This window comes from Mucilaginibacter sp. OK268 (assembly GCF_900103125.1).
Taxonomy (GTDB): domain Bacteria; phylum Bacteroidota; class Bacteroidia; order Sphingobacteriales; family Sphingobacteriaceae; genus Mucilaginibacter.
In genome coordinates this window covers 57672-115342 of record NZ_FNJV01000009.1, presented here as the reverse complement: position 1 = coordinate 115342, position 57671 = coordinate 57672, and the positions used below count along the sequence as shown (strand labels likewise).

General features: G+C 43.9%; 48 protein-coding genes and 1 tRNA gene (2 of these 49 cut by a window edge). 27 read left to right on the top strand and 22 right to left on the bottom strand.

Annotation, left to right across the window (positions count from 1 at the left end):
• Window positions 1-1203 carry the end of a TonB-dependent receptor gene (locus BLR84_RS23760; protein WP_090472753.1) on the top strand. The gene continues 1263 nt to the left of window position 1, outside the view, so the window shows 1203 of its 2466 coding nt (coding positions 1264-2466); its start codon lies beyond the left edge, outside the window; it ends in the stop codon at window positions 1201-1203.
• Window positions 1204-1280: 77 nt separating this feature from the next.
• Here the strand turns inward: BLR84_RS23760 and BLR84_RS23755 are convergent, their stop codons facing one another.
• The 5 genes from BLR84_RS23755 to BLR84_RS23735 form a co-directional block, all read right to left on the bottom strand.
• Window positions 1281-1931 carry a hypothetical protein gene (locus tag BLR84_RS23755; RefSeq protein WP_090472752.1) on the bottom strand — a complete coding sequence of 217 codons (651 nt, stop codon included), beginning with the start codon at window positions 1929-1931 and terminating at the stop codon, window positions 1281-1283.
• Window positions 1932-2154: 223 nt separating this feature from the next.
• A complete protein-coding gene (locus tag BLR84_RS23750) occupies window positions 2155-2664 on the bottom strand; it encodes a hypothetical protein (protein ID WP_090472751.1) in 510 nt (169 codons plus the stop codon).
• A 122-nt stretch (window positions 2665-2786) separates the two neighbouring features.
• Entirely contained in the window at window positions 2787-4541 is a 1755-nt protein-coding gene (locus BLR84_RS23745) for a S41 family peptidase (protein ID WP_090472750.1), read from the bottom strand.
• A 53-nt stretch (window positions 4542-4594) separates the two neighbouring features.
• A complete protein-coding gene (locus BLR84_RS23740; RefSeq protein WP_090472749.1) occupies window positions 4595-4810 on the bottom strand; it encodes a hypothetical protein in 216 nt (71 codons plus the stop codon).
• A gap of 606 nt (window positions 4811-5416) precedes the next feature.
• Window positions 5417-6058, bottom strand: a complete 642-nt coding sequence (locus BLR84_RS23735; RefSeq protein WP_090472748.1) for a pyridoxamine 5'-phosphate oxidase family protein — start codon at window positions 6056-6058, stop codon at window positions 5417-5419.
• A 480-nt stretch (window positions 6059-6538) separates the two neighbouring features.
• Between BLR84_RS23735 and BLR84_RS23730 the strand changes: the two genes are divergently transcribed.
• Both BLR84_RS23730 and BLR84_RS23725 read left to right on the top strand, forming a co-directional pair.
• Window positions 6539-7987 (top strand): aminotransferase-like domain-containing protein, encoded by a 1449-nt coding sequence (locus BLR84_RS23730; protein WP_090472876.1) that lies wholly within the window; start codon window positions 6539-6541, stop codon window positions 7985-7987.
• Between the two features lie 260 nt (window positions 7988-8247).
• Window positions 8248-8820, top strand: a complete 573-nt coding sequence (locus tag BLR84_RS23725; RefSeq protein ID WP_090472747.1) for a porin family protein — start codon at window positions 8248-8250, stop codon at window positions 8818-8820.
• 406 nt (window positions 8821-9226) lie between these two features.
• Here BLR84_RS23725 and BLR84_RS23720 read toward each other — a convergent pair whose 3' ends face one another.
• Window positions 9227-12658 carry a ThuA domain-containing protein gene (locus tag BLR84_RS23720; protein ID WP_090472746.1) on the bottom strand — a complete coding sequence of 1144 codons (3432 nt, stop codon included), beginning with the start codon at window positions 12656-12658 and terminating at the stop codon, window positions 9227-9229.
• A 489-nt stretch (window positions 12659-13147) separates the two neighbouring features.
• A tRNA-Asp gene (locus BLR84_RS30130) sits at window positions 13148-13259 on the bottom strand.
• A gap of 152 nt (window positions 13260-13411) precedes the next feature.
• Here BLR84_RS30130 and BLR84_RS23715 point away from each other — a divergent pair.
• Window positions 13412-13888 (top strand): Lrp/AsnC ligand binding domain-containing protein, encoded by a 477-nt coding sequence (locus BLR84_RS23715; RefSeq protein WP_076373882.1) that lies wholly within the window; start codon window positions 13412-13414, stop codon window positions 13886-13888.
• 110 nt (window positions 13889-13998) lie between these two features.
• Here BLR84_RS23715 and BLR84_RS23710 read toward each other — a convergent pair whose 3' ends face one another.
• The 4 genes from BLR84_RS23710 to BLR84_RS23695 all read right to left on the bottom strand — a co-directional run bounded on the left by BLR84_RS23710 (window position 13999) and on the right by BLR84_RS23695 (window position 20274).
• Window positions 13999-16269, bottom strand: coding sequence for a Tex family protein (locus BLR84_RS23710; RefSeq protein ID WP_090472745.1), 2271 nt, complete (start codon window positions 16267-16269; stop codon window positions 13999-14001).
• 96 nt (window positions 16270-16365) lie between these two features.
• The gene (locus BLR84_RS23705; protein WP_218128472.1) at window positions 16366-17220 is read right to left on the bottom strand and encodes a type 2 periplasmic-binding domain-containing protein; all 855 of its coding nucleotides are present in this window, start codon (window positions 17218-17220) and stop codon (window positions 16366-16368) included.
• Window positions 17221-17230: 10 nt separating this feature from the next.
• Complete coding sequence (locus tag BLR84_RS23700) at window positions 17231-18001, bottom strand: GDSL-type esterase/lipase family protein (RefSeq protein WP_090472744.1); 771 nt, start codon at window positions 17999-18001, stop codon at window positions 17231-17233.
• A 179-nt stretch (window positions 18002-18180) separates the two neighbouring features.
• Window positions 18181-20274, bottom strand: a complete 2094-nt coding sequence (locus BLR84_RS23695; RefSeq protein WP_255367039.1) for a prolyl oligopeptidase family serine peptidase — start codon at window positions 20272-20274, stop codon at window positions 18181-18183.
• Between the two features lie 365 nt (window positions 20275-20639).
• Between BLR84_RS23695 and BLR84_RS23690 the strand changes: the two genes are divergently transcribed.
• Window positions 20640-21392, top strand: a complete 753-nt coding sequence (locus BLR84_RS23690) for a hypothetical protein (RefSeq protein ID WP_090472742.1) — start codon at window positions 20640-20642, stop codon at window positions 21390-21392.
• A gap of 330 nt (window positions 21393-21722) precedes the next feature.
• On the opposite strand, the gene BLR84_RS23685 is transcribed toward BLR84_RS23690, so the two are convergent.
• From BLR84_RS23685 to BLR84_RS23675, 3 genes are all read right to left on the bottom strand, one after another.
• Window positions 21723-22064, bottom strand: a complete 342-nt coding sequence (locus tag BLR84_RS23685; RefSeq protein WP_143013983.1) for a hypothetical protein — start codon at window positions 22062-22064, stop codon at window positions 21723-21725.
• A gap of 98 nt (window positions 22065-22162) precedes the next feature.
• Window positions 22163-22411 (bottom strand): hypothetical protein, encoded by a 249-nt coding sequence (locus tag BLR84_RS23680; RefSeq protein ID WP_090472740.1) that lies wholly within the window; start codon window positions 22409-22411, stop codon window positions 22163-22165.
• 133 nt (window positions 22412-22544) lie between these two features.
• Window positions 22545-26540, bottom strand: coding sequence for a hypothetical protein (locus BLR84_RS23675; protein WP_090472739.1), 3996 nt, complete (start codon window positions 26538-26540; stop codon window positions 22545-22547).
• Window positions 26541-26736: 196 nt separating this feature from the next.
• Between BLR84_RS23675 and BLR84_RS23670 the strand changes: the two genes are divergently transcribed.
• From BLR84_RS23670 to BLR84_RS23620, 11 genes are all read left to right on the top strand, one after another.
• Window positions 26737-27483 carry a UDP-2,3-diacylglucosamine diphosphatase gene (locus tag BLR84_RS23670; RefSeq protein ID WP_090472738.1) on the top strand — a complete coding sequence of 249 codons (747 nt, stop codon included), beginning with the start codon at window positions 26737-26739 and terminating at the stop codon, window positions 27481-27483.
• A gap of 273 nt (window positions 27484-27756) precedes the next feature.
• Window positions 27757-28830, top strand: a complete 1074-nt coding sequence (prfA, locus tag BLR84_RS23665) for a peptide chain release factor 1 (RefSeq protein ID WP_090472737.1) — start codon at window positions 27757-27759, stop codon at window positions 28828-28830.
• A gap of 313 nt (window positions 28831-29143) precedes the next feature.
• Window positions 29144-30091 carry an FAD:protein FMN transferase gene (locus BLR84_RS23660; RefSeq protein ID WP_090472736.1) on the top strand — a complete coding sequence of 316 codons (948 nt, stop codon included), beginning with the start codon at window positions 29144-29146 and terminating at the stop codon, window positions 30089-30091.
• A gap of 191 nt (window positions 30092-30282) precedes the next feature.
• Window positions 30283-30612, top strand: a complete 330-nt coding sequence (locus tag BLR84_RS23655; RefSeq protein WP_090472735.1) for a hypothetical protein — start codon at window positions 30283-30285, stop codon at window positions 30610-30612.
• Between the two features lie 29 nt (window positions 30613-30641).
• Window positions 30642-31520 (top strand): hypothetical protein, encoded by an 879-nt coding sequence (locus BLR84_RS23650; protein ID WP_090472734.1) that lies wholly within the window; start codon window positions 30642-30644, stop codon window positions 31518-31520.
• A 6-nt stretch (window positions 31521-31526) separates the two neighbouring features.
• Complete coding sequence (locus BLR84_RS23645; protein ID WP_090472733.1) at window positions 31527-32210, top strand: response regulator transcription factor; 684 nt, start codon at window positions 31527-31529, stop codon at window positions 32208-32210.
• Window positions 32211-32213: 3 nt separating this feature from the next.
• Window positions 32214-33548: a sensor histidine kinase gene (locus tag BLR84_RS23640; protein ID WP_090472732.1), complete on the top strand. Its 1335-nt coding sequence runs from the start codon at window positions 32214-32216 to the stop codon at window positions 33546-33548.
• 232 nt (window positions 33549-33780) lie between these two features.
• Entirely contained in the window at window positions 33781-34461 is a 681-nt protein-coding gene (locus BLR84_RS23635; RefSeq protein ID WP_090472731.1) for a YiaD family glycine zipper/OmpA-like lipoprotein, read from the top strand.
• A gap of 142 nt (window positions 34462-34603) precedes the next feature.
• On the top strand, window positions 34604-34993 hold the full coding sequence (locus tag BLR84_RS23630) for an HYC_CC_PP family protein (RefSeq protein WP_090472730.1): 390 nt from the start codon (window positions 34604-34606) through the stop codon (window positions 34991-34993).
• Between the two features lie 75 nt (window positions 34994-35068).
• Window positions 35069-35569 carry a heavy-metal-associated domain-containing protein gene (locus BLR84_RS23625; RefSeq protein ID WP_090472729.1) on the top strand — a complete coding sequence of 167 codons (501 nt, stop codon included), beginning with the start codon at window positions 35069-35071 and terminating at the stop codon, window positions 35567-35569.
• A 21-nt stretch (window positions 35570-35590) separates the two neighbouring features.
• Window positions 35591-36391 (top strand): hypothetical protein, encoded by an 801-nt coding sequence (locus BLR84_RS23620; RefSeq protein WP_090472728.1) that lies wholly within the window; start codon window positions 35591-35593, stop codon window positions 36389-36391.
• 152 nt (window positions 36392-36543) lie between these two features.
• Here the strand turns inward: BLR84_RS23620 and BLR84_RS23615 are convergent, their stop codons facing one another.
• Window positions 36544-37458 (bottom strand): hypothetical protein, encoded by a 915-nt coding sequence (locus BLR84_RS23615; protein ID WP_090472727.1) that lies wholly within the window; start codon window positions 37456-37458, stop codon window positions 36544-36546.
• A gap of 350 nt (window positions 37459-37808) precedes the next feature.
• Here BLR84_RS23615 and BLR84_RS23610 point away from each other — a divergent pair, with 350 nt between their 5' ends.
• Entirely contained in the window at window positions 37809-39371 is a 1563-nt protein-coding gene (locus BLR84_RS23610) for a glycoside hydrolase family 10-like protein (RefSeq protein ID WP_090472726.1), read from the top strand.
• On the opposite strand, the gene BLR84_RS23605 is transcribed toward BLR84_RS23610, so the two are convergent.
• From BLR84_RS23605 to BLR84_RS23590, 4 genes are all read right to left on the bottom strand, one after another.
• Window positions 39372-40121, bottom strand: coding sequence for an SDR family NAD(P)-dependent oxidoreductase (locus tag BLR84_RS23605; RefSeq protein WP_176852139.1), 750 nt, complete (start codon window positions 40119-40121; stop codon window positions 39372-39374).
• Between the two features lie 2 nt (window positions 40122-40123).
• The gene (locus tag BLR84_RS23600) at window positions 40124-40912 is read right to left on the bottom strand and encodes a DUF1835 domain-containing protein (RefSeq protein ID WP_090472724.1); all 789 of its coding nucleotides are present in this window, start codon (window positions 40910-40912) and stop codon (window positions 40124-40126) included.
• A gap of 833 nt (window positions 40913-41745) precedes the next feature.
• Complete coding sequence (locus BLR84_RS23595) at window positions 41746-42483, bottom strand: carboxypeptidase-like regulatory domain-containing protein (RefSeq protein ID WP_090472723.1); 738 nt, start codon at window positions 42481-42483, stop codon at window positions 41746-41748.
• Window positions 42484-43701: 1218 nt separating this feature from the next.
• Entirely contained in the window at window positions 43702-47028 is a 3327-nt protein-coding gene (locus tag BLR84_RS23590) for a vitamin B12-dependent ribonucleotide reductase (RefSeq protein WP_255367034.1), read from the bottom strand.
• Between the two features lie 283 nt (window positions 47029-47311).
• Here BLR84_RS23590 and BLR84_RS23585 point away from each other — a divergent pair, with 283 nt between their 5' ends.
• Complete coding sequence (locus BLR84_RS23585) at window positions 47312-47806, top strand: thioredoxin family protein (protein WP_090472722.1); 495 nt, start codon at window positions 47312-47314, stop codon at window positions 47804-47806.
• A gap of 213 nt (window positions 47807-48019) precedes the next feature.
• Here BLR84_RS23585 and pyk read toward each other — a convergent pair whose 3' ends face one another.
• Both pyk and BLR84_RS23575 read right to left on the bottom strand, forming a co-directional pair.
• Window positions 48020-49459, bottom strand: a complete 1440-nt coding sequence (gene pyk, locus BLR84_RS23580) for a pyruvate kinase (protein WP_090472721.1) — start codon at window positions 49457-49459, stop codon at window positions 48020-48022.
• A 68-nt stretch (window positions 49460-49527) separates the two neighbouring features.
• Window positions 49528-49953: an IPExxxVDY family protein gene (locus tag BLR84_RS23575; RefSeq protein WP_255367033.1), complete on the bottom strand. Its 426-nt coding sequence runs from the start codon at window positions 49951-49953 to the stop codon at window positions 49528-49530.
• Between the two features lie 148 nt (window positions 49954-50101).
• Between BLR84_RS23575 and BLR84_RS23570 the strand changes: the two genes are divergently transcribed.
• The 3 genes from BLR84_RS23570 to rnc are packed head-to-tail and all read left to right on the top strand — an operon-like array spanning window position 50102 to window position 52349.
• Window positions 50102-50338, top strand: a complete 237-nt coding sequence (locus BLR84_RS23570; protein WP_031266521.1) for an acyl carrier protein — start codon at window positions 50102-50104, stop codon at window positions 50336-50338.
• A gap of 19 nt (window positions 50339-50357) precedes the next feature.
• Entirely contained in the window at window positions 50358-51611 is a 1254-nt protein-coding gene (gene fabF, locus BLR84_RS23565) for a beta-ketoacyl-ACP synthase II (protein ID WP_090472720.1), read from the top strand.
• Window positions 51612-51623: 12 nt separating this feature from the next.
• The gene (gene rnc / locus BLR84_RS23560; protein ID WP_090472719.1) at window positions 51624-52349 is read left to right on the top strand and encodes a ribonuclease III; all 726 of its coding nucleotides are present in this window, start codon (window positions 51624-51626) and stop codon (window positions 52347-52349) included.
• A gap of 178 nt (window positions 52350-52527) precedes the next feature.
• On the opposite strand, the gene BLR84_RS23555 is transcribed toward rnc, so the two are convergent.
• A complete protein-coding gene (locus BLR84_RS23555; RefSeq protein ID WP_090472718.1) occupies window positions 52528-53325 on the bottom strand; it encodes a hypothetical protein in 798 nt (265 codons plus the stop codon).
• 202 nt (window positions 53326-53527) lie between these two features.
• Here BLR84_RS23555 and BLR84_RS23550 point away from each other — a divergent pair, with 202 nt between their 5' ends.
• From BLR84_RS23550 to BLR84_RS23525, 6 genes are all read left to right on the top strand, one after another.
• The gene (locus BLR84_RS23550; RefSeq protein WP_255367032.1) at window positions 53528-54403 is read left to right on the top strand and encodes a YicC/YloC family endoribonuclease; all 876 of its coding nucleotides are present in this window, start codon (window positions 53528-53530) and stop codon (window positions 54401-54403) included.
• 75 nt (window positions 54404-54478) lie between these two features.
• Window positions 54479-55063, top strand: a complete 585-nt coding sequence (gene gmk, locus BLR84_RS23545) for a guanylate kinase (protein ID WP_255367031.1) — start codon at window positions 54479-54481, stop codon at window positions 55061-55063.
• Between the two features lie 45 nt (window positions 55064-55108).
• A complete protein-coding gene (locus tag BLR84_RS23540; RefSeq protein ID WP_255367038.1) occupies window positions 55109-55468 on the top strand; it encodes a four helix bundle protein in 360 nt (119 codons plus the stop codon).
• Between the two features lie 62 nt (window positions 55469-55530).
• Window positions 55531-56103: a nicotinate (nicotinamide) nucleotide adenylyltransferase gene (nadD, locus tag BLR84_RS23535; RefSeq protein ID WP_090472714.1), complete on the top strand. Its 573-nt coding sequence runs from the start codon at window positions 55531-55533 to the stop codon at window positions 56101-56103.
• 64 nt (window positions 56104-56167) lie between these two features.
• Entirely contained in the window at window positions 56168-56767 is a 600-nt protein-coding gene (locus BLR84_RS23530) for a MiaE family protein (RefSeq protein WP_218128470.1), read from the top strand.
• A 69-nt stretch (window positions 56768-56836) separates the two neighbouring features.
• Window positions 56837-57671: the 5' portion of a sensor histidine kinase gene (locus BLR84_RS23525; RefSeq protein WP_090472713.1), read on the top strand. It continues 359 nt past the right edge of the window; the window shows 835 of its 1194 coding nt (coding positions 1-835); the start codon lies at window positions 56837-56839; its stop codon lies beyond the right edge, outside the window.

Genomic DNA, 57671 nt, shown 5'->3' with positions numbered 1-57671 from the left:
TATGATGTACGCTACAATCTGCCCTCCTTTGGCGGGGTGGAAACCACCGCGGGTATCAATGGCATGTATCAAACCAACCGCAGCAAGGCCGCTACCGACTTTCCGATACCCGACTACAACTTGTTTGATGCCGGAGGTTTTCTGTTTGCCAAAAAAAGTTTTGGACAAATCGATATCTCTGGTGGTTTAAGGTACGATACGAGGCATGTAACCTGGAACAATTTCTATGTAGGGACAGATGCATCGACCGGTTTTGGCAAACAGGTACACTTGCCAGATACAGCAGGCGCAAGTTTACAATTCCCGGCCTTTTCGCATAATTACCGGGGCTTTTCGGGCAGTTTAGGGCTTACCTATAATATCAGCGACCGTCTGCTGCTCAAGGCTAATATTGCCCGGGGTTATCGCGCGCCGAATATTACCGAAATAGGTTCAAACGGGCTTGATCCCGGCGCGCATATTGTTTACCTGGGTAACCGCAGTTTTAATCCCGAATTTAGTTTGCAGGAGGATCTGGGTTTTATTGCCTACCTGCCCGATATGGACATTATTGCCGAAGTATTCAACAATAGCATCAACAACTATATTTACCAGGCCAAATTGAATGATGCCAACGGGAATCCCGTTATTATTGTGCCCGGCAACAGCACTTATCAGTATCAGCAATCAAAGGCCCGCCTTTATGGCGCTGAATTAACGCTGAACCTGCATCCGCGAAGTATTAAATGGCTGGCGCTTGATAATAGTGTATCCTATGTAACAGGGATAAACAAAAATCAGCAATTGATAGATAAGTATGGCGATGCTGCAAAATATTTGCCTTTTATACCGCCTTTGCATATCCGGTCGGCCCTAAAAGCTACATTGCCGGGAGTTTATGGTGTATTTAGCAAACTAAATGCCCGTGTTGAGGCTGATGCTTATGCCAACCAGAACCATTTTTATGCACTGGATAATACCGAAACTTTTACCAAAGGATATACCTTGTTTAATGCCGGCCTGGGTTTTACGATTAAAGCAGAGAAGGCTAAATCTTCTTTTTATGAGTTTTTTATCCAGGGGGATAATTTATTTGATACCGCTTATCAGGCTAATTTGAACCGGTTAAAGTATTTTGAATATTATAAATCATCGCCCAATGGGCATACCGGTATTTATAATATGGGGCGAAATTTGAGCTTTAAGGTTATTCTGCATTTTTAGTATCGGGAGTAGGCTATAACAGAAACGGACTTCCTTTATAAGGAAGTCCGTTTCTGTTATATATTGAATATGATAGATTAGTGATGACCGTGACCACCACCATGCTCTCCACCATGACCACCGCCATGGTTTCCTTGATCACCACCATGACCGCGTCCACCGCCACCGTGGTTTCCGTGATCACCACCGGGACGTCCGCCCCCGTGATTTCCACCACCCCAGTTACCGTTGCCATGTCCACGACCGCCACCCCAATTACCGCGGTTACCCCCATTATAATGAGGACGGGCATAAGCAGCTCTGCGTGCATAATTACCACGCCAGTAGTTGGCATAGTGTGCGTCACGACTATTACGGATGATCACCTGGTCATGACGGCCACGGTAGCCCGCATAATGATCTCTGTAATATCCGTGCCTTAACCATGGGTTACGGTCGTTGATCACTACTTTATAACCATTATATAAGTTATAGTTGCGGTAACGTACCGGCAAATAAGTGCGGTGTACCCATATATTGTTGTCAAAGTACACATACTGATGGGTTGGTACATCATAATAGGTATCAATATCGGGCATGTAATAATAGTTGGCATAATCATAGCCTACAGGGCCCCAGGCTGGCTGGCTGCCAATGTTTACCCCTAAGCTTACGCTTACCTGGGCACTGGCGGTTTTAATTGCAAAGCAGCTTAATAACAATACTGCCGATAAAATGAGCTTTTTCATTTATGTTTTTTTTAGTGTTGATAAGTCTCGTGGTAAAATTTCATTTAAGCTGAAAAGCAGGCCACGATCACTCATTAATAACATTGTTTGCATGTATGACACTAATTAACGCAAAAAGTTTAAATTTTTTATTTCGGGCTTTTCTGTATCTAACCGATATCACAAAAAACGAGCCCGCCAATTATGGCAGACTCGTTTCGTATATAAAAATTAACAATAATAATTAGTTCCTGTGCCCGTCGCCACCATGCTCACGGTGATCATTATCGCGGCGATCTTCTTTGACGGTCTTGTGTACCACTACCCTACGGCCATTTCCACGGTCACCTTTCCAGTGGTTACTGTATTTAACCTCTTTGCTGTCGCGGATGATAGTTTGATCACGACGACCTCTGTAGCTAGCATATTTCTGCCGGATCACATCATTACGAACCCATGGGGTACGTTGATTCACTACTACTTTATAGCTGTGGTAAACATCATAATTGCCATAACGAGGTGGCAAGGTAGCTCCATGTACCCACACATTGTTGTTCAGGTAAACATACTGATGAGCGTTCACATCATAATATGAATCAACATCGGGCAGGTAATAATAATCGGCATGATCATAACCCACAGGGCCCCAATCGGGTTGGCTGCCTATATTGATACTTAAACTTATTTGAGCGCTGGCTATTTTTACTGATAAGCAGCTAAGCAGTATGGCTGCTGTTAAAATGATCTTTTTCATTGTTTTTTCGTGTTGTTTGTATGTATGACAACAAGCCTAAACAAAAGTTTAGCCAGTACATTGTCTTACGCAGTAACTAATCAGTTACAAACACGCAACAAATTTATATACAATTACTTACCCTATTGATCGTCGTCAGAGTCTTTATCCGTAGCCTTTTTTCCGGCCATGGCCAGCACGGGTTTTCCGATCACTTTGTAGTTACCTTCACCCTTTAAAATCGACGCTAACTGGGCTTTGTCCTGCATGGTTTTTACCGCCTGGGCCAGCTCTTTATCGTATTTAAAATTGGTTTCGTAACGTCCTCTTTCAAAATAATAGCGGGAAGCTATCTCGTTTTCAAGAACCTGTTTTATTTCGACTTTGTGCTGTTGCAGGTCATTCTTTTTGCTGGTCAGCAGTTTTGATTTTAAAATATCGTATTCACCCTGAATATCATTAAACTGCTTTTCTTTGGTTGCTTCCGTTTTCAAACTGCTCAGCACCTTTTCTGCAGTAGTAGTATAGCTGTAATTTTTATCGGAAAGGTATTTTACAAAATCGCCGTAATCAGCATCCGATAAGCTAAACTCTTTTGGTTCGGCTATTTTAGCGTGTGTATCGCGGTAAACGGTGGCGTAATCAAATATCAGCAGTTTGCCTACCAGGGCCTGGGTTACATTGGCAAATTTTTCTTGTTTGATAAAAATATCCGGGTAAATACCGCTGCCGTCAAAAACCGACCGGCCATTTTTTGTTTTAAATTCATGGATTAGTGAATCGGCAACTTTTACCACGCTGCCATCATCCTTGCGGTGGGTATAATCAAGCGCCTGTATGCAACGGCCCGATGGCACGTAGTATTTGGCGATGGTTATTTTAACCAGGCTGTTATAAGGCAGGTTAAAGGTTTGCTGTACCAGGCCTTTACCATAGCTGCGTTGCCCAATGATAATAGCGCGGTCAAGATCTTGTAATGAGCCGGCCACAATTTCTGAGGCTGAGGCTGAGTGGCTGTTCACCAGCACCACCAAGGGCAGATTAGGCTCTAATGGCGTACTTACTGTACTATAGGTAAAGTTTTTATCCTTGATCTTCCCTTTTTGTGATACAACTTCCACATCTTTCTGCACAAACAGGTTCACGATCTTCACCGCTTCCTGTAGTATACCGCCACCGTTTGAACGCAGATCCAATATGATACCGTTAGGGTTGCTCTTTTTTAGTGTTACCAGGGCGTTTGTTACCTCGGCGGCTGAGTTTTCCAGGAATTTATCCAGTTTGATGTAACCCATGTTGCCGTCAACCATACCAAAGTAGGATACGTTGGGTTGTTTGATCTCATCGCGGATCAGGTTCTTTTCAAAAGGCTGCGGTGTATTATCTCGTTTGATAAGTAATTTGATAGGTGCCCCTTTTGAGCCTTTCAGCAGCAGACTTACCTGGTCGTTATTTTTTCCTGTAAGATCAATGTCATTTATTTTCAGGATCTGGTCGCCAGGGTGAATATCGGCCTTCTGAGCAGGGAAACCAGCAAAAACATCTGATACATATACCTTGCCATTGCGTGCAAAAATGCTGGAACCGATGCCCCCGTACTGGGTACTTACATAGTGCAGTTTATAATCTTCAATTTCCGATTCGGGAACAAATTCGGTGTAGGGATCGAGCCCGTCGAGCATGGCATCAACGCCTGTTTTTACCAATTTGGCCGAATTGATGTCATCTACATAATTGATATTCACCTCTTTATATACCGAGGCAAAAACATCCAGGTTTTTCGATATCTGGAACAGGTCGTCATTAAAAGCCAGCCCGCCGCCTGCCAGCAATGCTATACCGGCAAATAAACCTATCTTTTTGTATCTTTTATTGATCGCCATACCCTGTTTCGTCATTAAGCCTATAAAAATACAAAAAAGCTTATTGTTTTTTACAACTCGGGCCTTATTTACAGCCTGTTATTGTCAATATTTACCAAAGCCTTTTTCAAAGTGAACACAACATACTGCCTATCGCGGTTCACCAGGTCCATTAATTTGGTTATCAGGCTTTCTTCCTGACCTTCGGCATATTGCAATTGCTCGTCGGTAAGGTGGTTGTATTTGCGTTGTACCTTTATTTTGATGCGCTCCCAATCTTTGTTGGTGATACTAATCTCAGCCATGACTAATTATTTTCAGCAAAAATATAAAAAATACACGGCAGCAGAATTTTAAAATATCAGCTGCCTCACAGATGCTTCAAAAAAACTTTTTAAACCTTAAATTTTAACAAATTTCTGGTCGAAAACAGCATAAAAACAGTCCAAAATTCATCCAAAACCATCGATTTTAACACTTTTTAACAAATTTCAACACGGTTTTAACGTGTTTTTGAAACTTTAAGAAGTATTAATTTATTGATAATCAAATAACTAAGTTCAAAACAACCTATTTTTGAGCCTGTTTCTCCCTTAACCAAACAGCCCGGATGTCTGTTAAAAAGACACCCGGGCTGCTGATTGATATAAATATACGAAAATTTTGACGGAAGTTAAAATTGGGCTGAATCGACTCACCCGACCGTCGCTGCGTCGGTCATACTATCTTCAGTTGGACCGCCTCCGCGCGTTATTGCGAGGTACGAAGCAATCACCCCTCTAAATCTCCCCGAAGGGGAGACTTTAAAAAGATTATTTTTAAAGCCCTCTCCTTTGGAGAGGGTTGGGTGAGGTGTCTACCCCGCAATGACGTGTTTACTATGATATTTCTCTAAGACTTCGAATTATCAACTAAAGCCCCACACCAACAAGGTGCGCCGGCAGCTCCATTTTCTCACTAAAAGAATCTGGCTGCGGTACCCCACGCCCGTTTTGCAGCGGGATCAATCCCGACCAGATAGGCAACGTCTCATCTTCTTCGTCATCAATCGGCATACCCGAGCGGATCTTGGCAGATGCTTCATCGATCTTGAAAGCCAGGGCGGTTGTTTTGCGCACTTCGTTTTCTTTAATGGGCCGCAGGTAATCCCAGCTGCCCGGTACAATTTTGTCCGTTAGCCATTTAAAGGCTTCTATTTTATCCTCCACGCTCTCCACCTTTTCGGCTTGTGCGAATATCACTACCGAACGGTAATTCACCGAGTGATGAAAAGCCGATTTGGCCACCACCAGGGCATCCATAAGCGTCACGGTGATACAAACCGGGATCCCCTTTTCCAGTTCGCGGATAAAGTGGCTGCCTACCGAACCATGGATGTAAATTTTATCCTCATAGCGCACAAAAGCGGTGGGGATGGAGAACGGCTTATTTTCAAACGAATAACTAATGGTGCAATAAAGCGCTTCGTCCAATATGCTATGGATAGTTTCCGGTTCATAATTGGCCCTTTTGGCCGAGCGGCTCGGAACGAGATGTGATTTTTGGGTTGCCATTGTTTTTATTTATTTATGTATTAATGATCAAATAGTTATGCTTAATAATCCCGTAGCTACTCTTACCGGTGAGAGAACGCGAGGATATGATTAATGCTTTTATGTCCACGCGGGGGCTCTCCCAGTACACACTTACCCAGGATTATAGCCCGGTTTAAAAGTCTCCTGATCACTCTCAGGAGACCCGAAAAGGGCAATTGAACGAGATGTGATTCCTGAGTTACCATATTTTTGTTTTTTGTATAGTATTTAAGTGCTTACAAACAGTTATCTAAAAAGGGTGTCATGCTGAGCCCGTCGAAGCATGGCGGGCAGGCCTCTGCGCTCTACCCTTCGACGGAGCTCAGGGTGACAGCCCTCTTTAAGATAAGAGGGGATTCGCACAAATCCACCCGGCTCCATTTTGTTTTTTATAAAATTATGCGTTTATTGGATCACCGAAATCATCCAGTTATTATAAAACAGGTAGTCCAGTTTGTTATGCAGATACTTTCATCTCTTTTAAATATTGATAAAAATGCTGCCCAGTCGGTTTATTTACAAATTGGCAATCAGTTGATGGCATTGATCAAGGCAGGCACCTTACCAGCCGGTAACCGGCTGCCAGGCACCCGCCAGCTGGCACTTTCATTAAACGTTCATCGCAAAACGGTAATACGGGCTTATGATGAATTGCTGGCGCAGGGCTGGCTGGAAAGCCAAACCGGCAGCGGTACATTTGTAGCCCGGCACTTGCCCGCTGTTAAGCCGCAGCCTTTAGTCGCCGTTTCTGTAAATACCACGCAGGTGGCCGGCTTTGCCATTCATGGCGCCCCGCACCTTAACCGCAAAGTGGCCGATTTGAGTACATCATTACATCTTGACGATGGCTTTCCGGATACACGCCTGGCGCCGGTAACCGAACTATCAAGAGCATACCGCACCCAGTTGTTAACCGGCAATCCGTATACCCGTTTGGGTTATGGCGACACCCGGGGCACGGCCTGGCTGCGCGAAGAACTGGCGGCATACCTAAACCAAACACGGGGTCTGCGTATTACGCCCAACAATATCCTTATTGTACGCGGAACAGTGATGGGTTTGTATTTAACTTGCACTGGCTTGCTGCAGCCTGGCGATACGGTAGTGGCTGGAGAACCTGGCTGGGCGGGCGCGCAAATGAATTTTTTACAGGCTGGGGCAAACCTGCTCAAAATACCGGTTGATGATCATGGCCTGGATATCGATCAGCTCGATCGACTTTGCCGTGAACAGCCGGTACGTATGGTTTATGTGACATCGCATCACCACTACCCTACTACCGTAGGCTTGCGGGCCGATCGCCGGATACAACTGCTGGCATTGGCCCAGAAACATGGCTTTATTGTTTTTGAAGACGATTATGATTACGATTTCCACTATCAGAACAAACCGCTGATGCCCTTGGCCAGCGCCGACGAAGCAGGTATGGTATTGTATTGCGGCTCGTTTTCGAAAAGCATATCTCCGGTTATCCGGGTGGGGTATCTTGTGGGGCCCGAAAATGTGATCGGGCACCTGGCACGCCTGCGCCGTATTATTGACCGCCAGGGGGATGCTTTACTGGAGAATGCCGTAGCTGAGCTATTGCAAAACGGTATTATTCAGCGCCATTTGCGTAAATCATTACGGGTATACCGGCAACGGCACGATGTTTTTTGCGATTTGATGACCAGCCAGCTGCACAATTATGTACAATTTAAAGTACCCGACGGAGGGTTGGCCGTATGGACACAATTTGACCCGCGTATCGACCTTGTCAGCCTATCTCAAAAAGCCTTAAAACAGGGTTTATACTTTGATGGCGAAAGCACAGGCTCCAACGCTATCCGGCTTGGCTTTGCATCATCCACCGTTGAAGAATTGGAGCTTTGTGTAGAAATTCTGGCCAAATTGCTCAGAGATATTTAAATAATTATCCCAATTTTTCTGTAGAGACGCATACTTGCGTCTCCCCGTCAAAAGGCTTGATCAGCCATTGGGAGACGCAATTATGCGTCTCTACGGTAGGCCTTAAAAACAGATTTCACAGGCAACGTTTACCTTTTTGGCGTGTCAATTGATAGGTTATGTATACGTATTTGTTACAAAACCCGTTTTATAACAAATTTATTTTAAAACAGCCGCGTGTGTAAGTCAAAACGCATGCGGCATCACCAACATCAACAATTATGAAAAAGTTACTATTAAGTGCGGCATTACTGATAGCGGTAAGCATCGGGGCCAAAGCACAAGTTTCATTAGGTATTAAAGGCGGTGTCAATTTTTCAAGAATCAGCACCGACAATGTAAAAGAATCAACCCTTACCGGTTACCAGGCCGGTTTATTTGCCCGCATAGGCAACACCTGGTACTTACAACCCGAGCTTTATTTAAGCGGCACAGGTGGTAAATTTGAATCGAGCGATAACAATACCGCGTTTAACGGTAAAGTGCGGTTCACCAACCTGAACGTGCCTTTGTTAATTGGCAGATCATTTGGTCAAAAGGACCTTAACTTCCGCGTCATGGGTGGTCCTATTTACACTTATCAACTGGATAACAGCGTAAGTTTGGGCAGTAACCTCAGTGGGGCCGCTAATAATTTTAACAAAAGTAATGTAGGTTACCAGGTAGGCGCCGGTGTTGACATCGGAGCTATCACTGCCGATCTGCGTTATGAAGGCGGCTTAACCAAGGTAAGCGACAGCTTTGCCAAACGCCAAAACCTTTGGGCGCTTAGCGTAGGGTTTAAGATACTGTAAGGGTTGATTAAAACTAAAAAAGGCTGTCATGCTGAGCCTGTCGAAGCATGGTGGGCAGGCATCTACGCGCGCCCTTCGACAAGCTCAGCATGACACCCTTTTCAAATAATCTATAATATCACGTCATGCCGAACTCGTTTCGGCATCTCATTAGCAAGGTTATACAGCCTAACGGATAACTGTCCTGTGGGATCCTGAAACAAGTTCAGGATGACATAAATTTAAACAAAAGCCCCGGCAGGTAACCTGCCGGGGCTTTTGTTTAAATTTATACTACACGTCATTGCGAGGCACGAAGCAATCCCTACACAGGCAGATCGAAAGTACAGGTTACCTTGCCGTTTGCTCTGTACAGTATAGAGATTGCTTCGTCGTTCCTCCTCGCAATGACGTGAGGTTGTTTTACCTACTTCGCATTAAACTGCAATCCGGTTACGCCGGCCACTAAAGCCACTTGTTTTTCTGGTTTGTAAATAAAATACAGCTTGTGCATCTTGCCATCTGTTACCGGATTGATGGTTACATGGGTAAGCCCAGCTTTCTGATCGGCTGTAGGTACAGGCATACTTCCTTTACCTACCAGTGTACCATCGGGCGCGTCTAAACGGGCCTCAAAATCAATACTGGTGCTTGGCGGCGCCTGCCAGAAATTGGTCATGTTTACGGAACGCACACCGGTTAAATCAATATCATCCACCTCAAACCAGCCACCGTTCTGCGGGAGGATCAGGAGGTTGATACCATTATATTTAAACGCGGTAAAACCACTCACTTTTTCGTTACCGGCAAACAGGTAGTTACTGCTTTTTAGCGTTGCCACACCACGACCAGTTAAGGCTTTGATGTTTTTACCGCCATTATCTGTATAAGCAGCAGATAGCACCATGGTTGCATTTGACTGCTTGCTGCCCGGTTTTGGTATGATGCTGCCCGCGGCAGGTAATGATTTCTTTTTATTGCCTTGGTTATTGATTGAGAGTACCCAGGTAATGATCTGTTCCACATCCGCTTTCTTGATGCTTGGATGTGCAGACATCGGTACCTCGCCCCAAACACCAGCGCCACCTTTTATTACCTTTTGGATCAGTTTGTTCATAGCCTTAGAGTCTTTTTTATATTTAGCCGATACCTCGGTAAATGATGGCCCAACTGATTTACCAACCTCTTTATGGCAGCTTTTGCAATCCATGCTCAACATAATGGCTTTGCCGCTGTTTTCTGGGGTGGTTTGTTCTAATTGCGTTGCCGATACGGGCTTTTTATAATCATCAATATAGTCAACAGCCACCAAAATGCGGCTCCGATCAACACTGGCGGTTTTAGTACCATCGGTTACCTTAACCGCGTATTTAACAGGTACACCCGGCAGGTAGAAAGATTTGTTGCCACCGGTAAACTTTACCGTTACCTGCGGTTCTTCATTACCGGCATATACATTTATAGGTGTGCTTTTGGTTTTGGCATCGTGACTATCCTTGGCGGTAACTGTAATGTTATAGCTGCCTGCTTTGGTGTAAGTGTAATCCAGCTGCGGAACTGTTGTTTCTTTGGTAACGCCATTACCCAGGTTCCATGAGTAGGTAACCGGGTCACCTTCTGGATCAACGGCTTTAGCGCTTAGTTTAATAGCAAACGGCAAATTACCTGATGTTTTATTTGGCTTTACGAAAGCTATTGACGGCGGTCTGTTACCACTAATATAATCAATGCGGAATAATCCGGCATCGGGGTTACGGGAGAACCAGCCGCTGCCATACTCTAAACCATATAGCCTGCCATCGGGACCAACTTCCATATCGATCATGGAGTTCGATTTCAGTTTCGGAAAAAATGGCTCCATTTTGTCAAAGTCGCCCTCTGGTGTCATGCTAACCGCTTTTATCCAGCCACGCATCCATTCATAAGCAAGAAATTTGCCGTTATAATAATCGGGCAGACGTGTTGAATCCGGGTACATATCGGTATAATAAACCGGACCAGCCATCGCGTTACGACCGCCTGTACCTACCTGCGGAAAATCGGCCGAAGGTCCGTACGGGTACCATATAAATGCAGGGTGTGCCGGTGGCAGATCTCTTAAACCCGTATTATTGCGCGAATCATTAACCGGATGCTCAGGATCAAATGCCGCACCAGGAGTACCGGTGGCATAATCATAAACGTGATATGGCTTATTATCGGCCACAAAATACGGCCAGCCAAAGTTCCCGGCTTTACGGGCCTGGTTCACCTCGTCATAACCCATTGGGCCACGGGTATCTAAACTATCGTTGTGCGCGTCGGGTCCAACCTCGCCCCAGTACAGGTTGCTGTTCTTTTGATCTACCGAAATACGGTAAGGGTTCCTATCGCCCATTACATAAATTTCGGGACGTGTTTTTGGTGTTCCTTTCGGAAACAGGTTACCTTCGGGGATATCATAAGTACCATCGTCATTGATCTTGATACGCATAATTTTACCGCGCAGATCATTGGTGTTACCGGCCGAGCGACGGGCATCAAACTGGTAATGTCCCGGTCTGTCGTCTAAAGGCGCATAACCGCTGGTTACATATTTCTGTTTTTTCTCGTCAAATGGCGTAGAGTTATCACCTGCCGAGAAGAACAATATTTTATCAGGCCCCGGACCAAAAGCGATAGAGCCACCGGTATGGCAGCAGATCTCGCGCTGAGCTTTTACTTCCAGTATTACTTTCTCGGTTTTTTTGGTGATGGTATCGCCCTCAAAAGTAAACCTCGACAGGCGGTTAACCGAACTATCGGCAGGGCTGTAGTAAATATAGATCCAGTGGTTTTTGGCAAAATTTGGATCTTTAGCCAGTCCCAGCATCCCTTCTTCGGCATTTACACCAGGGGTATGCAGCGTTTTGTAATACACATCAAAAGCACCCACCTGTTTTACTTTTTGAGTGCTGTGATTATACAGCATGATCTCGCCCCGGCGTTGTAATACCAGGATATCCAGGTTTGGCAAAATGGTCATTTCGGTAGGTTCATAAAACTTACCTGTTGATAATTGTGTCTTTTTAAACCTATCCTCATCAGGAGGTGTTTGTGTTTTAACTTTTGAATAATTAAGATCTTTATTATCGCCAATGGCGTATTTTATGCCACCGAGCAGCATTTTAAGATAGTCGGCATCTTTATAGGTTTCGTCGGTATGGCCCAATTCGGTATAAAAGGCACGTCCGCCATCAAAATCATGGTACCATACCATGGGGTGATAGCCCATTCTTTTACCCCCTGTGTAGCTGCTTTCGTCAATAGTAACCAGTACATGCACATCGGGAGCAAGCGCCTTTTTAAAGCTGTAAAACTCGTCGGTATGTTTCCATACTTTGGGCAGGTGTTTGGTGGCTGCATTATTGTTGTCAACCACATTTAAAACACCGGGTTGCACATTAGGGCTTTTATCATGAATACCCGGATGGTCATAAAACCAGGCACCCGCCAAACGACCATACCAACCCCAATCGTACTCGGTATCGGTAGCGGCGTGTACACCCACATAACCTCCGCCAGCCTGTATGTAGCGTTCAAAGGCGGCTTCCTGACGATAGTTAAGCACATCGCCTGTGGTACTTAAAAAAATAACGGTAGCATATTTTTTAAGATTCTCATCATTAAACATGTCGGCGTTTTTGGTAGTATCTACATCAAACCCATTTTCACCACCCAGTTTCTGAACGGCTGCAATACCGGCATCAATGGAGGCGTGGTGGTAGCCCATTGTTTTTGAAAATATAAGTACACGGGGTTTACCGCGCCCGGCTATATTGAATGCAAGATATGTGATGCAGCAACAAGCCGTAAGAAACAGAAGTAGGATTTTTTTCATGGTTCAATTACAATTGGTTTTTTTGGGTTTTAATGATCGGGAAGGGGGCGCTTCGCAATCGATTACAATAATAAGTATTCAATCAAATTTATCATAAATTATTAAGATAATAATACCAATGCGTAAAAATGACACAATTAAAGAGAGAATCAAGAAATAAGAGTCAGGAACCAAGAGAAAAATGCTCTGAGTTCAATATAAAAATAGGCGAAGTGTTATTTTTTTGTCTTAATTCCTGATTCTAATCTCTTGACTCTATTACAAAAAGTCTTAAAAACAGCAAAGCCCCTGATGGGCAGGGGCCTTTACTAACCAATTATAAACCTAAATTATGAGAAGAGCTGTAGGAGAAGGAGTCGAACCTCCACGGAGTGGTTATTTTCATTGCTGAAAGTTTCCCAATTTCTCCGCCACCGCGACAAGGAGGTGTGTCTGCCAAAATTTCACCATCCTACAGGATATAAGTTCCACGACTTGCTGAGGAACTTGCTGTTGGGGAAGGATTCGAACCTCCACAGAGTAGTTAGCCCGCTTCGGGTTTTCTATGATCTCCGCCACCGGGACAAGGAGGTGTGTCTGCCAAAAATTTCACCACCCAACATTGTTTTTTTGTTTAAAGAACAGAAAGCAAGTGTCATTTGCTTGATACAAATTTAATAGACCCATCAATTCCTTGCAAATATTTCAACAAAAATATTTTATTTTTATTCAAATTTTAATTAAACTTGTATTTCAATATAGATATTCAAATTTATGTCCCACAGAAAAGCTCAAAATTTAGAAATTGATAATCTTGATATCCAGATTTTATCAATATTAATGAAGAATGCTACTACTCCGTATACCGAGATAGCTAAAGAGTTGATCGTTTCTGGCGGAACCATACACGTGAGAATGAAAAAGTTGGAAGAGATGGGTGTAATAAAGGGAGCCAGCCTGGAAGTAGATCCTCAAAAATTAGGTTATGATATTACAGCGTTCCTGGGTATCTACCTCGAAAAGGGCTCCCAGTACAACGAAGCGGTTAAGCAACTAAAAACCATAAAAGAGATTGTTGAGCTGCATTATACTACCGGCGAATGGAGCATCTTCGCCAAGATCGTATGTCATGATACCACCCACCTGCGCGAGGTTTTGAACGAACAGATTCAGGGTGTTAAAGGTATTCAACGCACCGAAACTTTTATTTCGCTTGAAGAAAGCATCAGGAGGCAGATCACTTTGGAATAAAATTTTACTCGATTATAAAAAGCGAAGGCTGTCATCCTGAGCTTGTCGAAGGATAGAGCAGAAGGCCCTATCCTTCGACAAGCTCAGCATGACAGCCGTTAATTTATTCCCTACTTAAACTTGTTCTTCAGCGCTGCCAGTTTTATGGCAATATCTGTTTCCGGTTCCTGTGCCGGTTTTTTGTTATAAGTAGGTTTATTGTTGCCTCCGGCAGGCCTTCTGTCGTCATTTCGTCTTTCCTGCGGGGCGCTTTTATCATTTTCCTTCATAGATAAAGCTATACGCTTGCGGTTCACATCAACCTCGGTCACGGTAACCTCTACTTTCTGGTGTACTTTCAATACCTCATTAGGATCTTTGATATAGCGGTTGGTGATCTGGCTCAAGTGAACCAAGCCATCCTGGTGAACACCGATATCTACAAAAGCACCAAAATTGGTAATGTTGGTTACAATGCCGGGCAGTTTCATGCCTACCTTCAAGTCGCCAATGGCATTTACACCATCGGTAAAGCTGAAAGCTTCAAACTGCTCACGCGGGTCGCGGCCGGGTTTGGCCAGCTCGGCCATGATATCGTTCAGGGTAGGTAAGCCCACCGTTTCTGATGTATATTTTTGCAGCGGGATACTTTTACGCAGCGGAGCGTTGCTCATCAGATCCTTCACGGTACAGCTCATATCTTTGGCTATTTGTTCCAGCAGGCTGTAACGCTCCGGGTGTACCGCGCTTGAATCCAACGGGTTTTCGGCCTGGTGAATGCGTAAAAATCCGGCGGCCTGTTCAAAAGCCTTATCGCCCAGGCGGGGAACTTTTTTCAGCTGATCACGACGTTTAAAGGCGCCGTTCTGATCACGATATTCCACAATATTTTGCGCCAGCTGCGGACCAAGACCCGATACGTAAGCCAGTATTTGTTTGGATGCGGTGTTCAGCTCAACACCTACGGCATTCACACAGCTCATTACGGTATCATCCAATGAAGTTTGCAGTTTATTCTGATCCACATCGTGCTGGTATTGCCCTACGCCTATTGATTTTGGGTCGATTTTTACTAATTCGGCCAGCGGATCCATCAGCCTTCTGCCAATGGATACTGCTCCCCTTACGGTGATATCCTTATCCGGAAATTCCTCCCTCGCCACATCAGATGCCGAATAGATAGATGCGCCGCTTTCGTTCACCATCACAATAACCACGCCCGGCAAATTCAGGTTGCGCACAAACACTTCCGTTTCACGACCGGCCGTACCGTTACCGATAGCGATAGCCTCGATGTTATATTTTTGAAACAGGTGCTGAACGGTTTTTTCGGCCTCACGCGCCTGTCCCGCCCCGGTATGTGGGTATATGGCGGTATTTTCCAACAATTTGCCCTGTTCATCCAGGCAAACCAGTTTACAGCCTGTACGGAAACCAGGGTCAATAGCCATCACACGTTTTTGGCCCAGCGGCGCACCTAATAAAAGCTGACGGGCATTCTCAGCAAAAACACGGATAGCCTCTTCATCAGCTTTCTTTTTGGTAAACAGGCGCACTTCTGTTTCCATAGATGGTTTAAGCAAGCGCTTATAGCCATCGGCAATGGCTTGTTTTACCTGGTCGGCAGATGGGTTGATGCCTTTTACAAAAGCATCTTCCAGTATAGCAATGGCTTCATCCTCTTCGGGTTTAATATCCAACCACAGGATCTCTTCCTTTTCGCCGCGACGCATAGCCAGGATGCGGTGTGACGGTGCCGACTTCACAGCCTCTGTCCAGTCGAAATAGTCTTTATACTTAATGCCTTCCACTTCTTTACCATCCACCACTTTTGATTGAAAAGTTCCTTTTTCAATAAACAGCTCACGGATGCGGGTACGTACTTCGGCATTTTCGCTAATGGTTTCGGCAATGATATCCCTTGCACCGGCCAGGGCTTCTTCTATGCTGTTCACTCCTTTTTCGGCATCTATATATACCTCGGCAGCGGTTTCCAGATCAACTTTATTTTGCTCCAGTAATAAGTCGGCCAGGGGCTGTAAGCCTTTTTCGCGGGCCGTGGTAGCACGGGTTTTGCGTTTGGGGCGATAGGGCAGGTAAATATCCTCGAGCGATACCATGGTTTCGGCCTCGTTGATCTGCTTTTCCAGTTCGGGTGTTAACTTACCCATGTCGGTCAGCGATTTCAGGATGGCTTCACGGCGTTTATCCAGGTCGCGCAGTTGTTGTACGCGGTCGCGGATCTCGGTCACCTGCACCTCATCGAGTGTACCGGTAACCTCTTTACGGTAACGGGAAATAAACGGAACGGTAGCGCCCTCGTCAAGCAAATCAACTGTGGCACTTACCTGCTTTTCGGCAATGGAAAGCTCCTGGGCTATTTTTTTATAATGCGATATCATAGTAAACTTTGGACTGCGAAGTTGGGTACTCTTTGGTTAAAAAACAAAAATGGTTTGTAAAAAGAATATAGGATTGGCGTTTGGCAATAGGAATAGCTATCTGCCCGAAACCAGCAGACCCTGTGCTGCCTTTATTCCGCATTTCTGATACTTATTATAGGCCAGCACACCCCTGTTTCGGATACTTTCGTTTGTTTCCTGATTAATATAGCCTGTTATAGCATCATGCAAGGTATAGGCTTCGGGACACATTAACCCGGTTGTCCAAATCAAGGGATTAGCTTTTGCCTGGTCAACAAAGCCGGTAAAATATTTTTTACTGATACAAGCCAGTATGATGCAATCCCGCGTTTTGCCATCTGCATTTTTAAAGGAATTTGATAGCTGAAAATCCATCAGTCCATCATGGCCTATATAAGCCAATAACTGTGCGTTACCATCTATGCCAATTATTTGTTTGTTATAATGAATAGTATCTTTAAGCTGCCCGGAGTTACTATATAAAAAATCTGTAGTGGTTTTTTCGATAGATTGACCGTCCCAGGCATCGGCAACCAGGTAAACTTTTTTTGTACGGTGTTTAAATACCAATCTCTCCAATATCATCCGACTTACCTTTTGGGTTTTAACCAATTGCCAATCTTTGCTTTTTTTAAAGTAGGTGCGCACCCCATTATCACAACCCCAATATAAATTATTGTCGGGGTCCTGGCCATTTCCAATTTTAGGTGGTACTGGCACTATACCTTGATATTTGTTATCGCATAGAGCCACGAATACGTGGATAACTTTAAATGAAGTGTCGGTATAAGCGATATTTTTCGGTTTTCCCTGTTTGGCAAGAGCCTTATCTGTCGAGACTTGTTGTTGCGAGGGAGAGGTACAGGCAAAACCCAACAAACATAGGACAGCAATACTTACCACGATTTTACAATAGCTTATATAGCTCATGACCTGATCATTAAAAATTGGCTTTCACCACCCTCTCAATCGCCTTACCCCAAAACTCGCCCAAAACCAAAGCGCCTTGTTTATTTGGATGCAGGTAAAATGTACCCTGATTGCCCTTTTCGGGTATCAGATGGGTAAGGTGATGTTTTTTGAAATAGTTGAATGCTTTCTTGTCGCCTACAAAAACATGATTCGGGTTGGCTGTGCCATAAGCCACTACCAGGCTATCCAGTTTGGGAACATAGTTTTGCAGGCGGGATAAGCCTTCCTGCAAATATTTAGCGCCGTTATACGTATTTGGGCTGTACCAAATGGGGTGCTGATAAATAACGATAGCTTTTGGAAAATCGGTCAGTAATTTATCAGTAATGGTTTTTACATTTTGGATATAATCTGCCGGGGATACCGGCGCACCGTGGGGGCCCTGGATGGCGCTGTCGTTAGTGCCCAGCTTCATCGAAAATATCAGTAAGGCTTCTTTATCCGTAAAGGCACCAGTGGCTTGCTCCACCTGGGCAAAGGTGTTGGTGCCGGGTAAAAAGTCAAGGGTTGTATAACCGCTGTGGCCCTGGTTGCTGAATTCAACCGTGCCCCGGTTGGCTTGTTTGCGCAGCCAGGCTATGGCGGTAGCGGGTGGTGCTTCCGTAGCCGGGTCAGTCAATTGCGCGCCTTGCGTAATGCTGTTGCCTATAAAAACAACGTTGATGTTTTTCTTCTGGGGTTGGGCGATGGCTGATGAAATGCTGCATAATAACAGTGCAGCAGTAAAAAAATGTTTCATATTGAATAGTTTACTAAACCGGGATCAAATAACGTCGTCTGTCATTTCGAACGAGGTACGAGGAGAAATCTTTTACACCCTATAACTTTCGCTGTATGTCGTAAAAGATTTCTCTTTCGCGCAACGCTCGTACCCGCCCATGCTCTATCGAAATGACAATTCAGTATAGAGGTATCCCCTTACCACTTCATGCCCATATTCCAGAACATGAATGCCCATTTATCAACCTGGCCACTGATCACCTGGGCCGTACTTTGACCCGCACCGTGGCCCGCTTTGGTTTCAATACGAATCAATACCGGGGCTGTGCCTTTTTGGTATTCCTGCAGACGCGCGCCAAACTTAAAGGAGTGAGCCGGAACTACCCTGTCGTCATGATCGGCCGTAGTCACCATGGTTGCCGGATATTCCTGCGGTTTTAAGGCATGATATGGCGAGTAGTTATACAGGTATTCAAACATTTCTTTAGAGTCTTCGGCGGTACCATAGTCATAGCTCCAGCCGGCTCCGGCGGTAAATTTGTTATAACGCAGCATGTCCAAAACGCCCACTGCGGGGAAGGCTACTTTAAACAAATCCGGACGCTGGGTGATCATGGCTCCTATCAACAAGCCACCGTTGGAACCGCCCGATACCGCCAGATGTTCTTTAGAGGTATATTTATTTTTGATAAGGTATTCGGCCGCAGCAATAAAATCGTCAAATACGTTTTGCTTTTTCATTTTGATGCCTTTGCGGTGCCAGGTTTCGCCATACTCGCCGCCGCCACGCAGGTTGGGCACGGCATATATACCACCATGTTCCAGCAATATAATATTTGATGTACTGAAGGCCGGGGTCAAACTAATACCAAAGCCACCGTAGGCATATAATAAGGTAGGATTTTCACCATTGAGCACGGTACCTTTTTTGTAGGTGATGATCATCGGGATCTTGGTTTTATCCTTCGAAGTATAAAATACCTGTTTTGATTCGTATTGTTCCGGATCAAATTTCACCCCCGATTTTTTATACAGGGTTGATTTTCCCGTGGCAATATCCAGCTTAAAAATGGTGGTGGGATATACGTAATTGGTAAAAGTGTAATAAGTTTCCTTTTCGGCCTTCTTGGTGCCAAATCCAGAAGCGGTACCTACCGATGGCAGCGTGATGGTACGCTCCAATTTACCATTCATATCATACTGCTGTACAAAAGAAGTGGCATCCTGCAGGTATTCCGCGAAGATCTTGCCGCCGCCTGTTGTGGCGCTTAATACATTTTTGGTTTCGGGGATGAGGCTTTGCCAATGCGTTACGGTTGGATTAGCGGCATCAACGGTAACAATTTTAAAATTCGGCGAGTATATATTGGTGAGGATATACAGTTTGCTGCCTACATTATCCAGTATCGAGTGCTGGTTATCAAAATTATCAATCACGTTTACAATGCTGCTGCCGGGCTTGCTCAGATCCTGAATATACAGTTCGTTCCCGGTGGTTGATGTAGCAGCGGTGATCACCAAAAAACGTTCATCTTCGGTAAGGTAAGCGCCAATATAGCGGCGCGGGGTTTTATCGCCGCCAAAAATAAGCTTGTCGGTACTTTGCGGTGTACCCAGTTTGTGGTAGTATAATTTGTGATACTGCGTCATACCCGATAGCTGACTGCCGGCCTTGGGTTTATCATAACTGCTGTAATAAAAGCCATCGGTACCTTTCCAGGCCAGACCACTGAATTTGATATCGGTGAGGGTATCGCCTACTACGCTTTTATCGGCGGTTTTAATCACGATCACCTTGCGCCAGTCAGATCCGCCTTCGGATATCTGGTAAGCGGCCAGATCTCCATCTTTAGTAAAATCGATTCCCTGCAGCGAGGTGGTACCATCGGCCGAAAATTTATTGGGATCTAAAAACATCTCGGGCATACCGTTATCACCTATTTGCCGATACAAAACCGACTGGCTTTGCAGCCCATCGTTTTTATAAAAATACGTGTATTTACCTTCTTTAAACGGCGCGCTGTATTTTTCATAGTTCCACAAAGTTTCCAGCTGTTTGTGTATTTCTTCGCGGTATAGGATCTGGCCCAGGTAGTTTTGGGTAACCTTATTTTCGGCTTTCACCCATTCTTTGGTATCTGCGGCCTGGTCATTTTCCAACCAGCGGTATGGGTCTGGCACTTTGGTTTCAAAGTAAGTATCAACGGTATCAACTTTTTTGGTTTGGGGGTAGGGTAGCGTTTTTATAGTCATTTGTTGTGCGTGGGTATAGCTGCAAAATAAAACAGCCATTGCAAATAAACAGGTAGTTAGTTTCATGTTGATTTTAAATTACAGGAAAACTAAAGATAGGGATTTGGGCATTATGCCAACAAGCGTCCGGGCATAATAAAGGTTAAAAGTTGTTAATTTTAATTAATCCTGCTATTTAATTGAACGGGGCAAGCTATATTAGCCCCCGATTACGAAAACAAGCCAAAGCCAGGTTATTTAGCCCGGTTTGTATTGATAACGTGCTCCGGATGTAATTATTTATTTACAATGGACTTTTACTATCTGTGCCTTTATTGATAATAATGCTTTTTTTTACACGTTTGCTAAACCGGATAAGATGGTAAGCGGCAAACTTATACAAGTTGTTAGTACAAATTTATAACATGAAAAAAATCTTTACATTACTTACGGCAGCCCTCATGATGCTGATAGTGTTTAACGCACGGGCTCAGGATAGTCAAGCCGACGGCGACGAACCAGCTAAACTTAAAAGCTATATTGGCATATTTGGTGGTCAGTCACGCCCACTGAGCGACTTTAAGAGCACCAATTACAGTAACATAAAAGCCGGTTTTGCCAAAAATGGGGTTGTATTGGGTATTGATGGGGCTGTTTATTTTTACAAACATTTTGCCATAGGTTTTACCGTATCCAAACAAGATCAGGGCAATTTAACCTATAACGATGATCAAATACTTTCACAGGGATATACTGATGATTTTAAAGCCGACGGTTCAACCGTTACTGCTGACAAGCGGTACAGAAGCTATAATATTTTGCTTGGCCCGCAATATACCTTTGTATATCACCATTTCAAATTTGACCTCAGGGCATCGGCAGGTGCTATTAAAAATACCGCGACACCAAGTATAGCGGTTGCTATTACCGGCGTACCGGCACAAACCGGCACATTTACCCAACAAAGTTCAAAAGGTACAGCCTTTGCTTACGGAGGTAGCGCGGATGTTCGTTTTGATATGGGATCTGGCTGGGACCTGTTACTGAAAGGCAACTATATTAAGTCAAAAGGACCCAACATTTCTACCACCGGCCGTACCAGCAACCTGGGCCGTATAGTTACCCAACAACCTATGACCGAAAGTCAGATCGTGTTTGGTTTAGTAAAAGAATTTTAATTGAAATAAAACAGACGAGATCTGTTTAGCATAAAAAGAGGCTGTATCATCAATCATGATCAGCCTCTTTTTTTTTGACTTATTCAGCTATTGAAGCGATATGTAGTTTGGGGTTGAACTGACTCCAAAGTGGGTTTACATGGTTTACATGGTTTACACAATTCATGGTTAACATTGATTTATTTATCTGATAATCAATTAATTATGTATTTTTATCGTAAAAAAGTGTAAACCCACTTTTTCCATAAATATTACCGGCTAAATTTCAATTTATAGGTAACACAACACCAGGGGTGGTCAATTTGATTTATGATACACCCGCTTTTTATTTTAATGAACCTCTATCTGTTGAGGCTGGCTGGCCACTACTTCCGGCTGCTCTTTAAACATTTCAAAAGTGCCGGTCACGCAAACCTGCTTGCCTTTGATATGCGGCAGATCCAACGTTGTTTTGCCCTTTACTGCAACGGTATATTTCTGATGCGGATAAGCCCCGCCCAGGTTTAACAGGGTGAGGGTATCACTTACCATTTTCATGGAGTAAACGGTATCGCAAAGGGTACCGGTTTTACCCAGGTTGTTTTTAAATTCAGTGGCGTTAAACGCATGCTGCGCATTTGCCGCTCCGGCAAACATAAACAGCAAAGCAGCAGAGCTTAATATCTTTTTCATGAGCATTATCTGTTCGATGGTTTTATTCCTGTAATTATAATTTAAAGCATCGAAGTTATGGCATAAGTCATAACATATTTACAAATATCCCGCTTGTATTAAGCGCCGGGCTTGCCGTCCTTGTTCTTACCACCCTCTTTATCTGCCCGGGGAGCGATCCCATCTTCAAAGTTTAGCGTATAGGCTGATTCTGATGCACGGCTCGCCGCCTCTAAAGCGCTGATATTAGGTTCATCGGCATCGAGCAGTTGGTTGCCGGTATCAATTCCTTCGCCCTGTTCAAACTCATTGCCGGGATCTTTATCTTCCTGAGCGTCGTCGAGGTTGGGGTTTTCTGGGTTTGCCATAATTTTGTGGGTTTAATAACTATACAACGATAAACAGGCCCGGATGTTTGTTTGGCTGTATGTGGGTAATGGGTGATCATCAACATAAAGCACTCCCGGGCAAAAGCATTGCCCGGGAGAGAGTTTATAAATCTCAACCGACTACAGAAATGGAGATAGCGACTAAAACCATACCTGATGGTGTAACATCCTGATTAATAGCAACCGAATAGGGTGGCACGAAAGTAAGGTTACTCCAGTTATACGTAGCCGGAGCAGTTTGATTGCCACCTGAGTTGTACGAGTTATCAACATAGACCGACATAACATTCGCTTGTTCGGAATTAAGAATGTTTATATTTCCTTGTAAAGCCGCACCGATATAGCCCGAGCTGCCGGGACCATTATCAACATAACATTGCCAACATGCACCTGCAAATTGCTGTACTCCATAAGCCTCAAGAGTTTTTGTTGTCAGCGGAAAAACATTATTGCCTCCAAAACTGGTCTCAGTACCGATCAGGGAATTAAGCGTCAGATTAAGCGTAAATTCCTGGTTTGTAAAGTTTTGTATGGTAACAATTACCTCAGCTGCAAACTGTGATAGAGTGGAATTATCATTAGCGACCAGGTTTTGGTAGGTGAGCGGTAAGCTCCAGCCGTTCATTCCCTTGAAAAAACTGAGTGGATCGACCCCATTATCCCAAATCACACCCAGCATTTGCTGATTAACAGTTGTTGAATATATATTCTGTGTACCATCAGGGTTTTCCTCCTCTACAAATGAGCCATCGTTTTGCCATCCTGCGGGGCTAATCAGGCTGCCATAATTAGCATGCATAGTTGCAGTGTTTTTAAACCCTGTGTTTAATGGCAGCAGCGTTTGCAGTACACCAATGGTATAACCGGAAAGCATTTGATTGGCCTGCATGGGTGTCATGGTTGATGGCCAATAAAGCGACGACATGGTTCCGATGCTACGGGTCATATCATAAGCCGCCTGGAGCTTGTCCCAATCGGCCAAGATAATTGCTTCTATCTGGCCCAATGCCGAACCAGTTGCCTCAAATTCACTCAAAAGCTCTTCCTCCATTCCCAAAACCGTCATCTCATAGTTATATATATTCTGCATAGCTTTATTAAATACCGCCGCGTATTTGGCCATTTGCGAATTTGCCTTTGTTTGTGATCGCCCTTGCAGTCCATTTTGAGTTGTCGAAACCCCCGTTGACATTAAATTGGCGATACAGGGCAGCCCATTCTTTACAAATTTGGCTCCCATTGAAAGCTCTTTGCCCGCTTCCGGATCGCCAACAAGACTTCCGGCCACATTCAGGGCGGTATAAGTCAGACCCTCTACCAGATCTGTTATCCAACCTCTTTTTTTCTTTACTTGCGGCGGTATTGGTGTCTTTAATTTATTGGGCAGAGCACAGCCCGTTATCAATTCAGAAAGTGTCATGGCCTGCGCCTGGCTCAATGACAGGAGGAGCGTGGTAACCTGCTGAAAAAGCAGCTGAACAGCGGTAACTGCTGTTATTTCTTTATTAAGCTGTCTTGTTACAATAATCCAGTCTCCAATTTGTTCTTCGGTTGGTTGTGGCGTGCTGCCGGTTAACGCGCCACCGTTTACAAGAGAAATAAGGCTTAAATTCATCTGTAACTGGTAGTTACTTAAAGGCGCCGCCAGGTTGGCGTACTGCGCACGGATACCGTTGGGCAAACCAAGCTCCGCACAGATGGCCGTGTAAGCAGTTTCCTCCTTTTTGTTCCAGGCAGGATAAGATACAGGCGGTTGCGCGAGTGTTGTTTGTAAAACCATCCCCGGCGAAAAGTCCCAAAGCTGCAGATTGGTTTTAGGATCATTGCTTAAGGCTGTTGTAATTACGCCGGATGGCGCCGAAGCCGCAGATGCAGCAAGCGCCTGCCCATTGTATTGATTAACGATAAGGCCTTCGGGAGTAACAGCCCAAAGCTGGAAGGGCTGAGCCCCGGGTTGACGCGGATAGGCAACCACATTATTCGAATATACTGGATTTTGAACGGTACCGCCAGATCCTAACTCCAGCGACAGCACTATATCCGGGTCGATATCGCTAACTATATAACCAGGAAATTGAAACTGCCACATTGATAAGGCCGGATTGCCCGACTGCTGATTAACCACAGCTGCAAAGTTTCCCGAGGCAGGCTTGGCAGGCAACGAAAGAAACAGGCCCGCTACTTCATCTGCTCCCCCAACATTACGAATAGTAGTACTCTCGCCAAATGGCATTGCGTGAGGAAGTACAAACCATAGTTGGTTGGTTGTATCATTAGCTGTCGCTGCAGGCGCCAACGTTACAATGTTACTAATTTGTGTATTTGGTATGCCTGGAGCCCAGAGCACCTGGTTTTGCCCCAAATTTTGAAGAACGCCACAAAGCACATTACCCCTGTGACCCTCTATAGCCAATTCCTGGGAATAACCCCAAAACCATTGCTGATCTGCCGAACCTGACTGTAATGGAGCAAGCGACACGTCGCCCCCGGCTGTAGCGCCTGTGAGCACCAGGTTTGGGTTTGTGGCGCTTACAATAGTACCATTAAGTGTTTTACGCCATAACTGGTTTATTGCTGCCTGCCCCTGAGGCAACATATAACCGCCCAACGGCGTTTTCAAACCAACACCCCAATCATTAAGTACTGTAAGTAAATAGGGAGTTTGCGCCCCCGGAGCAGCCAATGCGGTTTGAATGGTAAACCATAATCCCGAAGGCTCCGGTATATAGGGTATGGTGTTCCATACAACGTTTGGTGCAATACTCTGGAACCCATTTGTAATAACCTGAGTACCTGGTGCCGCGTTTTCTCCACCTTTTACATTTAAAAACCACACATTGCCCGAAGTACCAATACCGAGCATCCCATTGCTTAGCCTGTACCACTGCTGCCAGGATTGACTGGACTGGACTGGTTGTATGGTTACCAGTTGATCGCCCCCGCTAACTGCGGTTAATGCCATGGAGCGATCAAGCGCGCTGATGATAACGCCCTGGGCATTAATTTGCCAAAGCTGATTAAGCGCGCCAGGCTGCAAAGGCTCAATAACCACTCCCGTGTTGGCATTGGCCACTGTACTGGAAATAGTCAAAACAAAAGGAAGATCATCCCCCCCACCAGCGGTCATTTCTGTTTGCAGATAAAACCATTCGCCAATAGGTATGCTCTGCGCCGAAAGGGTGTACCAGGTTTCATTATTGCCATTGGTTTGTTCCCAGGTAATAGCAATGCTTCCATTACCCTGATCAACATTCAAATACAGGGTTCCTATATCCCCGCCCATATTTACCGATAATTGATTATTGCTATAAGTCCATTGCTGCGCCGCTGAGCCTGATGGCGCTATCAGGGTAACCGGACTGGTGTCTTTGTTGCTGGTACTTGTTGAGTTTAATACCAGTTGGTAATTGGGAGATGAGAGACTAGCTGAAGCAATAGTGCCATCGGCATTAAATATCCAGAGCTGCGATTGCGCGCCGGGTTGCCACTGTTTAATTAGCGCTCCCGGAGTATTACCCGAAGCATCAGTAGTCAGCATATAAGGATTGGCCTGGCTGTTAACAGCCCCGCTTAAACCCGTTTGGATATAAAATTGATTATTAGGTGGCTGTTGTACAACCACCGGCTGCACAGCCCAAAGCTGCTCTGATTGGCCGCCGACGGCCGTTGTGGTTAATTGAGGCGAGGGAGGGCCTCCAATCTTATAAACAATCTGCGAATCAGGTGCGGTAATAGCCTCATTCGTGGAGTTATTCACTATGGTATAAGCGCCTGGAGTACCCGCTACTGTCCAGTATTGAGTTGGGTCGCTGTCATTCCTGTTACAAAGAATTACATTCGCCCCACTAACACCCAGCACCATTTGCGGATACGCGGAGCACAAGATCATCCCCTTAGGGGTGAGCATCCAGGAGCTGTTCCAAGAAGTCCCGCTATAACCTAAGGGCCATAATACGATAAGTGCGCCATTACCCGGCGATGCGCCTGCTATATCGATTGCATTGTTTGCAAAAATGGGACTTGCCGCCGATACAAAATATAGCGGCATATTGTACACAGGCGCTATGCCAATAGGATTGGTAAAATCGGGTGTATTTGAAATACTCATAATTTATCGGTTTTAGGTTTGTTTAACCGAATTTAATCATTATCCAATTAATATTTAATTATAATATTGAATGATAATTAATAAAATATATTAACAGTTGTTAATTTCATAAACCATTAATTAACCACATTCCATGAAGCATCTGCTGCTTCGCCGGGTTTTCTGCTTTCGCGCTTAAAATGTATTTTTGCCGGGTATGCCAATCCGTAACAAACTTTACTTCGCTTCTGATTTTCACTTGGGCGCCGGCGGTTATGCCGAAAGCCGTAAACGCGAAGACCGGATAGTGCGCTGGCTGGATAGCATTAAAGCCGATGCCGCCGAACTGTTTTTAATGGGCGATGTATTTGATTTTTGGTTTGAATATAAAACGGTAGTGCCTAAAGGCTATACCCGTTTTTTAGGCAAACTGGCCGAGCTCACCGATGCCGGCATAAAGCTTTACCTTTTTAAAGGCAACCATGATATGTGGATGTTTGATTATTTTGAAAAGGAATTTGGGGCCATTATCATCAGCAATGAATTGAAGATAGAACGGAATGGCAAAAAGTTTTTCCTGCATCATGGCGACGGGCTCGGACCAGGTGACAGCTTTTATAAAGTGCTAAAGAATTTTTTCAGGAGTGGCTTTTGTCAATGGCTTTTTGCCCGCATACACCCAAACCTGGGGGTTGGTATAGCCAATTATTGGTCGACCAACAGCCGCATCAGCAATCAGAAAAAAGAAAACCCGAAACCCGGCGAACAGGAATGGCTGGTTACTTTTTGCCGCGAAGAACTGCAAACCAATTTTTACGATTATCTTATTTTCGGTCACCGGCACCTGCCGCTGGATATACAGCTAAACCCCAACAGCCGCTACATTAACCTGGGCGAATGGGTAAATTACAACACCTACGCCGAATTTGACGGAACTACGCTGACCTTGAAAAAATTTGAGTAGAAAGTGGTGATTGGCGAATAGTGAATGGTGAGTTTGACTTGCCATTCCACATATTTTCATTGCATAGCGGTTTTGGCTCACTACTCACCACTCCCTATTCACCACTCACTCCTCACCGTACAATACTTACAATATGCTGAATTATATATGCCTGAAAATATGTATTTTTGTGCGCTTTTTGCAGTATGTCTGTAACCCGATCGAAAACATAAAGAACTTTCCTGGCCGGACCATCATTAACTGCAGTATGGCAATAGATATTGAGGATAATATATGTTAGAGAAATTAGAGCTGATATTTCAACGCTGGAAAAACGTAGAAGGCGAATTGAGCAATCCGGAAGTAATGTCGGATATGAAACGCTTTGCCCAGCTGAATAAGGAATATAAAGACCTTGCCAAAATTGTTGATGAGTATAACATTTACCGCAACATCATGAGCAATATTGATACTAATAAAGAGATACTGGCTACGGAAAAAGACGAAGAATTTCGTGAAATGGCCAAATCAGAACTGGATGAGCTATTAACTCAGCAGGAAGAAATGGAAGAAACCATTCGCCTGATGCTGATCCCTAAAGATCCCGAAGACAGCAAGAATGCTATGGTCGAGATCCGCGGTGGTACGGGTGGTGATGAAGCAGCCCTGTTTGCCGGCGACCTTTACCGCATGTATATACGCTATTGCGAAAAACGCGGGTGGAAAACCGAATTGGTTGATTATACCGAAGGCACAAGCGGCGGCTATAAAGAGATTGTGTTCAACATAAATGCCGAAGATGCTTACGGCAACTTTAAATATGAATCGGGTGTTCACCGTGTGCAACGTGTACCAGATACCGAAACCCAGGGCAGGGTACATACTTCTGCCGCTTCGGTTGTGGTATTACCCGAGGTTGATGAATTTGACATCGATCTACAGGTAAGCGATATCCGCAAGGACCTTTTCTGCGCATCGGGACCAGGCGGCCAGTCGGTAAATACTACTTATTCTGCCGTTAGGTTAACCCATATCCCTACCGGCATTGTGGCCCAATGCCAGGATCAAAAATCGCAGTTAAAAAATTACGACAAGGCTTTGCAGGTATTACGTTCACGTGTTTATGAAATGGAATTGCAAAAACACCTGGAAGAAACCTCTAAAAAGCGTAAAACCATGGTTTCTACCGGTGATCGTTCTGCCAAGGTTCGTACCTATAACTATCCGCAGGGTCGTTTAACCGAGCACCGCATCGGACTTACCATATACAACCTGCCCGGCGTAATGAATGGCGACCTACAGGAAATAATGGAAGCCTTACAATTTGCCGAAAATGCTGAAAAGCTAAAAGAAGGAACAGTAGTTTAAAAGACGCCTTATCCGGTTTTTCGAGGTCGGAGGCAGGTCTTTTGATAATATATAAAATGCCATAAGCAACATGCTTATGGCATTTTTAATTTACAGGCAACCTATTCCATCTAACCAACTGTAATCCAATTGTTAAAAAATGTGAAAACTGTCGCGATGCGATAATTACAATCCCTTTTTCATCTTATTTTCATATAAGGGGGCTACTTTAGTTTTTGTACAGCGGTGATGTAGCGCTTTTACCAACACATGCGTATTGCTTTTAGCGCTTCATAACACTGTTTATTTTTTTGACAATAACTAAATTTTATTTATGCTGGCAGTAAAAACTTTAACCAATAATTTAACCACTTACAGGCGTAGTTTACGCTTAATGGGTGATAAATTTGAAATTAGTGTAGTTGGGAACGATCCTCTACTGGCCGATGAACAAATTGATATTGCCATCAACGAAATTAACCGCGTTGAAAAGTTACTGTCGGCTTTTAGCGAAGACAGTCATATTAACCAGATCAACCGCAATGCAGGTATTGAACCGGTGAAAGCGAATGCTGAAATTTTCAGACTGATTGACAGGGCGCTTCAAATATCAGAACTTACACATGGAGCCTTTGATATTACTTACTTTACCGGCACCGGTTATACCGGTGATGATGCCGCGCTTGCCGAAAATGCCGACGTTAAAATAGCCCCTTCGCCGGTGATGCTTACCAATTATAAGAACGTAGTGGTTGATGCCGCTAAACAAACCGTTTTTTTAAAGGAAAAAGGCATGCGCATTGGTTTTGGCGCCAACAGTAAAGGCTACGCTGCCGACCGCGCCAAATACATTTTGCAAATGAACGGCGTAAGCAGTGGTGTTATCAATGCGGGCGGCGATTTGCTGACCTGGGGTACTCAAGCCAATCAAAAACCGTGGACTGTTGCTGCTGCCGATCCTGAACAAAGAAAACAACCATTTGCTCATCTGGATATCAGCAATATGGCTTTTGCCACATCGGTTAATGCCGAAAAATATGCCAGCATCAGCAACAAAAAATTTGTAAGCGTAATGGCTGCAAAAAAGGGGTTCCCGGTAAGCGAGATCACCAGTGTAAGCATCATCAGCCCAACAGCCGAACTATCTGATGCCATGGCTTCGCCATTGATCAACATTGGTGTTAACGCGGGCTTATACCTGATCAACCAACTAAACCAAATTGCCTGTATTATTATTGACGACCAAAACCGTATTTATACGTCAAAGGATGTTAGTATCTGATACAAGCATTTATATATAAACATATCATAATTATTCTGGCAAACCTGCAGCTTCGTTACCCATCTACTTGGGCGTTTTGTATACAAAATACCGGAGCAGATGGTATTTTTATTAACAGTATCCCTCCCCTTGGATTTAACTGTTTAAATTGACCGATATTTGAAAATAATTTTAAGTTTTTCTTCCCCTCAATGATAAAGTGGTTTGCGTATATTGTCCTGGTATTGATATTTGCACCATGTTTATTGTTTGCCGGCGCTAAAAACAGTCTGTCAGACCCCGTTTATAGCAAAATCGTAACCATTCAGCACAATAAAATTCTGGCGGATACGATATTGGCAAAAAACGCGAAGGATGAAAAAAATAAAATTAAAGAGGTAGCAAAACCAAAAAAGCAGGCTAAGCCAACAAAGGTTGATGATTCAGGGGAACCCGTGACCTCTAAACCCAAACCCAAAAGACAACGCCGGCCCGAGGGCATGGAACGCCCGCCGGAGATACCCCGAAGAAATGGCAATTAACAGGTTAATAAAAAACTTACCAATTATTGATGAAGTACCTTTGCTTACTTTTTTTTATTGCCGGCTGCAATGCCCTATACGCTGCAGGTATTGATCGGAGCTTTCTGACTACAGGTCACAGCTATCGGCTTACTGCCGATACCGACACTATTGTCAGAAAAAGATCGGTTTCTGTAGGTGTAAGTTATGGCAGTGATGCTTTATTTTTCGGCCGTACCGGCCCTATCAAATATCCCTTTGTTACCGGCGATGCTATATATAACAGTAAATCGGGCGTGTTTGTATACGGTTCGGTACTCAAAGTATTGGGTTATGCACCCGTTGATGAGGTTGATGTAGGTGGTGGCTACTTTTACAAATTTTCAAAAGCGTTTTCGGGTGCTGCCAGCTATACCCGGTTCATATTTAATAAAAATGCCAATGTGATCAAGTCGGCATCATCCAATGATATAAACCTTAAAAACGCTTACGACTGGCATATTCTAAAAACAACCGTTGTTCTGGATTATCTGTTCGGAAAATCGAACGACTTTTTTACCACTATCAGCAATTCAAAATACTTTGAAAGCAGCTGGAGCATTTTTGACGATAAAGATTATCTGTCCTTCAACCCGTCATTCAACATGATCCTGGGTACACAGAACTTTGTGCAGCGGTACGAAGTTGATCATAACTATCAGCACGTATTACCGCCGGATGTATTGGAACACCTCAATCTTAGTGCTGCCCGCCGCAACAGGATCTTCAATATGCTTAATTATAGCTTTAAAGTGCCTGTTGCCTATAACCGGCCACATTACACACTGGAAGCGTCCTGGCGCTATTCGATGCCGGTTAACGTGGAGGGAACTCTTGAAAACAGGCGGGAATCATTTTTTAACTTTACATTTTACTACCTTTTTTATTAACGGCGTATGAATGTATTGATCATTGAGGATGAACGCGCGCTTGCACAGGAACTGGAAATATTTTTGACCAATTATAACTACATCTGCGATGTGTGTTTTGACGGCACATCGGCTTCCGAAAAAATCGCCGTTAACCTGTATGATTTTATCCTGATAGATCTCGGTCTGCCAGATTATGATGGCCTGGACCTGTTAAAAGAGGCAAAAAAGATAGATTCCGAAGCTGCCTGTATTATACTTACCGCCCGTGCCGAAATTAACGACCGCATTAAAGGACTTGATCTGGGGGCCGACGATTATTTGCCAAAACCATTTTCTTTGCTCGAGCTTCAAAGTCGCATGCAGGCCATTATACGCCGCAAGTTTGGAGTAAAAAACAACACGATTGAACTGGGAGAGTTTCTGATCGATCTGACCAATCGTACTATATCGCATGGTAGCAGCGTTGTAAACACAATTACCAAAAAGGAATTTGACCTGATAGCCTATTTAATTTTACATAAAAACAGAACCTTAACCCGTATGCAGTTAAGCGAACATATATGGGGCAGCGTGGTAAATAATGATTACGACTCCAACTATATTGACGCCCACATTAAAAATATACGGAAAAAGTTAAACACCTTCGCCTCGCCCGATTGGCTGGAAACAGTACGGGGACTGGGTTATAAAATAAAGATCAACGCTTAATTATTGAGACTCAGAACAAAACTTACACTTTTTAATGCCATATCAAAACTGGTGATCGTAGTACTGTTTGTATTGCTGGTACCCGTATTGATCAAAAATATAAGCAGTAATTATGTCGACAGTAAACTCATCAAACAAAAAAACAAGCTGCTGCAAATAGTAAAAAGCCATGGTATTGAAACCTATATCGAAAACGGTGAGGCCTACGGTAGTTATTTGCCCCTTAAGGAGGAATTCATTAGTTTGGATGAGGTGGACCCCCATTACTTTTTAGATACCATTAAGCTGGGTAAACGCTTGTTTAGCGAGGGTGATACACTGGAGTACCGGATACTAAGCCATACATTTAAGGTCAAGAACAAGAATTACCTGCTGGAAATAGGCAAGAGTGTTGATACACTTGATGAAACCAGTATCCCATTGCAAAATATCGCTTTCCAGGTATTGCTGGGCATGATATTGCTCACCATTCTAGCCGATCAGTTTTACTCCAACTATGTGCTCAAACCTTTGCGGCTCATTATTAAAACCAAGCTTGTTGGTCAAAAGTTTCCTAATTTTAACTCCTACCGTAAGGTACGCACCACCACTACCGACTTTGAATACCTGGATATCAGTATCCATAAAATGATGGAGACCATTGCTGATAAGTTCCAGAAAGAGCGTGAGTTTATTTCCAATGCCTCACATGAGTTGATGACCCCGATATCCATCCTGCAATCGAAGATCGAGAATATGTTTGAGGAGGAGGATATCAGCGATGATCTGAAGGTTCGTTTGATCGAGATGCAGAAAATACTTAACCGCTTAAAAAGCATTACCAAAACGTTGTTACTGATATCGCAAATTGAAAACGAACAATTTTTAAAAGAAGATAAGGTTCCGGCTGCTGAATTACTCCAGGATGTGTATGACGAGATTTCCATACGCCTGCAAGACAAAAACATCGGTTACAGCATCGACATCCCTGAAAATTGGGATTTGGTGAATGTTAATAAATTCCTGCTGTTCAATTTATTTTTCAACCTCATCAACAATGCTATCAAATACAATAACGAGGGCGGCTATATCAAAGTAACCGGGATGGCCGGGCACAATAACTTTATCATCAGCATAGCCGATAACGGTATTGGAATCGACGCTGAAGCCATCCCTTTTATATTTAACCGCTTTAAAAAATTCAGACAATCACTTCAGCAGGATAGCTTTGGTTTAGGTTTGCCCATTGTTAAATCAATAGCTACTTTTCATGATATTGACATGGAAGTAATTTCCGTTAAAGATATCGGCAGCACCTTTAAACTCATATTTCCGGCTACCCTCATTGTGGTTCATTAAACACACCTCTGGCGATTATTTTGTATCGACAATTTTACATTACTTGTACTAAAAATAAGCCATTTTTCAAGATCACGACAAAAAGTAATTTTCTGGCCCGAAAATTACTTTCCTAAACATTAAAAAAATATAGCTACAGTAAGTTTTTACACCCTTTAAAAAACAATCCCTGTTTTTTGCTGTTTTTGGCATTGGCTTTGCAAATGATATATAAAACATATCATAATTATATATGAAAACTCTTAGAATTAAGATAGCCACCCTGAGTTTGGCTTTAGCCACTGTAGGTATTTTAGGCTCAGGTTGCGATTCATTAACCAAAACACAAAAAGGCGCGGCAATTGGTGCGGGTGCAGGTGGTACAATAGGTGCTTTTATTGGTAAAGCAGCAGGTAACACCGCCTTGGGAGCCATTATTGGTGGCGCTGTAGGTGGTACTGCCGGTGCATTTATTGGTCGCAACATGGACAGACAGGCTGCCGAAATAAAACAAACCGTTCCGGGAGCTACTGTTACACGTGAAGGTGAGGGTATTTTGGTTAAATTTGATTCAGGTATATTATTTGATACTGACAAGGCAGATCTTAAGCCAGCTGCACAAAGTAACCTGCAAAAACTGGCTACTTCATTACAAAACAATCAAAACACCAACATTTTAATAGTTGGCCATACAGACAATACCGGTTCAGATTCACATAATATGGATCTTTCTGTCAGAAGGGCCGAATCTGTAAAATCGTACATCGCAGGTAATAATGTGAGCCCCTCACGCTTAACCACTTCCGGCAAAGGCGAAAGCGAACCAATTGCTGATAATACCACAGTTGAGGGTCGTGCCCAAAACCGCAGGGTTGAAATAGTGATTGTTGCTAACGATCAAATGAAACAGCAGGCTAAACAAGCTGCCCAATAATAACCATATAATAAGATCAAGTTAATTTCAAAGCACCGGGCCGCGAGGGCCCGGTGCTTTGTGCTTATATACGGTTTGGTCATATTTGAGTAATACATAAAAACAATTTGTAATCAACGAGTTAATCCATTATTTTTGTTTCATGATAAAAAGATCAGGAGCTTTATTATTGACCTTGCTGTACACCGTTACAGTGCTGGGCTTTGCTCTTAATCTGCATTATTGTGGTACGCAGATAGCTTCTGTTAAAATTGACTCACCTGCCCTTACTTGTAAAATGGCGCAGGCTTGCGGCAAAATGAAATGCTGTAAGGATAAGCACCTACAGATCAAAGTAAAAGACGCGCACCAGATTGAACCGGTTTCTATCCTCTCCAAACTTTTTGGATTTGATGTACCCCGTTTATCTTTCAATGGACTATTTACACCTTCCAGGCAATCATTTGCCAACCCGTCTTTGGAGCGCGGGCCGCCTGGCATGCCCTGGCAAAACATAGCCACATTTATTAAAAACTGCATTTTTCGTATTTGATCAACATTAATTGTCTACAGCATACCTGGTAAAACTACCGGCAGTTTATTTTCCAACAATTAATTAAAAGATCAAATGAAAACGCTAAAAATATTCATCGTACTTTTTGTACTTACCGCTACAGCTGCAAAAGCCCAGTTCACTAAAGCCGAGTTGCAGGTTAGCGGCCTTACCTGCGCGTTATGCGCCAAATCAACCGAAAAAGCATTGCGTACCCTTCCTTTTGTAAGCGAGATCAAGACCGACCTGATGCACAACTTATATCTTATTACCTTTAAAAGTGATGTACCTGTAAATTTTGAGCAGATCAGCAAAAAGGTCCAGGGCTCAGGATTCTCGGTAAACAGCCTAAAAGCCACTTTTAATTTTGACAATACCAAAATTGCTAATAATCTTTTCAGCTATGGCGGTGATACCTACAGGTTGTTGAATCCAACGGATAAAGCTATTAATGGTAATGTAAATCTCACCGTTGTTGATAATGGCTTCGCTCCCAAATCAGTATCCAAAAAATATTTGAGCCAGGTTACTGATACTGCTCCGGCAAGTGGCCGCATCTATCATTTAGCTATATAATCTTCATTAAGTAAAACGATCATGAAGAAATTGATATTGGCTATCGGCCTCATGGCTTTGGCATGCTCCGCATTCTCACAGGAGCTGTATGTAAATACCGAACCGGCCAGCAACATGGCCACGGGCTCACTCGGCCTACGTTTAGAGAACCAGGGATTTTTTAAACCCGACTATAAAAACCGTACAAGTTTTGAGGCCATGTATGGTGTGAGCAGGCATTTAATGGTACACGGCTCTTTATATGCGTCGGATTATTATCATAACAATCAGCATTTTGAGGGTGGCAGTATATATGCTAAATACCGTTTTTTATCTATAGATACCGTACAGAAGCATTTCCGAGGAGCTTTTTTCGCGAAGGCATCCATCATCAATAATCCTATTGTTAACCAGGAAATAACGTTGGAAGGTGATAACTCCGGCTTTCAAAGCGGAGTGGTGTTCACCCAGCTTTTACATAAACTGGCATTATCCGGTTCGGCAAGTTATCTGCGTGCTTTTGACAACCGAGGCGGCTATGATCTTACACCCTTACAGGCACGCAACGCGGTAGCTTATACTTTATCGGCCGGGTATCTGTTGTTCCCTAAAAATTACAAGGACTATCAGCAAACCAATGTTAACCTGTATGCCGAACTGCTGGGTAAAACCAATCCGGGCCATGGCCAAAGCTATCTGGATGTGGCGCCCGCGGTACAGTTTATTTTTAACAGTGTTTGCCGCCTGGACCTGTCGTACCGTACACCGATCTATAATGACATGCTCCGCAACAGCAAGAACATGTACCTGGTACGGTTAGAATATAACTTTTTTAATCTGTAGCTCCATTAATATCGTCATCCTGAGGGACGAAGGATCTATTCGCGACCATGCATATTACTAAACAGATCCTTCGCTATCACTCAGGATGACAAAAACAATAAAGCCCCGTTCCGAATACCGGAACGGGGCTTTATATAATCTGTTAAATAAGCTTATTTAAGTGTAAAGCCTGTTTTACCCATGGTACCACCATCGGCATAAAGCAATACAGTGTAAGTACCTTTCTGGAATGGCAGGTTAGGATTTACCCAATCAATAGTGTACTGGCTGCCGTCGTCCTTAAAATCAATTGATGTTTTATAGGTGTATTGCAGATCCTGGTTATCAGCGCTGAAAGTTCCGCCATCGGCAGGAGTTATCAGGTTGCCGGTTGGGTCAATAATACGCACATAAATATCGTGCATGCTTTTTATAGCGATGCTATTGCTGGCCACTGTAAAATTGATCTTGATTTTTTTAGCCGGACTGGCACGGGTAACATCAACCTCTTTACCGCTGCTTTTAACCTTATAGGCTACCACATTTGATGTGGCCAGCTTGAGCGCCTGCGCCACCTTCACCTTCGCGTCCAGATCCTGGTTTTGCTTGGTGAGCGTATCGGCCTTTTTAGCTACCGTAGCCAGGTTGGTTTTCAGTGTATCCCTCTCTGTTGTTAGGGATTGATTTTGTTTCTTCAATTCGTCGATGTCCGCGGTGTATTTAGTTACAAAATACCTTAATTGTTTTACATCTTCCTGGGCTTTGGCCAGTTCAGCCTTGGTTAATTTACCTTTAGCCAATTGAGTTCTTAATACTTTGATCTTGGCGACCAATGAATCGTTTTTGGCCTGCATTTGTTGGGATAGTTTGGCTTTCCCCGTATTTACCTGCTGAATTTGCGACTCAAGACTGTCCAATTCTGTTTGCAGACGGGTTTGTTCATCATGCTGGTACACAATTTTAGTATCTGACTTGTTTTTTTGCAAATACAAATACACATCTGTACCCAATAAAGCCAATACCACCACAATGAGGAAATAAATGACGTTGGAGTTTTTCTTAGATGGTTGACCGGATTGATTTTCCATAGCAATTAAATGTTTAATGTTTTAATACAGTTAAAAAGCAAAGCTGTTTTAAAAAAATGCAGCAATTTAACTATCGTGATTAATTTACAAGCAAATCTATGCAGATAGATATTGCCCGCTTTACCTGTATTTTTCCTTTATCAGCACTTTCATGCTCAACGATATTTAAACGTTGAAACACTAAAAATATGATTTTTAAAAGAATTACAGGTAAACAATTAAGTTAGGCAACGGTTAAAAATAAATACAATATGCTAAAATCACAATAAACCTGCAAATTTTATACTTCATAATAAAAGTGCAACGTTATGAGTTTTATATCTTTGCAGCTTTTACTTTAATCCCTATTGATGCATATATTTCGCCACTTTATACTACTAACCATATCCCTGCTTACCATTGCAACTGTTTACGCGCAGCCAGCTGAGCCCGCGTCTGATGAACCAATAGTTAAAACCGAGCCCAAACGGGAATTCAGGGGAGTGTGGATAGCAACCGTGGTAAATATCGACTGGCCCACAAGTACTAAGTTTACAAGCGATAAGCAAAAACAGGAACTGATAGATATACTCAACTCGCACCAGGAAACAGGCATCAACGCGGTAATGCTGCAGGTACGCCCCGCTGCTGATGCCTTTTATGCTAAAAGCCGCGAACCCTGGTCGAAATATTTAACCGGTAAACAAGGCCAGGGACCTACTCCTGCCTATGACCCTTTAGAGTTTGCCATAACCGAGGCCCACAAACGTGGTATGGAGCTGCATGCCTGGTTTAACCCTTACCGTGCTACTTTTGATGGCAATTTCGGTGCCCTGAGTCCGCAGCATATCACCAAAATAAAACCTGATTGGTTTTTTACTTACGGTGGCATCAAAACATTTAACCCCGGTTTGCCCGAAGTGCGCGAATATATTGTACAGGTGATCCTGGACGTGGTTGACAACTATGATATCGATGGCGTGCATATGGATGATTATTTTTATCCATACCCTATTGCCGGACAAAAGATCAATGACGATGAAACCTTTAGAAAATACGGACAGGGTTTTGACAATATTAAGGATTGGCGCCGCCACAATGTGGATCTGCTGATAAAAATGATAGGCGACAGCGTACACGCACACAACCCGGATATCAAATTTGGCATTAGTCCCTTTGGTATATGGGCCAATAAGGCGCAGAACGACGAAGGTTCTGAAACCAGTGGAGGCTCCTCCTTTTACGAAAACTATGCCGACTCGCGCGAGTGGATAAAACAAGGCTGGGTTGATTACATCAATCCTCAACTATACTGGCCCATTGGCAACCGCTCGGCTGATTTTGAAAAACTGCTCGACTGGTGGAGCGACAATACCTATGGCAGACACCTGTATATTGGGCAGGCGGCCTATCGTATCAATGAGCGTAAAACAGTGGCCTTTAAAAACCCCAAACAGCTACCCGACCAGATCAATATGATGCGTGCTAATCCCCGTGTTCAGGGCAGTGTTTACTTCAGCTCCAATTCACTGACCAGTAATCCCTTGGGTTTTACCGACTCGCTTCGTGAAAATTATTATAAGTATCCTGCCTTACCGCCGGTGATGCTTTGGCGCGACTCTATTGCTCCTAATGTACCCCGGGAGTTCACCGCGAAAGCTTTACAGGGCCATGTACAATTAAGATGGATGGCACCTACCCTGGCCCGCGACGAGCAACCCGTTTATGGTTACGTGATCTACCGGTTTACCGATGGCGAAAAGATCAACATAGACGATCCTAAAAGCATACTGCATATTCAATACAACAACGGTTTAGGCTTTGAAGATACCACTGTACTAAAGGGCAAAACCTATATGTATGTGATCACCGCGCTCGACAGGCTAAAGAACGAGAGTGACCGATCGCCTACTATCGCCGTAACGGTTCGCTGATCAGCTGTTCATCACCGAGCCACAATTGATATCCATAGTTTGCCCGGTTATAGACCGCTGACTTAACAGATAGGCTACCAAGCCGGCTATTTCATCTGGCTGACTCATACGCCGAAGTGGTACGCTTTGCATAGCTATTTCATAAAATTCCTGTTTGCTGATGCCTATACCATCGGCAATGCCCTGTAAACCGTCCTGCGACATTTCGGTATCCACCCAACCAGGGCAAATGGCGTTCACCAATATATTTTCGGGAGCAAACTGCACCGCCCATGAACGCATCAGCCCCAGTAAACCTGCTTTAGAAGCGCAATAAGCCGAATAATTGGCCACGCCCAACCGTGCCAGTACAGACGAAGTGATCAGGATATGTTTCTCCCCCACTGCATTCCGCAATGCTGGTAAAAATGTATTCACAAAATTGTAAGTACCGGTAAGGTTAGTATTGATGATATCTGCCCAACGGTCATCATCACCCCAGTAATTTTCGCCGCCGATACCTGAGTTGGCTACCAATCCGTTAACCGCCGTATTGCCCAGTTGCTCAAAGGCACGGGCAAGGCTTTTTTGATCACGGATATCCGCTATCAACAGGCTATGATTGTCTGCGGGCAGGCTTTGCAGCGTTTGTTTTAATTTTTGTTCATCGCGCCCCAGTAAAATACAGGTATTGCCATCCTGTGCCAACTTTTGCGCGATAGCCCGCCCGATGCCGCTCCCGGCACCGCTAATGATATAAGTGTTGGTCATATTTATAGGTTGATAAGCTGCTTTTGTTGCAGGCGGTCAAGGTAAATGTCTATTTCGGCATCACCCATACCAAATATTTTATCCTCGTTCCAAAAAGTGGCATATATGGATGAACGTGTTTTCGCGCCGCTATTGTAAATGTCCAGCAGCCGCTGTTCAATATAACTCAGACCAGCCTCATTTATCTGTAAACGTTTCAAATGAGCTTGTAAAGCGGGTTTCAGCAAAGGCACACCACCCCAAAAGCTATTTTCGCCCAGCCATTTTTCCAGTTCGACCGCATCACCTTGTACATATAGTTGCCATGCTTCGGTGGCCAGTTCAAACTCCCATTCGTTCAGGCGTTCGCGGCCATCATATAGTTCCTCAAACTGCTCGCCGTTGAGTTCGCCCAGGCCTTTGGCAAAATTAAACTGTACACAGTCGGCCAGGCAAATCAAATAAATAGCCGGTGCCGACATATCCGTTTTGCGGCTAAGCATTTGTAAAACACCCAGTAAGTTCACCTGGCAATGCAGGTCGAACTCAAACCATAAGTTAATTTCGGTATAGTCGCTGTTGAGCTTACCCAGTTCGTCAATTACCTTGTTCTGGTAGGCATCCAGGTCCTCTTTGAACGTTTGGGTGATCCATTTGGCACGTGCGCTCCAGAAACTGCCTGACAGGATATTTTCCTGCAACGGGCCCTCAGAAAGCACTTCGCGCCATATCAGTACATCACCATCCAGGCCGGTTTCATTAAATCCCGACAGGGCGGCATCACCGTTTAAGATATGCAATATGTTACTCATAGGTTTTAGAATTAGTAGTGAAGCAACAGCCATAATGGCCAAAGCATCCTGATGGTAAAAATAAATTTAAAAAAGCAGCAATTATACCCAACTAAAAATTTACCTGAAATTCTGAAGATGAAATGACGCTGGTTGTTTGGATTGATCCCATCCGGACCAGAAAACTTTTTAAACCTTAAATTTTAACACTTTTTTAGTCGAAAACAGCGTAAAACGACCCGATAATATTCGTTTTAATAACGTTTTAACGCCATTTTAACACTTTTTAACAAATTCCTGATGGGTTTTGAAAGGTTTAAAAAGTATTAATTTATTGATAATCAATACAATGAGTAAAAATAGATTGTTTTTGGCCTTGTTTCGTCTTTAACGAAACAGCCCGGCTCTCTTTTTTCGGAGAACCGGGCTGGTGTTGATATAAATATACGGATTTTTAGGGATATTATCAAATGTTGGGATAAGAAGAGTGACGGGGCGAAGATACCTGTCGTAGAGCGCTCAATTGCCGCTAAGGCTGTTACTTTTGTCTTGATACAAAAGTAACCAAAAGATCAAGTCAGCAGAGAGACTTCTTTGCCGCACATAGCCTTGCCCTGCAAAGCAGTCAGAACCACGGGCTGCTAAACCTTACCTCTACTTCGTTCACTCAATTCCGATGCTTCGGCAAGGTTTGCTAATGCCCCTGCAACCGCACAGGCCACCATTGTTCTGCCTGCTTTCGCCGGAAGCTTATCTGCTGACGGGGAGCACATTCTCCCTTAGCACAGCCCATCTGCTGGTTAAGGGATAACAGTTTTAAAGCCTTCTCCTTTGGAGAGGGTTGGGTGAGGTCTCTATTTAGCTTTAACCGCGCTATCTCCCATCATTTTTTGCTGGCTGGTTTTAATGTATACACGGATGTCATAGTCCGACATCTTTTTGATCTGTTCCATGCCCGGGCGATATTTATCCATAAAATTCAACAGGGAATCACCTTTAAGGTTAGTGATGGTGCCGACCAGGTTTTCGCTGAACCTGCTGTCGATATAGCGGTTCTGTTCATCCCTGATCAATACCTTTTTAAATTTATACTCCCGGCTGTGTTTGTAAGTTAAGGCCCGGATAAACTGGGATGGAACAATCGTGATGCCAGCTACCGGTAGCGGACCAGGAGCAGCCGATACCACAATAATGTCTTTTAATTTGGGGGCCGAAGCATTAAACTCCTTCGCAAACATTTTACGGTTATTCAATGAATCTTTTACCCGGTCTCTTTTGGCACTTACATGAACTTCGTTGAGTTCAATAATCGCCGCTTCTAAACCGATCCGGATATTTTTACTGTTTGCCAGGTTAAGCGGCAGCACATACAATTTATATCCCTGCATTTTTACCCGCAAGGTATCTCCAGCTTTAACCGCGTTCATACTAAACTCGCCCTGTATACCGGTAATAGTGTTTGTTTTGGAAGTACTTACCCAGGCGCCGGTAAGCAGTTGACCTGTTTTTTTATCAGTCACAATGCCGCTTACGGTTTGTCCGTAGGAGCATAAACAGGCACATATCAAAAGCAGGGTGAACAGGCCACGCATCGGTTTATATGTTTTGATAATCAAATCATTACAAACATAAGTCCCGGATGGGGTTGATAAAATCGGTTTAACGTTTTTTAACTTATGCTAGTTAAATTCCCTCCCCACGGGAGGGGCGCCGTGGTTTGTGTTGTAGCAGGGAGGGGTTTATGCGCCAGGCATCATGAATAAACCCCTATCTACCCCCTCCCGCTGGGAGGGAATCGCACAGGACCAACGCTTTCATACAGGGAGAGTATATGGTAAAGTGTTGAAGATGGTTTAAAATATGGGGTAATTGATTGAAATATTGATGGTTGCTGGCAAAAACTCCCGATATTTGACTACCATCAAAAACCAAAGCCATGAAAAGTATCTATATCGCAATCGTGTTCCTAATGGCGACCGTGCCTGTGATATTGGCACCGCCACCGCCCATCATGAATAAAAAAGGCATGTACCATTCCACCATTTGTAAAACGGGCATGCTTTTGAAAAAAGGAGAAAGATCTGGATGCTGCAAACATCACTGCCCGAAGACCCAGCATATTTAATAATAGATCCTTCGCTGCGCTCAGGATGACAAAGAGCGTTTGAGGGCATACTTTGAAGTCATGCCGAACTTGTTTCGGCATCCCATAAGCAGGGGTACAATAAGGCGGTTAGCTTGTCCTGTGGGATCCTGAAACAAGTTCAGGATGACTGTACTTATTTATTATTTCCCCTCACATTACCACGGCACTTCTTTTATAGAACTTATCCCGCGTAAAAGATCTCTCCTCGTACCTCGTTCGAGATGACACAGTTATTTTTTAACCTTACTTTCTTCTGTTTTCTTCCCCGTCAGCAGAACAGCTTCGGGTGAAAACGGGCAGAACTATGGTGGCCTGTGCAGTTGGTGGGGCATTAGCGAACCTTGCCGAAGCGCAGGGAATGAGCGAACGAAGTGGAGGTGAGGTTTAGCAGCCCGTGGTTCTGACTGATTTGCAGAGTAAAGGCTATGTGCGGCAAAGAAGCATTTCTGGTGACAAGCCTTTTGGTTACTTTGTGGCTACAAAGTAACTGGCCCTCCCGCGGCCAAGAGCGGGTATACGCCTTGTAAAGAGCAGCTCTGTACAGCTTATAGATTGCTTCGTACCTCGCAATGACGTGAGTTGTTGGATTCTCCTAAACAAAAAACCCTGCCTTGCGGCAGGGTTCGCACATTTAACTATTTATAACTGAACAAAAAACTTCATTTTAAGAACAACCCATGGAGTTGCCGCAGTTAAGACATTTGTAACAGGTACCCGAACGCAGGGTGGTATGCCCGCATACGTTGCAGCTGGGGGCATCGCTTTGTACCCCCATGCTCAGGTCGACAGAAAGGCCTTGTTTTTTAGCGTGGTTAAAACCAGCCGGATTGTTAACCGGCACATACACATTGCTTTCGTCGGTATTAAAATCCTCATCGCCCATTTGAGGATTACCCAGAATGCCATTTTTATCGGTAATGATATGCACCAGGTCGGTGCGGTTCTGGTATTCATAACCCAGCATCCGGAAAATATAGTCGATAATACTGGTGGCGCTTTTGATATTGGCATGCCCCACCACCATACCGGCAGGCTCAAAGCGGGTAAAGGTGAATTTCTCTACATACTCTTCCAACGGTACACCATACTGTAAGCCTACCGAAACAGCGATGGCAAAACAATTCATCAAGGAGCGAAAAGTAGCTCCTTCTTTGTGCATATCCACAAATATTTCGCCCAGGGTGCCGTCCTCATATTCGCCGGTGCGCACAAATACGGTTTGCCCGTCGATAATGGCCTTCTGGGTAAATCCACCACGTTTAAAGGGCAGGTTCTTTTTTTCTACCACGCGCGATAGCTGCCGCATAAAATTGGTGTCCTTCGATCTTTCCATGATGGCCATGGCGGCCTCAATCACTTGTTCGGGGGTCAGGTCGCTTAGTTTTACGTTAGCAGCTTCGCCCAATACCTCTTCCACTGTTTCCAGCTTGTCGTCTACCTCTTCCTTAGTATCTGATTTGGTGGATAACGGCTGACTCAGCTTACAGCCATCCCGGTAAAGGGCATTAGCTTTCAAGCCCAGCTCCCATGATAACTGATAGCAATCCTTGATCTCATCAACCTTAGCCTCATTGGGCAGGTTGATGGTTTTTGAGATGGCTCCAGACAGGAAAGGCTGTGCGGCGGCCATCATTTTGATATGACCATGTGCATGGATGTAACGCTCGCCTTTGGCACCGCATTTATTGGCGCAATCAAATATGGGGTAATGTGTTTCTTTTAAATAAGGCGCTCCTTCAATGGTCATGGTGCCGCAGATGTATTCATTGGCTTCGGCTATTTGTTTTTTGCTGAAGCCCAGTGCGCGCAGCACATTAAAATCGGGAGCGTTGTACTGGTCGGCGGTAATACCCAGGCGTTTCAGGCATTCCTCGCCCAGCGACCAGATATTGAACGCGAAGCTGATCTCAAAGGCCGATACCAGTCCTTTGTCGAGCTTTTCGAGTTCATCATCTGTAAAACCTTTGGCTTTCAGGCTGTCGGTATTGATGTGTGGCGCGCCTTTTAAGCTGGCCGAACCTTTGGCATAGTTTACAATGGCCGTAACTTCATGCTCGCGATAGCCCAAATTACGCAGTGCTTCGGGTACAGCCTGGTTAATGATCTTGAAGTAACCACCACCCGATAGCTTTTTGAATTTTACCAGCGCAAAATCAGGCTCGATACCGGTAGTATCGCAATCCATCACCAGGCCAATAGTGCCTGTTGGGGCAATAACAGTGGTTTGGGCGTTACGATAACCGTGCTTTTCGCCCATTTCAACAGCCTTATCCCAGGCATTACAAGCGGCAGAGAGCAGGTAATCGGGGCAGTATTTTGGATCGATACCCGGAGGGGCAATCTCTAAATTCTCGTAATTTTCGGTAGAGTTATAAGCCGCGTAACGATGGTTGCGCATCACCCGCAGCATGTGCTGTTTGTTATCGTTGTATTTGCGGAAAGGCCCCAGCTCGCGGGCCATTTCGGCGGAAGTAGCGTATGCTGTACCCGTCATAATGGCGGTGATGGCTCCGCCGATAGCGCGGGCCTTGTCGCTGTCGTAAGGGATGCCGTTTACCATTAAGGCCGAACCCAGGTTGGCATAGCCTAAGCCCAGGGTGCGATAATCGTAGGATAATTGCGCTACTTCTTTAGATGGGAATTGCGCCATCAGTACCGAGATCTCGAGCACGATAGTCCACATGCGGCAGGCGTGTTCAAAACCTTTTACATCAAATACGCGGGTTTGCGGATCAAAAAAATGCGCCAGGTTAATAGAAGCCAGGTTGCAGGCCGTATTATCCAGGAACATATACTCGGAGCAGGGATTGGAGGCGTTGATCCGGCCACCTTCGGGACAGGTATGCCACTCGTTAATGGTGGTATCAAACTGCACACCCGGGTCGGCGCAGGCCCAGGCCGCGAAAGCGATATCGTCCCAAAGTTTTTGCGAGGCAACAGTCTTGGTCACCTTCCCGGTAATACGACTGGTGAGTTCCCAGGGTTTACCGCCTTTGAGGGCATGGAAAAAACTATTGGGTACACGCACCGAATTATTGGAGTTTTGGCCCGATACCGTGCGATAAGCCTCGCCTTCGTAATCAGATGAATAACCGGCGGCTATCAGCGCGGCCACTTTCTTTTCTTCTTCTACCTTCCAGTTCACAAAACCTTCAATTTCCGGGTGATCCAGATCAAGACAAACCATTTTGGCTGCCCTGCGGGTTGTACCACCCGATTTGATGGCACCAGCAGCACGATCGCCTATTTTCAGGAAGGACATTAAGCCCGATGAATAACCACCACCGGCCAGTTTTTCTGTTTCGCCCCGGATTTTGGAAAAGTTGGTTCCTACGCCTGAACCATATTTAAATATGCGGGCCTCGCGTACCCATAGATCCATGATGCCGCCTTTGTTCACCAGATCGTCATCAACAGAAAGTATAAAGCAGGCATGCGGCTGCGGGCGCTCGTAAGCCGAAGTTGATTTACCCAGCACTTCGGTAAGCGGGTCAACAAAATAATGCCCCTGCGGCTTGCCGATGATACCATATGAGTTATGCAGCCCGGTATTGAACCATTGCGGCGAATTTGGCGCTGCTAATTGGCCAACAATGGTATAAACTATTTCGTCATAAAAAATATCAGCGTCTTTTGGGCTGGCAAAGTAGCCGTAGCGTACACCCCAGTCTTTCCAGCAATTGGCCATGCGATGCGCCACCTGCTTAATGCTTTTTTCGGCGCCGGTGCTGCCATCGGCTTGCGGTACGCCGGCCTTGCGGAAATATTTCTGTGCCAGTATATCGGTTGCTACCTGGCTCCATGCCGCGGGCACTTCTACATCGTTCATTTCAAACACAGCATCGCCCGATGGGTTACGGATCACCGACGATCTTTTATCATATTTAAACAAATCAAATACGTTAATTCCTTCTTTAGTGAAGTAGCGTGTTGTTTTAAGCCCTTTCCCGCTGCTGGTGGCGGACATTTTGGAGGTAATGTTTTTGGCCATAGTATAATAGATTGGAGATAAGTGTGGTATTTTAAAAACACTAAGGGTGTTTTAATCAAAGCTATTAGTATAGGTATTATCTTTTATTTCAGAGTTTTCCACACATGTCAGTTAATAGCCCCCTGTGCTATATATTAACTTTTAATTATCTGATTATTAAATAATTATACGTGTTAATAATTAAAAAATTATCTTTTTTTGTCATTTTTTTGTAGCTCACAGTGCATTAATCCGGTGCAATACGCGTATATTAAACTGTTAATTAATTTACCAGTCCCTACACATGAAAAAATTAATTCTGATAGCGTTCATCGCTGCTTTTACACTGAGCGCCCGGGCGCAGGAACAGCCCAAGATATACAACCCAGATGCCGACGCCAAAGCGGAGATCAAAGCCGCTGTAAAACAAGCGGGGCAGGAACATAAAAATGTGCTTTTACAAATAGGTGGTAACTGGTGCATCTGGTGCCTGCGGTTTAACGAGCTGGTGACCAAAGATGCCGAACTGAACAAATACCTGAATGATAATTACGTGGTTTTGCACGTAAACTATAGTAAAGAAAACGAGAACAAGGCTGTACTGGCCGATCTGGGCTATCCGCAGCGCTTCGGTTTCCCGGTATTTGTGGTGCTGGATGACAAGGGCGCACGCCTGCATACCCAAAATTCAGGCTATCTGGAAGAAGGTAAGGGCCATAGTAAAGAAAAAGTCATGGGCTTTTTGAAAGACTGGTCGCCGGCCGCGGTTGATCCAAAAAGTTACGAAAAGGCGAAGTAGCACCTCTCCCAAGAGTAGTAATGTCCTAAAAGTGGCTGTCACCCTGAGCTCCGTCGAAGGGTTGAGCGCAGAGGCCTGTCCACCATGCTTCGACGGAGCTCAGCATGACATCCTTTTTAATAACCGCAATCATTCGGGAATAAAATTATATCAACAAAAAAAGGCTCACCATTACGGCGAGCCTTTTTCCATTAAAAGTATATTTAAATAAGGTTATTCAACAATGCTTACTTTAAGCATATTGGTTTTACCTTGTTTAATAATAGGCACAGCGGCAGTGTTGATCACTACGTCGCCGGCTTTGATGAGATCTTCTGATTTCAGGATGCCGTTTACGTCGCTGATGGTTTGATCTGTACTTTCCAGTTTATCGTAGAAAAAGGCACGTACACCCCAAACCAAACTTAAGGCATTTAGCAATTGCCTGTTGGAGGTAAATATATAAGTACTTGCCTGCGGTCTGTGGCTCGAGATCTGGAAAGCGGTATAACCTGATGTGGTCATGGATACGATACCTACCGCGTTGGTGTGCTGTGCCAGGTGAACGGCCGATTCACAAACCGCGTTGCTCAGGTAATCTGGCGATGATGGGTCGGTATCATTAATAACTTTAGCGGTATTGAAGCTGTAACCAAACTCCTCTACGTTACGCACAATTTTGGCCATGGTCTCGATAACTATAACCGGGAACTCACCAACCGAAGTTTCGCCGCTAAGCATCACCGCGTCGGCGCCATCCAGTACAGAGTTGGCTACGTCATTCACCTCGGCACGTGTTGGGCGGGGGGTGGTGATCATAGACTCGAGCATCTGGGTAGCTACAATTACCGGTTTTGAAGCCGCGCGACATTTGGTGGCGATCATTTTTTGCAGCAATGGCACTTCTTCCAATGGCATTTCAACACCAAGGTCGCCACGGGCCACCATCACACCGTCGGTAGCGGCAATAATTTCGTCGATGTTATCAATAGCTTCAGGTTTCTCTACTTTAGCGATAACCTTGGCAGCTTTGCCGCTTTGGGCGATGATATGTTTTAGTTCAATAATGTCCTGACCGGTACGTACAAATGATAAGCCTATCCACTCCACATCATATTTCAACGCGAATTGCAGGTTGATCAGATCTTCTTCGGTTAAGCTTGGGATAGATACTTTGGTGTTGGGCAGGTTAACCCCTTTACGTGAAGTTAAGATACCGCCGTGAACCACTTCGCAAATAACGGTGTCTTTTTTGTTGGTTTCAATAACGCGTAACTGCAGCTTACCGTCATCCAGCAAAATAATTTCATTGGCCTGTACATCTTGAGGGAAGGTATCATAAGTAATGTAGATCTGCTCGTCATTACCGATACATTCCTGAGTGGTGATTTTAATATGAGTTCCGTTAACCAGGTGAATGCCACCATCTTTTACCAAACCAATACGAATTTTAGGGCCCTGTAAATCGGCCAGGATGCCTACGTTGGTTTTGTATTGTTCGTTAATTTCGCGAATGATGTCAATTACGGCTTTATGATCCTCCGGTCTTCCGTGCGAAAAATTAAGGCGGCAAACATTAACACCGGCTTTGATCATGGCTAATAAAACATCTTTTTTAGCTGACGCCGGGCCCATGGTGGCTACAATTTTAGTACGATTATAGTATAGTTTCATATTGTTCGGGTTAAACTGGCTTACATTATATTTAGTGTAAAACCAACACTCTATTTTTAAATTTTGCGCTAAAATAACAGATTTTCCCGTGATTTTATTTTTTTCGGATCAATCTTTACGGCGGCCACAATTTCGGGTATCTTATTAATGGTTGATACCAGGTTGTCCAGATCGTCGTCGTCAATGTAATTCTTGATCATCACAAAGTAGTCGGCACTCCTTATCTCGGGCACCAAATAGCCGTCAGACCCCTTATTACCAATAAAATAGAAGTCGGTCTCGGTGGTTTCCCACTGGTAATGGAACAGCGAGAACAAAACGGGTTCGGCCCCCTGATAAATATCAACGGCGAGGTCGTTTGTTCTAACAAAATTAAAGTTTAAAGATTTGTTGATAAGGTAACAAACGCGGTAATCTTTTAATGATGTGGTTATGGCGATAAGCACAAAATCAAAATCGATCTCAAACTTTAAAAATTTCCTGTTCAAAATCATTACTTTTACAAACGTCAAAATTACGAATACAAACCGTTTGAATAAAATTTTGTTACCGAAATATATTGTAAAAGTTTTAGATTTGATAATTGACAGAATTTATTTTTCTTTGCACTGAATTTTTATTAATCATTAAACTATAAAGACTATGTCTGATATCGCTTCAAGAGTAAAAGCTATTATCGTAGAAAAACTGGGTGTTGACGAAAGTGAAGTTACACCAGAAGCGAGTTTCACCAATGATCTTGGTGCCGACTCGTTAGACACCGTGGAACTAATCATGGAGTTTGAAAAAGAATTTAACGTGGCTATTCCTGACGATCAGGCTGAAACTATTGGTACTGTTGGCCAGGCAGTTGCTTATCTTGAAAAAAACGTTAAATAAGACTCCCTAACTGGATTAAATGGAGTTTAAAAGAGTTGTAGTAACCGGGCTTGGAGCACTTACTCCGATTGGTAACACGGTTTCAGATTACTGGAACGGTTTGATCAATGGGGTAAGTGGCGCTGCCTTAATCAAAAGTTTTGATACTGAAAAGTTCAAAACTAAATTCGCATGTGAAGTAAAGAACTTTGATGCGGATGGTTTTTTGGGCCGTAAAGACGCCCGTAAATTAGATCCCTTTGTTCAATACGCCCTTTTCTCAACAGAAGAGGCCGTAAAAGACGCGGGATTGGATTTTACAAAATTAGATACCAGCCGTATAGGAGTTATCTGGGGATCAGGTATTGGTGGTTTAAAAACGTTTTTGGACGAAGTAGTTAATTTTGCCAAAGGCGACGGTTCACCCCGTTTTAACCCTTTCTTTATCCCTAAAATGATAGCAGATATTGCTCCCGGCCATATTTCTATTAAATATGGTTTGCGCGGGCCAAATTTCTCAACCGTTTCTGCCTGTGCTTCATCAAACAATTCATTGATAGATTCATTTAACTATATCCGCCTGGGTAAAGCTAACATGTTTATCAGTGGTGGTTCTGAAGCCATCATCAATGAAGCAGGTATCGGAGGCTTTAACGCTATGCACGCTTTATCAACCCGTAACGATGATCCGGCAACGGCATCGCGTCCGTTTGATCTGGACAGGGATGGTTTTGTGGCCGGCGAAGGTGCGGGTACCATAATTTTAGAAGAACTGGAGCATGCAAAGGCCCGTGGCGCTAAAATTTATGCCGAAATGATGGGCGGTGGCATGAGTGCCGATGCTTACCACATGACAGCACCACACCCTGATGGGCTTGGCGCGGCATTGGTTATGAGATCGGCGCTGCAGGATGCTAACCTTACACCTGCCGATATTGATTATGTAAATGTTCACGGAACGTCTACACCAATTGGCGATCCGCAGGAGATCAAGGCTATACATGATGTTTTTGGCGACGATATTTATCGTATCAATATCAGCTCAACCAAATCAATGACCGGTCACCTGTTAGGTGCAGCTGGTGCGGTTGAAGCGATAGCATCAATATTGGCTTTAAAAAATGGTATCATCCCCCCTACTATTAACCATTTTACTGACGATCCTGCTTTTGACCCCAAAATCAACTTTACCTTTAATACCGCCCAAAAGCGTGATATAAGGATAGTTCAAAGCAACGGATTTGGTTTTGGTGGCCATAATGCTTCTGTTATATTTAAAAAGTACGAAGATTAATTGTGGTTGTGGATGCCTATCAGTCAGTTTTATAAGCTATATATATCACCCAATAGGAAATACGTTAAAATTTTAAAGAATTTGCTCGGTTTTGTGCCGGGCAATTTGTCTTTATACCGTTTGGCTTTCCGGCATAAGTCGGTTGCTCAAAACGTAAAAAAAGGGGTAAAAAACAGTAACGAGCGCCTGGAGTTTTTGGGCGATGCCGTGCTGGGCAGTGTGGTGGCCGAAGTGCTTTTTAAGTTATACCCTTATGAAGACGAAGGCTTTTTGACCGAACTACGCTCCAAAATAGTAAGTCGTGTAAATCTTAACCAGCTTGCCCGCAAACTGGGTTTTGATAAACTGATTGAGTATGATAGCCGTATGCTTAACTCAAGCAGGCAGGGATCATTACTGGGCGATGCCTTTGAAGCGCTGGTTGGAGCCGTTTACCTGGATAAAGGGTATGATTTCACCAAAAACTTCCTGATCAACCACATCATCAAATCGCATATTGATATCCATAAGCTGGAGCAAACCGAAACCAATTTCAAAAGCAAACTAATTGAATGGTGCCAGCGCCATGGTCGTGATATTATTTTTGAACTGGTAACCAACCTGGAAGGCGAAAGTACCAAGCTTTTTACCATACAAGCCAGTGTTGATGGTGAAGTAATGGGCGAAGGCAAAGAGTTCAGTAAAAAGAATGCCGAAAAACTGGCCGCCGAAAAAGCCTGCGAATCTTTGGGGATTTAGTATCAACTTAAATGTGGGTGTCATGGTGAGCTCCGTCGAATCATGGTGGGCAGGCCTCTACGCACGAGTCTTCGACAAGCTCAGACTGACTGGCTCTTTTACATACACCTTTTATAATACTATTGTAACCCCGCTAGTGAGATGCCGAAACAAGTTCGGCATGACTCTTTTATTCCTCCTAATGCTTTTCCTTTTTCAACGTCTCACCAGGTTGTGATAGTTGCAGTGTACTATCCTTCTTGATAAAGGTTGGTGAATTCAATCCCTCCAGCACATCTTTTTCGCCACTGTTTTTATAATAATCGTATGCCTTTTGCATATGCTTGATCAGGTCATAATCGGTCCAGCCTTTCAGATCCTCGTATGATGGGGTATAGTAATTCATGAACCTGCGGGCGGCGCTGTCGGTGGGCAATTTGGTGTATTGTTTTACAAAACTAGTATTGTACCGTTTGTTAATTTCGGCCTGCTCGGCCTCTCCTTTGGCAAAATTGGCAAAACGGCGCGCCCGACCAGGGGTTTTGCCAAACAGTTCGTAAAGCCCGGTAATCGGGCTGCTTAAAAACGAAAGCACAGGAGGTTTACCGTTATAAAAAGTACCCTGTTTGCGGTAATCGCTCATGATCTCGTTAAGCTCCTGCTTTTTGGTTTGACCAAGCACTTTTACTTCGGCAAGCTTAATCACCGGCTGCATATATACCGGCATATCGCTGTTATTCAGCACCACAATCTTTTGTGGAGTAAATTCATCCTTAGTAAAAAGCAGGGTATCGCCGGCAGAGGCCTTTATCGAAAACCAGCCCAGATCGTCGCTGATCATGAGGCTGTTTGTTTTGAGATTTTTAATCAAAACCTGGCCAATACGTTCGGGTGTGCTCTTTTTTGAGATCACTCCTTTGAGCGTAAAATCCTGGGCTGAAGCTATTAAAGCGGAACAAAAACAGGCAATAAAAAGCAGGGAAAAACGATAATGCATGAGTGTGATATAACGTAAAGATACCAACTGTATTTTACACCAAGTGTAAAAAAGTGTTAAAATTAGCATTGAACCTTAGTCCATAAACGAAGTAAAGTGCATTTAAACCCAATTAATAATTGTAATTTTTGGCGTAAAACTCAGGACTTCGGGCTCAGAACTCCCCCTTTCAAACTTCAAAACAAAAAACCTATCTTTGCACATGATAAAATCCATGACAGGGTATGGAATTGCCAGTTTTGACTCCGGTAATACTAAATATACCGTTGAGATCAAATCCCTGAACAGCAAATTTCTTGAGTTATCCCTTCGCTTGCCGAAAATATTCTCTGAAAAAGAGTTTCAACTGCGTAATGATTGCAGTAAGCAAATTGAGCGTGGTAAAGTAAACCTGTCTATCAATATTGAGCAGGTAAATGCCGCGGTAAAAGCTGCCGGCATCGATAAAGATCTGCTTAAACAATACTACTTACAGCTTAAAGAAGTGAGTGAGGAACTTAATGAACCCACCAACAACCTGTTACAACTTGCTTTAGGTTTACCAGAAGTGGTGAAATATGATGATGAAACCGCATCAGAAGATGAGTGGAAACTGGTTGAAAAAACATTTCAGCAGGCTTTAGCTGCATTTCAGCAATTCCGCTCGGATGAGGGTAATGTATTAGAAAATGATGTGAAACACCGTATCAACATCATCCTGAAAAACCTGGAACTGGTAGAATTGGAAGATCCTAAACGCGTACCCCTGATTCGTGAACGCCTGAATACTTTTTTAAGCGAAGCCGCCGACAGGGAAGCTATCGACCAGAATCGTTTTGAGCAGGAATTGATCTACTATATTGACAAACTGGATATCACGGAAGAAAAAATACGTCTTAAAACTCACTGCGAGTATTTCATCGAAACCTTGAAAAATGCCGATGCAAACGGCAAAAAATTGGGTTTTATCTCACAGGAGATCGGTCGCGAAATAAATACCCTGGGCTCCAAAGCCAATGATGCCAACATCCAGAAACTGGTAGTAGGCATGAAAGAAGAGCTCGAAAAAATTAAAGAACAACTGTTAAACGTATTGTAGTATAGTCATTGAGTCAATGGTCATTAAGTCATTACAAAATAAGATGAATAATGACCCAATGACATTAATGACCCAATGACAGAATCAAGAATGGCCATAGAAGGTAAACTCATCATATTCTCTGCTCCGTCGGGAGCGGGTAAAACCACCATAGTACATCACCTGCTTAGCAAAATGCCCGAGCTTGAATTTTCAATTTCGGCCACAACCCGTGAATGCCGTGGAGATGAGGTTCATGAAAAAGATTATTACTTTATCAGTAAAGAGGAGTTTTTGCACCGTATTGCCAAAAAGCAGTTTGTAGAGTTTGAAGAAGTTTACAGCGGCACATTTTATGGCACCCTGCGTACCGAAATTGAACGGATCTGGGCAATGGGCAAAACCGTTATATTTGATATTGACGTAGAAGGCGGCATGCACCTGAAACGTAAGTACGATGGACAGGCCCTGGCCATATTTGTACAACCCCCATCACTGGAGGTTTTGATAGAGCGCCTTACCGGCAGAGGTACCGATAGCGAAGAAAAACTGAAGGAACGTTTTGCCAAAGCCGAAAAAGAACTAAAATACGCCCCCCAGTTTGATATTATCCTTAAAAATTACGATCTTGAAACCGCTTGTAACGAAGCTGAACAACTGGTGAGGGATTTTATTGGGTAGTTTGCAGTTCTCTGTTAGCAGTTAGCAGCATTATAATGGGAAACTATAAAGGATTTACTGTTATATAAAAAGAGTTTCTCCCTTGCTATGGAAATCTACGTTGTTACCAAACAATTTCCAAAAGAAGAAACGTATTCGCTAACAGATCAGATTCGCAGATCATCACGCTCTGTAAATATTTGTACCATTGAGGCCTACCGAAAACGCAGGTACCCAAATCATTTTGTGAGTAAGCTAACAGATGCTGATATGGAAAACAGCGAAACACAAGGATGGCTGGAATTTTCATTAGCTTGCAATTACATCACAAAAGAACTTTATGACAAACTATATGCTCAATCTGACGAAATTGGGCGTATAGTACAATATATGATCAGCAATCCTGAGAAATTTGGAGCAACTTGATCATATAAAAATAGGCTAACAAAAAATTCAACTGCCAACTGCACACTGAAAACTGCCAACTGATGAAAATAGGCTTACTGTTTGGTTCATTTAACCCCATACACATAGGGCACCTGATTATTGCCAATTACATGGCCAATCATACCACCCTGGATAAGGTTTGGCTGGTGGTATCGCCACAAAACCCGCTAAAAAAGTATGGCGATCTGATCAATACTTATGACAGATTAGAAATGGCTAAACTGGCTACAGACCATGCCACCAACATCAGCGTAAGCGATGTAGAGCTAAAATTGCCCCAGCCATCCTACACCATTGATACCCTTGCCCATCTGAAAGAAAAATATCCCGAACACGATTTTGCCCTTATCATGGGTTCAGATAACCTGGGTACACTGCACAAATGGAAAAACTATAAGCTGATATTGCGCGATTACAAAATATACGTATATCCACGCCCGGGTTATGAGAATGCCGAACTGGCCGATCACCCAGCGGTTACCATCACCATGACCCCACAAATGGAGCTATCGGCAACCTTTATTCGCAAATCCATCGCCGAAAAAAAGAACATACAATATTTTGTACCAGACCCGGTCCTGAAATTTATTGAAAGCAAGGGATTGTATCGGTAGGTTATCATTACAGTCCTGGTTCTTGATTCTTATTTCTTGATTCTATCTTCCTATCTTTGTTCCTGTGAGCGAAAAAACCATACTTAAACTGCAGCTGCCTACCGATCCGCTTTGGGTTAAAAACGTGGTGGAAAGCAATATTGAGGAATTATTGACCGATCATGCTTTTTGCGAGCAAAAGGCGGCCAGCAATGCCATTACCCTTATTGTGCAAAACCCCAACCTGAATGCTCTGGTACAGGAGATGGCGCTGCTGGTTCAGGAAGAGATGGATCATTTTAAGCGAGTTCACGATATTATATTGCAGCGCGGTTTTGTTCTGGGTCGCGAGCGTAAAGATAACTATGTGAATGAGCTCCGTAAATTCATCATCATAGGCGGCGGTCGCGAGGCCCAACTGATCGACAGGCTGCTGTTTTCGGCCATGATAGAGGCCCGCAGCTGCGAGCGGTTCAAGGTACTGTCAGAAAACATTGGCGATACTCATTTATCTGAATTTTACCATGAACTGATGGTGAGCGAAGCCACGCATTATGCCATGTTCATTCGCCTGGCTAAAAAATACGCGGTTGAAATAGATGTAGAAAAACGCTGGAAAGAATTCCTGGAATACGAAGCCCAGGTGATCCAAAACTATGGTAAGAGCGAAACCATTCACGGGTAATTCGTCTATACAAACAGCCTAAATACCGATACATTTTTTATTACTGGCTTTGATTGTGTTACTTTATGCATGTCGCGCTTTAAAGCCTTTTCTGTTATTGTACATATTGCGGGCTGGCTATTGTTTATGGCTTTTCCGCTGTTGTTATTAAACAACCGCGGACAGGGTGCTATCACCTGGTCGCTGCTTCAAAAACATAGCTATTGGCTGTTTTGCTACACCTATATCTTTCTTTTTTACAGCAATGCTTATTTCTTTATTCCTCAGTTCTTTTTAAAAAAGAAGTATGTTTTATACAGCATTATTGTATTGCTCTTGTTTGGCGGAGTGTATTACCTGCAGCCATTTGATAAACTGCTACACAGCATCGGGAGCATGGCAAGAGACATGTATGGCAACAACCGGCCGCCATTTGGATCATTTCCACCTGGTTATCCGGCCCCCCGGGCTTTCCCAACTGACGGAAGAATAGGGCCACATACAGGCTCGCCAAGAGATATGTCAAGGCAATTCCCATCCACACCTTTCAACGGGCCAGGCCCAGGCAGGCATCATTTGCTGCACTTACGACCGATGGATAGCATTAGCCTGTTCATATTTATTATGATCATGGCATTAAGTACCGCCATCAGAATCATACAACAATGGCGGCTCACCGAACGACGCGCCATACAGGCCGAAGCAGATAAAACTACGGCCGAGCTTTCCTTTTTAAAGGCACAGATCAATCCTCATTTTTTGTTCAATACACTCAACAATATTTACACACTGGCCGTTATAAAGGATGATCATGCGGCTGATAGTATCATGAAGCTATCGAACATTATGCGTTACGTGACCGATGATGTAGTGGCCGACCAGGTACCGCTGCAAAGTGAAGTTGATTGCATCAGCGATTATATTG

Bases quoted from the DNA above. Each gene is read 5' to 3' on its own strand.
- BLR84_RS23750 (WP_090472751.1), bottom strand. From the start codon at position 2,664: ATGAAAAAGATCATTTTAACAGCAGCCATACTGCTTAGCTGCTTATCA.
- BLR84_RS23735 (WP_090472748.1), bottom strand. From the start codon at position 6,058: ATGGCAACCCAAAAATCACATCTCGTTCCGAGCCGCTCGGCCAAAAGG.
- BLR84_RS23650 (WP_090472734.1), top strand. From the start codon at position 30,642: ATGAAGTACCTTTGCTTACTTTTTTTTATTGCCGGCTGCAATGCCCTA.
- BLR84_RS23615 (WP_090472727.1), bottom strand. From the start codon at position 37,458: ATGGAAAATCAATCCGGTCAACCATCTAAGAAAAACTCCAACGTCATT.
- BLR84_RS23730 (WP_090472876.1), top strand. From the start codon at position 6,539: ATGCAGATACTTTCATCTCTTTTAAATATTGATAAAAATGCTGCCCAG.
- BLR84_RS23575 (WP_255367033.1), bottom strand. From the start codon at position 49,953: ATGATTTTGAACAGGAAATTTTTAAAGTTTGAGATCGATTTTGATTTT.
- BLR84_RS23600 (WP_090472724.1), bottom strand. From the start codon at position 40,912: ATGAGTAACATATTGCATATCTTAAACGGTGATGCCGCCCTGTCGGGA.
- BLR84_RS23680 (WP_090472740.1), bottom strand. From the start codon at position 22,411: ATGGCAAACCCAGAAAACCCCAACCTCGACGACGCTCAGGAAGATAAA.
- BLR84_RS23725 (WP_090472747.1), top strand. From the start codon at position 8,248: ATGAAAAAGTTACTATTAAGTGCGGCATTACTGATAGCGGTAAGCATC.
- nadD (WP_090472714.1), top strand. From the start codon at position 55,531: ATGAAAATAGGCTTACTGTTTGGTTCATTTAACCCCATACACATAGGG.
- prfA (WP_090472737.1), top strand. From the start codon at position 27,757: ATGTTAGAGAAATTAGAGCTGATATTTCAACGCTGGAAAAACGTAGAA.
- BLR84_RS23585 (WP_090472722.1), top strand. From the start codon at position 47,312: ATGAAAAAATTAATTCTGATAGCGTTCATCGCTGCTTTTACACTGAGC.
- BLR84_RS23675 (WP_090472739.1), bottom strand. From the start codon at position 26,540: ATGAGTATTTCAAATACACCCGATTTTACCAATCCTATTGGCATAGCG.
- BLR84_RS23620 (WP_090472728.1), top strand. From the start codon at position 35,591: ATGAAGAAATTGATATTGGCTATCGGCCTCATGGCTTTGGCATGCTCC.
- BLR84_RS23630 (WP_090472730.1), top strand. From the start codon at position 34,604: ATGATAAAAAGATCAGGAGCTTTATTATTGACCTTGCTGTACACCGTT.
- BLR84_RS23625 (WP_090472729.1), top strand. From the start codon at position 35,069: ATGAAAACGCTAAAAATATTCATCGTACTTTTTGTACTTACCGCTACA.
- BLR84_RS23590 (WP_255367034.1), bottom strand. From the start codon at position 47,028: ATGGCCAAAAACATTACCTCCAAAATGTCCGCCACCAGCAGCGGGAAA.
- BLR84_RS23720 (WP_090472746.1), bottom strand. From the start codon at position 12,658: ATGAAAAAAATCCTACTTCTGTTTCTTACGGCTTGTTGCTGCATCACA.
- BLR84_RS23595 (WP_090472723.1), bottom strand. From the start codon at position 42,483: ATGCGTGGCCTGTTCACCCTGCTTTTGATATGTGCCTGTTTATGCTCC.
- BLR84_RS23610 (WP_090472726.1), top strand. From the start codon at position 37,809: ATGCATATATTTCGCCACTTTATACTACTAACCATATCCCTGCTTACC.
- BLR84_RS23710 (WP_090472745.1), bottom strand. From the start codon at position 16,269: ATGATATCGCATTATAAAAAAATAGCCCAGGAGCTTTCCATTGCCGAA.
- BLR84_RS23700 (WP_090472744.1), bottom strand. From the start codon at position 18,001: ATGAAACATTTTTTTACTGCTGCACTGTTATTATGCAGCATTTCATCA.
- BLR84_RS23670 (WP_090472738.1), top strand. From the start codon at position 26,737: ATGCCAATCCGTAACAAACTTTACTTCGCTTCTGATTTTCACTTGGGC.
- gmk (WP_255367031.1), top strand. From the start codon at position 54,479: ATGACAGAATCAAGAATGGCCATAGAAGGTAAACTCATCATATTCTCT.
- BLR84_RS23705 (WP_218128472.1), bottom strand. From the start codon at position 17,220: ATGAGCTATATAAGCTATTGTAAAATCGTGGTAAGTATTGCTGTCCTA.
- BLR84_RS23715 (WP_076373882.1), top strand. From the start codon at position 13,412: ATGTCCCACAGAAAAGCTCAAAATTTAGAAATTGATAATCTTGATATC.
- BLR84_RS23570 (WP_031266521.1), top strand. From the start codon at position 50,102: ATGTCTGATATCGCTTCAAGAGTAAAAGCTATTATCGTAGAAAAACTG.
- BLR84_RS23655 (WP_090472735.1), top strand. From the start codon at position 30,283: ATGATAAAGTGGTTTGCGTATATTGTCCTGGTATTGATATTTGCACCA.
- BLR84_RS23695 (WP_255367039.1), bottom strand. From the start codon at position 20,274: ATGGCTGTTTTATTTTGCAGCTATACCCACGCACAACAAATGACTATA.
- BLR84_RS23605 (WP_176852139.1), bottom strand. From the start codon at position 40,121: ATGACCAACACTTATATCATTAGCGGTGCCGGGAGCGGCATCGGGCGG.
- BLR84_RS23645 (WP_090472733.1), top strand. From the start codon at position 31,527: ATGAATGTATTGATCATTGAGGATGAACGCGCGCTTGCACAGGAACTG.
- BLR84_RS23635 (WP_090472731.1), top strand. From the start codon at position 33,781: ATGAAAACTCTTAGAATTAAGATAGCCACCCTGAGTTTGGCTTTAGCC.
- BLR84_RS23660 (WP_090472736.1), top strand. From the start codon at position 29,144: ATGCTGGCAGTAAAAACTTTAACCAATAATTTAACCACTTACAGGCGT.
- rnc (WP_090472719.1), top strand. From the start codon at position 51,624: ATGCCTATCAGTCAGTTTTATAAGCTATATATATCACCCAATAGGAAA.
- BLR84_RS23555 (WP_090472718.1), bottom strand. From the start codon at position 53,325: ATGCATTATCGTTTTTCCCTGCTTTTTATTGCCTGTTTTTGTTCCGCT.
- fabF (WP_090472720.1), top strand. From the start codon at position 50,358: ATGGAGTTTAAAAGAGTTGTAGTAACCGGGCTTGGAGCACTTACTCCG.
- BLR84_RS23740 (WP_090472749.1), bottom strand. From the start codon at position 4,810: ATGGCTGAGATTAGTATCACCAACAAAGATTGGGAGCGCATCAAAATA.
- BLR84_RS23690 (WP_090472742.1), top strand. From the start codon at position 20,640: ATGAAAAAAATCTTTACATTACTTACGGCAGCCCTCATGATGCTGATA.
- pyk (WP_090472721.1), bottom strand. From the start codon at position 49,459: ATGAAACTATACTATAATCGTACTAAAATTGTAGCCACCATGGGCCCG.
- BLR84_RS23685 (WP_143013983.1), bottom strand. From the start codon at position 22,064: ATGAAAAAGATATTAAGCTCTGCTGCTTTGCTGTTTATGTTTGCCGGA.
- BLR84_RS23745 (WP_090472750.1), bottom strand. From the start codon at position 4,541: ATGACGAAACAGGGTATGGCGATCAATAAAAGATACAAAAAGATAGGT.
- BLR84_RS23550 (WP_255367032.1), top strand. From the start codon at position 53,528: ATGATAAAATCCATGACAGGGTATGGAATTGCCAGTTTTGACTCCGGT.
- BLR84_RS23755 (WP_090472752.1), bottom strand. From the start codon at position 1,931: ATGAAAAAGCTCATTTTATCGGCAGTATTGTTATTAAGCTGCTTTGCA.